A 57,671-nucleotide genomic window follows, 5' to 3' on the forward strand; every position below is an offset into this window, starting at 1 on the left:
CGGTACGGTAATAGTAACCGAGTCGCAGTTTAGTGGATTCGTGTTTTCGCAGATTTTATATTCTACTTTGTAATCTCCTTTTGGAGTATTTGGCGCAACAGTTATGGTGTAATCTGAATTCAGCGTCAATCCTGTTGGAAGCGTTCCGATAATTTCAAACTTAACTTCTCCTGCCGTTCCAACTGTGATTGGATTTCCGTTTAATTTATCGTTTGCAGTTAATGAAATCGTTTTTCCGCCGATATTTCCGTTTATCGAAGCGATCACGTCTTCAACTGCATCAATTACTGGCAATCCAACTGTTACCTTCACAGTATTTGAACTGCAGTTGTCCAGATTTAATTTCTCGCAGATTTCATACGTTAGCTCATAATCTCCTGCCGGAGGATTTGCGCCTAAAATAATTTTTCCGTCTGCATCTACAGTCAGATATCCTTTCGGATCTGCCGCTGTAGTTTTCAGCGTAACATCTGCTGGGTCTAATGGCTGTGCATTTTTAGTGTCATTGTCAAATACATTTTTCCCTAATGTCTGAGGAACATTCGATCCTAAAACTGACGGAATTTCATCTGCATTTGCCACAAGGTTTCCTGCTGTTACCGGTACGGTAATAGTTACCGAATCGCAGTTTGCAGGGACTGCACCTACTTCACATATTGTATATTCTACTTTATAATCTCCTTTTGGAGTTCCTGAAGCTACTGTAATAGTTCCATTTGTATTTAATGTCAATCCTGATGGTAAAGTGCCTACAATACTTATTGTAACTTCTCCTGAATTGATTCCAATTACTGCTTTTTCTCCATTTAGCGTATCGTTTCCTATTAGAGATACTGTTGTTCCGCCAATGTTTCCATTAATTGGAGTAATAATATCTAGTACTGCGTCAATTGTATTTTCAACTTTAACCTCTGCTGTAGCTGTCTTGCAGTTCGATGGATTAGCAGATTTCTCGCAGATTTCGTATGTAATGCTGTAGGTTCCGCTTGGCGTGTTGGCTGCCAGAGTAACGTCTCCGTTTGCATCAACGCTTAATGGTCCGTCGCTGTCAATTGTAACAACCGTGTTTGCAGACGTAACAGATGCTCCGTCTAAAGTGTCGTTTGATTTAACATTGCCAATAACTGCAGCTGTAGATCCAGAAGTTTTTGTTCCGAAATCATCTTTAACCGCAATTAAACCATTTTCAACTTTAACTTCTGCAATCGCTGTCTTGCAGTTTGAAGGATTCGCATCTTTCTCGCAGATTTCGTATGTAATGCTGTACGTTCCGCTTGGCGTGTTTGCTGCCAGAGTAACGTCTCCGTTTGCATCAACGCTTAATGGTCCGTCGCTGTCAATTGCAATAACCGTGTTTGCAGATGTAACAGACGCTCCGTCTAAAGTGTCATTTGATTTAACATTTCCGACAATTGCAGCTGTAGATCCAGAAGTTTTTGTTCCAAAATCATCTTTAACTGCAATTAAACCATTTTCAACTTTAACCTCTGCTGTAGCTGTCTTGCAGTTTGATGGATTCGCACCCTTCTCGCAGATTTCGTATGTAATGCTGTAGCTTCCGCTTGGCGTGTTTGCCGCAAGAGTAACATCTCCATTTGCATCAACGCTCAATGCTACGTTGCTGTCAATTGTAACAACAGTATTTACAGACGTAACAGATGCTCCGTCTAAAGTGTCGTTTGATTTAACATTTCCGACAATTGCAGCTGTTGATCCAGAAGTTTTTGTTCCGAAATCATCTTTAACCGCAATTAAGCCATTTTCAACTTTAACCTCTGCTGTAGCTGTCTTGCAGTTTGATGGATTCGCACCCTTCTCGCAGATTTCGTATGTAATGCTGTAGCTTCCGCTTGGCGTGTTTGCTGCTAGAGTAACATCTCCATTTGCATCAACGCTTAATGGTCCGTCGCTGTCAATTGTAACAACCGTGTTTGCAGACGTAACAGATGCCCCGTCTAAAGTGTCATTTGATTTAACATTGCCAATAACTGCAGCTGCTGATCCAGAAGTTTTTGTTCCGAAATCATCTTTAACTGCTACTAAATCATTTACAATTTCAACTTTAACTGTAGCTGTATTGCAATTTCCACTATTAGCAATTTCACAAATTGAATAATCAAAAGTATAAGTACCTGTTGGTGTATTCGGTTTTACTGAAAGAGCACCATTTGCAGTATTAAAAATTAACACTGAAGGTACAGTACCATTTACTGTAACATCAATATCTCCTCTATTTACTTTATTACAATTTAAAACATCGTTATCAAAAACATTAGTAATAACAACTACTCCAGCTACTCCATTTGATGAAGAAACACTATCATCATTTGCTGTAATTTCACCAATTACGTTAACGATTTGCGTGCAAGTCTCTGTATTTCCTCCTGCATCTGTTGCTGTCCATGTCACCGTTGTGTTTCCGATTGGAAAACTTGAAGGTGCATCATTTGTCACTGTTACAGTTCCAGAGCAATTATCCGATACTGTCGGAGCACCTAAAGCAACTCCAGTTGCAGTGCATGAATTCGCATCTGCTGAAACTGAAACTCCCAACGGACAAGTGATTGACGGCTTCTGGGTATCTTTAATAATAACTTTTTGAGTCGCAGTTTCTACGTTTCCATTTTCGTCGCTAAAACTCCAGTTAATGGTATAAGTTCCCTGAGCATTATAAGTCAGCGGATCTGTCGTTGTTCCAGTCACTGTTCCTGCACAGTTGTCTGTCGTTGTCGGAGCAGTTGCAGTTGCAGAACATTCTCCTGTAATATCAGCCAATGTTGGTTTTACAGGTTTCTGAGTGTCTTTAATGATTACTTTTTGAGTCGCCGTTTCTATGTTTCCATTTCCATCGCTAAAACTCCAGTTAATGGTATAAGTTCCCTGGACGTTATATGTCAATGGATCTGTCGTTGTTCCAGTCACTGTTCCTTTACAATTATCCGTCGTTGTCGGAGCAGTTGCTGTTGCAGAGCATTTTCCCGTAATGTCAGCCAATGTTGGTTTTACAGGTTTCTGAGTGTCTTTAATAATTACTTTTTGAGTCGCAGTTTCTACGTTTCCGTTTCCGTCGCTAAAACTCCAGTTAATCGTATAAGTTCCCTGAGCATTATAAGTCAGCGGATCTGTCGTTGTTCCAGTCACCGTTCCTTTACAATTATCCGTCGTTGTCGGAGCAGTTGCTGTTGCAGAACATTCGCCCGTAATATCTGCTAATGTTGGTTTTACAGGTTTCTGAGTGTCTTTAACAATTACTTTTTGAATCGCAGTTTCTACGTTTCCATTTCCATCGCTAAAACTCCAGTTAATGGTATAAGTTCCCTGAGCATTATATGTCAAAGGATCTGTTGTTGTTCCCGTAACTGTTCCTTTGCAATTATCAGTTGTTGTCGGAGCCGTTACTGTCACCGAACATTCTGCTGTAATATCTGCTAAAACAGGTTTTACAGGTTTCTGAGTGTCTTTAATAATTACTTTTTGAGTCGCAGTTTCTACGTTTCCGTTTCCATCGCTAAAACTCCAATTAATCGTATAAGTTCCCTGAGCATTATATGTCAATGGATCTGTTGTTGTTCCCGTAACTGTTCCTTTGCAATTATCAGTTGTTGTCGGAGCAGTTGCAGTTGCTGAACATTCTCCTGTAATATCCGCCAATGTTGGCTTTACAGGTTTCTGAGTGTCTTTAATGATTACTTTTTGAGTCGCCGTTTCTACGTTTCCGTTCCCGTCGCTAAAACTCCAGTTGATCGTATAAGTTCCCTGAGCATTATATGTCAATGGATCTGCTGTTGTTCCAGTCACTGTTCCTGCACAGTTGTCTGTGGTTGTCGGAACAGTTGCTGTTGCAGAACATTCTCCTGTAATATCTGCCAATGTTGGTTTTACAGGTTTTTCTGTATCACTAACTTTTACTGTAGAAGCAGCAGAAGTCTGTTCGCAACCTGTTACTGTATTTTTAACTTTCACTTTATAATCTCCATCTGAATTTACCACTAATGAAGATGATGTTTCATCAGAAATCACGACATTATTTTTATACCAAACATAATTAGGTGAACTCGCGTTTGTTGTTGTGGTCAAAGTAGTTGTTAAGCAAGCTGTTAACGTACCTCCAATTGAAATAGTTGGATTAGGATTAGTTGTTATGTTAACTACATTACTCTTTGAAGTACAGCTCGATGCATTGGTAGCAATCACATAATATCCATTTGCTGCAGACAGATTGGTCCATTCTAATGCAGACCCATTTCCAGCTTTTGCTGATTGAATCGCTGTATTACTAGAATCATATAATTGATAATTAACTCCGCTCACCGAAGTTGAGGAAGAAATTGTACCATTTCCTCCTGGCGAAACACAAATTGTACTTCCAGTTAACGATAAAGCAACTGGTAATGAATTTACCGTTACCGTTGTGCCTGCAGAAACTGCACTTGTGCAGTTTCCGTTATTGGTTGTAACTGTATATGAACCGCTCGCTGTTGCACTGTAGGTTTTACTCGTTGCACTTGGAATCACAACTCCATCTTTATACCACTGGTTTCCAGATCCTGCAGATGATGTTAGTACAACACTGCCTCCTGAACAGAATGTTGTCCCTGTTGCAGCAACAGAAATTGTTGGCGTCGCAGGCACAGAATTTACTGTTACTGTAGCACTAACTGTTAATGCTCGACTACAGGTTCCATTACTTACATTAGTTAAATTTAAGGTGCCATTTGAAGTTACATTTGATACTGTAACTGTAGCTTTTCCATCAGATCCTATTGTAGCCGTTCCAGAAGCCGCTCCTGTATAAGTAACAACATTTCCCGATGTTCCTGATATTGTAAAAACAGCATTTGATCCAGAGCAGACTGGACTATTTGTACCGAGGGTAGCTGCAACTGGTAAAGCATTTGGTGTTATTGAAGCTGTAGCAGTATTATTGCCCGTAGGATCATCCACATTAGATGATGTAATAGTCGCAGTATTAGAATAAGTTCCTGTATCTTTAACTGTAGCAGTTATTGTCAATACAGCACTTGCGCCACTATCTAAACTAGAAATCGTCCATATCCCAGTAGAGTTATCATAAGAAGTTCCTGTTGGGGCTGTAGAAGAAACATATGTATATCCTGAAGGCAATTTGTCTGTTACCGAAACACCTTCCGCATTGGAAGGTCCTAAATTTTTAGCAGTTAATGTGAAAACAACATTTGATCCTACACATTGACTAGAAACATTAACTGTATTTTCTACAGCAACATCACTACAAAGTGTAACCGCAATAGGAGTTGATTGTGAACTAACACCACAAGATAATGTTGATGTTACTGTGTATGAGCCTGTCTTGGTAACTGTTATAGTATTTGAAGCTTCTCCTGGAATAACTGTTCCATTATAACGCCATACATATGGTGCAAAGTTGGCATCTGTGGTTAATGTTGCTGATTGTTTTAAACAACTACTTCCGCCAATATAAGTTTCTTTAGGAGCTGATGGCTGTTGTGCAAAATTTGAAAAAAATGCAGCCATCGAATAACCGTTACCTTGTTGCGCTATAGAAACCGTAAGTTTTGAATCACTACTAAGAGAAATTGTATTAGGATTTCCTATTTTATCTCTATTAAAATCAATTATATACCAACCTGTAGTCCCTAATTGACGTCTACTAGTCTTCATAGTTTCTTCTAGATTCGCAAAATTTAGCATCACCAAATCTGTAGCACTTCTTAATAATACATAACCAAAATAATCTAATGATTCTCTATTATATCCTTTAAAAGTCGAAGTTTCAATAAAATTAGATCCCCCACAAGCCGAAACTGGTGCAATTGTCGAAATATCAACCTCGCAACCATCAGCTGTACCAGAATAAACCGCAACATTATTAGTTGCAGAAATTCTTGATGATGTAAGTGCCGTGCCCGAAACACCATTTTTAAAAGTGTAAAACTGTCCCGCATTTAATGGCGAAGTAACTACTGGTGAACCTACCACACTCCCATTAGTTCCATAAGTGGTTATTGTCAGTACTGTATTATCTTTCGTCACTACAACTGTAGTTTGCTCCGCAGTGTCATTGCCTTTCCCTCTTTCAAGGAAATATTCTGTACCTAAAACAGATATTGGAGGTAATTGATCAAAAGTTCCATCCCCGCATGCAACTGGAGTGTCTATTCGCACTCCTGTATTCATTACAACGCGCCCTGATGTTTCCACTAAAGAGCCAATTGCAGCATTAAATAAATAACTTTGCCCTGCTCCTAATGTTGTTACTACACTTCCATTTACTTTTACTTGTGTGTTATTATTAATTGCCATAACACTATAGAAAGGTCGATCTTTATCACTTGATCCAACATTACGATAATATCCAACTCTAAATTCCACACCAATACCAGCATCCCCAAAACTAGTTAATGAAGCATTTCCTTTTATATAGTTATCTCCACCATCTCCTATGGCATCAGACGCAATATTTCTTAAATTTACAGAAACAGCCCCCCCTGTACTGGTAACTATTATTCCTCTATCATTATAGACTGTACCTGCTACATTATAACCTAAAGCAGCACTATTTGGATTTCCCACAAATCTATAAACAGCAGGACTTCCCTTTACTGTCGTTAGAGTACCTGCAGCTGTACCATCAGGTTTTGTGAAAGCCACAGCACTGCCATCACTTTTTGTTATAGTAAAGGTTACAGGAGCAGCAGAATTAGTCGCAATTATAATTTCATTTGCATTACTAAAATACTGCCAAGGTGCTGGTGCTATGTAATGTTTAGTAAAAAACTGAGCAGAAGCATGATAACTTGTTAATAGAAAGAATAAAATCAAAAGAATTAGCCTGTAAAATCCAGACTTACAAAAAGTAGAGTTACGCATAGACAACTTGAGTTTGTGGAACAGAAATTTCGGATACTAAAAAACAGATGATTGTTTTTAGCATATTGATGAGATACGAGAAAAAATATAAAATGGATTTAAAAAAACTTAGAACAGCTTTTTCAAGATATACATATAAAAAAGACATTATGCAGACCATTGTCATATAGTAATTTAAGACTATAAAAGTCTCACTGGTTTTAAATTAAGTAGATTTGGAAAGTGCGAAAGTATATCGAGGAATGAAATCAATCAACATTATTCCGACAAAGTGCACATAAAGTCGTTAAACAACATTTTTTAACAATTGTTCATCTATTGAAAATCTAATTTCTGTAAATATTTGATAATAAAACAGCGGAATTTTCTTAAATAATTGAAGAGATATTCAATTCCTACAGAATTTATTGATAAATAGGCAAAAAAACGTAGGAAAAAAAATAGTACAAAGGAGAAAGAGCCTTTTAAAATAAAAAACTGATAATCAAAAAGATAAAATAACAATCCACATTTAGTTGTTACTGTAAAAATTTAATATTACGTTTTAAACCATCAAATTTGGTTCTTTTAATAGGAGAGTTTTTAAAAACTAGCTTAAAGGTTTCTTCTGTAATCTCTATCCAGTCTTTTTTAGCAAAGGAAAGCAACTCTGGATTAGGATTAAATAAAGGTTCTGAATGGGGTTTGGAAAATCGGTTCCATGGACAAACATCTTGACAGGTATCACAGCCAAACATCCATTCATCAAATTTCCCCTTCATTTCTTCAGGAAGATTTTCTTTCAATTCGATGGTGTAATAAGAAATACATTTGCTTCCATCAACAATATAAGGTGCTACAATTGCTTGTGTAGGACAAGCATCTATACAAGCCGTACAAGATCCACAGTGGTCTGTGACTGCATAATCATATTCTAATTCTAAATCAATAATAAGTTCAGCAATGAAGTAAAAAGAACCAACTTTTTGAGTAATCAGGTTACTGTTTTTTCCAATCCAACCCAAACCGCTCTTTGCCGCCCAAGCCTTATCTAAAACAGGTGCCGAATCGACAAAAGCACGTCCTGATACTTCTCCAATATTTTCTTGGATTGAATGCAAAAACTCCTTTAACTTATCCTTTATTACAAAATGATAATCTTGTCCGTAGGCATATTTAGAAATCTTAAAACTTTCATCGTTTTGCTTAGAATCTGGGTAATAATTAAGTAAAAGCGATACGACACTTTTACCATCATCAACCAACAAAGTTGGATCAAGACGCTTATCAAAATGGTTTTCCATATAAGCCATTTGACCATTGCGATTGTTCTTCAACCAATTTTCAAGTCGAGGGGCTTCCTGTTCTAAAAAACCAGCCTTAGAAATTCCACAAGAAATAAACCCAAGTCTTTTGGCTTCTTCTTTTATAAATTTTGAATATATTTCTTTAGAATTGATACTCATCGTTTAGAAAATGAAACTTCAACGTTAATAGGTTTTAAAGTAATTAATGGGTTAAACTGAACGGTATCATTATCAGCTTTAATAGTATACTTTTTAACAATCTGAGATATTGTTAAACACATTTCATAAATGGCAAATCCAGTTCCGATACACATTCTCGGACCAGCTCCAAAAGGATAAAAATATTGCATTGATTCCTTTTTTTGCTCTCCAAGAAATCGTTCTGGAATGAATTCATCAGGATTATTCCAATATTTTGGATTACGGTGCAATTCGTAAAAAGAAACTCCAATTAAAGTGTCTTTTTTAATTTTAAATTCAGCCAAAGCATCATCCTCAAGATTTTGTCTGTCAGTAATCCAAGCTGGCGGATATAAACGCATAGACTCGTTCAAAACGGCATTCGTATAGACCATTTTTTGAAGCTGTTCGATACTATTGCTCGTTTGCGATTCAATCTCAATGATTTCCTCAAAAACCTTTTGTTGAACTTCGGGATTTCTTGCTAAAAGATAAAGTGTAAAAGTTAATGCGTTTGCCGTAGTCTCATGTCCCGCAATAAAGAGAACTTTAATTTCATCAATCAATTGTTCAATAGACATGCTTTCGCCCGTATCTTCATATCTGGTTTCTAGAAGCATGTTCAGTAAATCATTAATTTCTTCATTCGAAGCTTTTCTTTCTTCGATGATTTCCTTAATAATAGCATTATTTTCCTCTGCTAACTTAAGATGTTTTTTTACCTGTCCGCTCAATGAAAACCACCAAGCTTTATGCGGAAGTCTAATTTCTTTAATCAAGAAGTTTTGCACTTCTTCTATTATAAATTTAATGCGATGAAATTTATCCTCAGCATTTGAAAGCTGAAATAAAGATTTTGCGACAACATTAAACGCAAGATTACTCATAACCGGAAAAAGATCTATTGGTCTTTCTTCAACTAAATTATTTACTTCTGAAGCAATAGTCCCATTCATATTATCAACCAGCTGATTCATTTTTTGTTTATGAAAAGCCGGCTGAATAAGTCGTCTCTGTTTTAACCAAAAATCACCATCACTAGTTAAAAGTCCCTTTCCTAAATATTTGGAAAGATAAACCGATTGAAATTTAGATTTATTATAATTCTTTTGATTCTTAACTAAAATATGCTGTGCAATTTCATTATCTCGCGACAAGATTATATACTTAGAAAAGCCAATTCGTATAGAAAAAGAATCTCCGAATTTCTCAAAATATCTTTTATGAAAGGGAATCGGATTTCTACGAACACCTTCAGCATCCTTGAAAAATCTAAGTAAAGATAGTTTCTGAGGATAATTATATTTAAACTTGTCGGACATACAATTAAAACAAACCTCCTTGTATATTTGTGTTTATTTTCCCAAGATGCTTATATGCTTTATCTGTAACTTCTCTGCCTCGAGGCGTTCGCATGATAAATCCTTCCTGAATTAAGAAAGGCTCGTAAACTTCTTCTATAGTTTCACTGCTTTCACTAACAGCTGTAGCCAAAGTTGAAAGCCCTACTGGACCACCTTTAAATTTATTGATAATAGTTAATAATATTTTATTGTCCATTTCATCTAGACCATGAGCATCTACATTTAAGGCTTTTAAAGCATATCTTGAAATTTCGATATCAATTCTACCATTTCCTTTAATTTGAGCAAAATCACGAACACGTCTTAATAATGCATTTGCAATACGAGGAGTTCCGCGGCTTCTTCCAGCAATTTCAATTGCTGCTTCCAAATCAATAGGCATTTTTAGAATAGAGGCACTTCTTTCAACAATTGTTGTCAAAAGTTCTGTAGTATAATATTGCAAACGCGAAGATATTCCAAAACGCGCACGCATTGGAGCCGTTAATAATCCAGATCTCGTTGTTGCTCCGATTAAAGTAAAGGGATTCAGATTGATTTGCACTGTTCTAGCATTTGGTCCCGATTCAATCATAATATCAATCTTGAAATCTTCCATTGCAGAATACAGGTATTCTTCAACAACTGGACTTAATCGATGAATTTCATCAATAAATAAAACATCTCTTTCGTCTAAATTCGTTAGCAAACCAGCCAAGTCTCCAGGTTTATCCAAAACTGGTCCTGAAGTAATTTTGATACCAACTTGCAGTTCGTTAGCCAATATATTTGCCAAAGTAGTTTTTCCTAAACCAGGAGGTCCATGAAAAAGCGCATGATCAAGCGCTTCACCACGCTGATTAGCAGCGGCAACAAAGACTTTCAAATTTTCCAAAACTTGATCTTGTCCGGCAAAATCATCAAATGACAGCGGACGCAATCTTTTTTCAAGATCTAACTCTTCTGAGTTATATCCTTTAGTAGTAGGATCTAGATTTTCATTCATCCCACAAAGATATACAAAGTAATCAGTTTGTAAAATAGCAATACTGAACGATTAAAACTTTAACTAAACAAAAAAGGCTGTCATTTCTGACAGCCTTTGATTATTTTTAGTGGTGTAAAACTTCTTCACCTTCTTTCATTGGTACATTTTGAGGAACAAAATCTACATCATGATTAGGGTTACTGTAGTCATACGGCCAACGATATACGTGAGGAATTTCTCCTGGCCAGTTTCCGTGGATATGTTCAACTGGAGTAGTCCACTCTAAAGTTGTAGATTTCCATGGGTTCTGAACTGCTTTCTTACCGTAGAAAATACTGCTAAAGAAGTTGTATAAGAATACTAACTGGAATGCACCTCCTACAAGAGCAAATGTTGTAATTAAAACATTCACATTTTGTAAATCATCAAATAATGGGAAGTTAGTATTTGTATAGTAACGTCTTGGTAAACCAGCTAATCCGATAAAGTGCATTGGGAAGAAAACTCCATAAGCACAAACCGCTGTAATCCAGAAGTGAATATAACCTAAGTTTTTGTTTAACATTCTTCCGTACATTTTAGGGAACCAGTGGTAAATACCAGCAAACATTCCGTAAAGTGCAGAGATACCCATTACTAAGTGAAAGTGAGCAATTACGAAGTAAGTATCGTGAACGTTAATATCTAAAGTACTATCTCCTAAAATGATTCCTGTTAAACCTCCTGTGATGAAAGTAGAAACCATTCCGATAGAGAATAACATTGCAGGGTTAAATTGTAAGTTACCTTTCCATAAAGTTGTAATCCAGTTAAATGCTTTTACAGCAGAAGGAATTGCAATCAATAAAGTTGTAAAGGTAAACACAGATCCTAAGAAAGGATTCATACCTGAAATAAACATGTGGTGACCCCAAACAATTGTAGATAAGAATGCAATTGCAAGAACTGACATAATCATCGCTCTGTATCCAAAAATTGGTTTACGAGAGTTCGTAGCCATAATTTCAGAAACAAGACCCATTGCTGGTAAGATTACGATGTAAACCTCAGGGTGACCTAAGAACCAGAATAAGTGCTCAAACAATACTGGAGAACCTCCTTGGTAATGTAAAACCTCTCCTGCAATATAGATATCAGACAAGAAGAATGAAGTACCAAAACTTCTATCAAAAATCAATAATAAAGCGGCAGACAATAATACTGGGAATGAAATAACACCAATAATAGCTGTTACGAAAAATGTCCAGATTGTAAGAGGAAGTCTAGTCATAGACATTCCTTTAGTTCTTAAGTTAAGTACAGTAACAATGTAGTTTAAAGATCCCATCAAAGAAGATGCGATGAAAATAGCCATAGATACTAACCATAATGTCATACCTGTTCCTGATCCTGGAATTGCTTGTGGCAATGCACTCAAAGGAGGATAAATTGTCCATCCTGCAGATGCTGGTCCAGCTTCAACAAATAAAGAACATAACATTACAACAGCTGATAAGAAAAACAACCAGTATGAAATCATATTCATAAATCCAGATGCCATATCTCTTGCTCCAATTTGAAGCGGAATAAGTAAATTACTAAAAGTTCCACTTAAACCTGCCGTCAGTACAAAGAATACCATGATGGTACCGTGAATTGTTACTAAAGCTAAATAAATATCATTTGCCATTACACCATCAGGTGCAAATTTATCTCCTAATAAAACATTAAATATCTTAAAAGACTCTTCTGGCCACGCCAATTGCATTCTAAAAAGCAAGGACATTGCAATACCAATGATTCCCATAATAATACCAGTAATCAAGTATTGTTTAGCAATCATTTTGTGATCAATACTAAAAATATATTTAGTAATGAACGTGTCTTTATGATGATGTTCGTGCTCGTGATCGTGTCCGTGATCGTGATCGTGCGCTTCTGCTGACATATATGTGTACTTTAAATTTTCTAAATAATATTATTTCAATGCAACTTTAGCTACAGCTGCTTTAACAGTATCGACAACAGCTTTAACAGTGTCAATTACTTTTGCAGTAGAATCTGCAGTTGGAGCAGTTCCTTCAGCTGGTTTTTCAGCTGCTTTAGCAGCAGCAATATCCTGAGCTAAAGTAGTTTTCTCACTTAACCATTTTTTATAGTCTTCTGGAGAATCTACAACAACTTTCATTTGCATATTATAGTGAGATGCTCCACAGATTTTATTACATAATAATAGGTAATCAAAAGTATAAGGATCTAAAGCTGTACCACCTTTTGCAACTAACTCAATGCTCTTTTCAGCTCTAAGTTTGTTAATGTTAGCAACTTTTTCAACCATAAATGGTAACTCTCTATATTCCGAAGTAGTATATGTTGGAACGAAAGCAAATTCAGTAACCATACCTGGAACACAGTTCATTTGTGCTCTAAAGTGAGGAAAGTAAGCAGAGTGCAATACATCCTGAGAACGCATTTTAAAGTGAACTTTTTTACCTTTAGGAATGTGCAATTCTGAAACTACGATATCATCTTGAGCATTTGGATCTGACATATCAACTCCTAATGTATTGATTCCTTCGATTAAACGTACGTTAGCTTTACCTAAAACGTTATCTTGTCCAGCGTATCTTGCAGTCCATTTAAATTGCTGAGCATATAATTCGATTTCAATTACATCTTCATCTTTATCAACGAACATAATATTATTCCAAGCGTACAATCCGTAAAGAATTAAACAAGCTAAAACTACAGATGGAATAATACTCCAGATTGCTTCTAATTTATTACTATCAGCAAAAAATAATGCTTTTTTATCTTTATGTCCTCTATTTTTAAAAGAAAACCAGTATAGTAAACCTTGTGTAATAAATTGAACTAAAAAAATTAAAACCCAAGTAATATTCATTAAATTATCCACTAAAAGTCCATGCTCTGAAGCAGGCGTGTGAAGTGCTAAACCTCCCCATTTTAGTAAACCGTAAATCGTAAATATGTATATGAATGCCAAGAAGCCAAACATAACATACCCTTGAATATTATTATCATTATCTGATGCAACTTGAGAATCGTCCGAAGAAGCTCCTACCTGAGTAAGATCAAATATCTTCGTCAATTGCCATAATGCAACTGCTAATAAAACTAAAACTATAATTACCAACAAACTTGTCATCTGTTTACTTCTTTAAATATTAATAATGAAAATGTTTACTTTCTTCGATGAAAGGATTTCTTTTTGCAAGCAAAGGAGATTTAGTTAATGCAGTAAATACAACAAATATAAATAAACCTAAGAAGAAAAGAATCGATGCAATTTCAGGAACTCCAATAAACCATTTGTCTCCTACTGTACCAGGCATGATCATATTAAAGAAATCAACATAATGACCTAATAATATCACAACACCAGCCATAACAATAACCCAGTTAAGACGTTTAAAGTCAGTATTGATTAATATTAATAATGGGAAAACAAAGTTCATAACAACCGCTCCAAAGAAAGGAAGGTTATATAACTGAATTCTTGTTACAAAATAAGTTACCTCTTCTGGAATGTTAGCGTACCAAATCAACATGAATTGAGAGAACCATAAATAAGTCCAGAATACACTAATACCAAACATGAACTTAGCTAAATCATGGATATGACTTGTATTTACATACTCCAAATATCCTTTAGATTTTAAATAGATAGTTACTAATGCAATAGCTGTAATACCACTTACAAAGAAAGAAGCAAATACATACCATCCAAATAAAGTACTAAACCAGTGTGGATCAAAAGACATAATCCAATCCCAAGACATAATAGACTCAGAAACTATAAAGAATACTAAGAATCCAGCAGACGCTTTGAAATTCTTTTTGTAGTAAAGATCATCATTTGCTTCATCTTGTGCCAAACAGTTTTTTCTAGAAATATGACGGTAGATATTCCATCCTAATAAAAAGATAAATGCTCTTGCAATCCAGAAAGGAAAGTTTAAATATCCTGATTTTCCAGCAATGATAGCATCGTAATTTGGGCTTTTAGGATCAGTTACTCCTTCTCCTAACCATACGAAGATATGATTAAAATGTAATCCACATAATACTAAAAGTATAAAGAAGATTATAGAACCAGCTGGCAAATAAGCTGTTATACCTTGCATAACTCTAAACAAAACTGGAGACCAACCTGCTTGAGCAACTTGTTGAATTGCATAGAAAGCTAAAACCCCCATTGAAAGAAGTAAAAAGAAAATACAAGCCACATATACAGCAGACCAAGGCTTATTTTGCAATTGGTGCAATACGTGCTCTAAATGTTTTTCGTGCTCATTTGCACCAGAAACTTCTGCATGCTCAGCTCCTTTGTGAGAGTCATGTGCAACTTCAGCAGCCTCATGATGACCTGCTTCTTTGTGAGATGCCTCCGCTTTTTCTTCATGCGCAGCGCCATGAGAACCATGTTCATCTGCAGCAAGTATTTTTTCAACTTCTTGAATATCTTTTGGTGCGCTTAAAAAACCATACCCAATTCCTAATAAACCAACGGCCATTAAGATGATAGAAAAAGTTTTTAATTTACTTGAAAATGTATACATATCTATTACGATCAGTTTGTTCAACAATTATAATTGGCTTCTTAGTTTCAGAACATAGTCAGCAACTAACCAACGTTCGTGAGCACTTAATTGATTTGCATGTGAACCCATTGCATTTAAACCATAAGTCTCAACATGAAAGATACTTCCTTCAGTGATCTCTCTGTCTTTATAGCTAGGTACTCCAAGAAATTTCTCTCTTTCAACCAATTTACCTTTACCGTTACCAGTTGCACCATGGCAGCTGATACAATAAATATCAAAAAGCTCTTTACCTTTTCCAGAGTTTTTCTCTTCTTCTGTCAAAGGTGATTTTAAATTAGCTTTTGCTAATTCATAACCAGCAGTTGAGTTTTCATATTCATAAGGTTCAAAACCTCTATTGATAGTTCCTGCAACAGGAAGCTGTCCTTCTTTTCCTCCCTTAAATATTTTTGCTTCTGAATATGGCTCGTAAGCAACAGATTCATACATATTAGGGAAATACTGATAGTTCGGTGCCGAATTATTGTGGCAAGATGAAACTAAAATAGTTATACCAACTAAAAGTGTTATTTTATATATCCTTTTCATAGCTACAATTAATTCTTTTCTATTACTTTAACTTCAACAGCTCCAGTTCCTTCGAAGAAAGAAACTAGTTCAGCTTCGTTATCATTTACAGCAACCTCCATTAAAAAGTGGTCATCAGTTGTTCTTACATCTGGGTTTTCAGCTTCTTTAAATGGCCATAATCTACTTCTCATGTAAAAAGTGATTACCATTAAGTGGGCTGCAAAAAACACAGTCATTTCAAACATAATTGGCACGAAAGAAGGCATGTTTTGGATGAAACTAAAACTTGGTTTACCTCCAATATCCTGTGGCCAGTCATGAATCATGATATAACTCATCATAGTTGTTGCAACAGAAATACCAACACAACCGTATAAAAAAGCACATATTGCTAATCTTGTTGGTGCTAAACCCATGGCCTTATCCAATCCGTGAACCGGGAATGGAGTAAAAACCTCTTCAATATGATGATGAGCAGCTCTAGTTTTCTTTACTGCATTCATCAAAACGTCATCGTCATTATAAATGGCGTATATAACTTTATTACTCATGATGTGAATCTTTACTGTTTGCTCTTTCTCTAATATAATTATCTCCTGTTCCTTTCAAAATTGTTTTAACCTCTGCCTGAGCAATTACAGGGAATGTTCTAGAGTATAATAAAAACAATACAAAGAAGAAACCAATTGTTCCAATGAAAATTCCAATATCAACAAATGTTGGTGAGAACATTGTCCAAGAAGATGGAAGGTAATCTCTATGTAAAGAAGTAACAATAATTACGAATCTTTCAAACCACATACCGATGTTTACTACAATCGAGATGATGAATGAGAACATGATACTTGTTCTTAATTTTTTGAACCACATAAACTGAGGAGAGAACACGTTACATGTCATCATCGACCAATATGCCCACCAGTAAGGTCCAGTAGCTCTGTTTAAAAATGCATATTGCTCATACTCTACACCTGAATACCAAGCTACGAATAACTCAGTGATGTAAGCAACACCTACGATAGATCCAGTAATCATGATAATGATGTTCATTAACTCGATATGTTGTAATGTGATGTATGCTTCCAGGTTAGATACTTTTCTCATAACGATCAACAATGTATTTACCATTGCAAATCCTGAGAAAACCGCTCCAGCAACGAAGTATGGAGGGAAAATTGTTGTATGCCATCCTGGAATTACAGAAGTAGCAAAGTCCATAGATACAATCGTGTGTACAGAAAGTACAAGTGGAGTAGCTAAACCAGCTAATACTAAAGATACTTCTTCAAAACGCTGCCAGTCTTTTGCTCTACCGCTCCAACCAAAACTTAAGATAGAATACACTCTCTTGTTAAATGGAGTAATAGCTCTATCACGAAGCATTGCAAAGTCAGGTAACAAACCAGTCCACCAGAAAACTAATGATACTGAAAGATACGTTGAAATCGCGAATACGTCCCAAAGTAAAGGTGAGTTAAAGTTTACCCATAAAGATCCAAATTGGTTTGGTATAGGTAATACCCAGTATGCTAACCATGGACGTCCCATGTGAATAATTGGAAATAAACCTGCTTGTACTACAGAGAAGATAGTCATAGCTTCAGCAGAACGGTTGATGGCCATTCTCCAACGTTGACGGAAAAGTAATAATACCGCAGAAATTAATGTTCCAGCGTGACCAATACCAACCCACCAAACGAAGTTAGTAATATCCCAAGCCCAGCCAACTGTTTTATTTAATCCCCATGTTCCGATACCGGTAGATACGGTGTAAATTATACAACCTAACCCCCAAAGGAAGGCTATTAATGCGATTGAAAATACAATCCACCATTGCTTGTTTGCAGGCCCCTCAACAGGTGCAGCTACATCTACAGTTACATCGTGATAAGATTTATCACCAATAACTAAAGGTTTTCTAATGGGTGCTTCGTAGTGAGACGACATAATCCTTTATATTGTTTCTTAATTAATAATTTTACTAAGTATTTCTAACTTTAACATGGTAAACCACATTAGGTTTTGTACCTACATGCTCTAATAAGTGGTATGATCTTTCGTCAGCAGCTAATTTAGCAACTTTACTTTCTTTATCATTTACATCACCAAATATCATCGCTCCTGAAGAACAAGCACTAGAACAAGCTGTTTGGAATTCACCATCTCTAACTGGACGGCCTTCGTTTTTAGCTTTTAATTTAGTAGCTTGTGTCATTTGGATACACATAGAACATTTCTCCATAACACCACGAGAACGTACGTTAACGTCAGGATTTAATACCATACGGCCTAAATCATCGTTCATATGATAATCGAACTCGCTGTTTTTGTTGTATAAGAACCAGTTAAAACGACGTACTTTATATGGACAGTTGTTAGCACAGTAACGAGTACCAACACATCTGTTGTAAGCCATATGGTTTTGACCCTCACGACCGTGAGAAGTTGCTGCAACTGGACAAACTGTTTCACAAGGTGCGTGGTTACAGTGTTGACACATTACAGGTTGGAATGCTACTTGAGGATTATCTCCTGCTTTTTCCATTTCATTAAATGTAGATAATGAACTAGATAAGCCAGCAATTCCTTCTTTTCTTTCGTTATCACCTTCAAAAGTGCTTTCAGAAGAATAATATCTATCGATACGTAACCAGTGCATATCACGGCTTCTTCTTACCTCTGCTTTACCAACAACTGGAACGTTGTTTTCTGCGTGACAAGCGATAACGCAAGCTCCACAACCAGTACAAGCATTTAAGTCAATTGAAAGGTTGAAGTGGTGCCCTGTTGTACGATCAAATGATTCCCAAAGATCTACAGTAGTAGCCTCAACTTCTTGGTGATCTAAAGATACCATTGGTTTTTCATTCCAATGTTCAGCATCTTTAGTATTGAATATTTCTAAAGTAGTTTCTTTAATAATATCTCCTCTACCCATTAAAGTTTTCTGACCTTGAACACAAGCAAACTCATGTACACCACCAGCTTTAGCAATAGATACTGATTGAACATTATTGAAACCTTTATATAAAGCGTAAGCATTTAAACCTACTTGCATTTCTTCTTTTAGAGCTGCTTTACGTCCGTATCCAAGAGCTAGACCTAAAGTACCAACTGCTTGACCTGGCTGAACGATAACTGGAACATTTTCCAATTTAACTCCATCAACCGTAATAGTAGCATAACTACCATTTAAACCTCCGTTTGCAACAATTTCGTTTGATAAACCAAGTTTCTTAGCATCAGCATTAGATACTGTAACATAGTTATCCCAAGAAACTCTTGTAATTGGATCTGGGAACTCTTGTAACCATGGGTTATTAGCGTGTTGCCCATCTCCTAATCCTGTTTTAGTATATAATACTAATTCAAAATCACCAGCAGATTTAGATCTTGCAACAGCATTTGCAGCAGTAGCAGCATCAATAGCACCTCCAGCCAAAGCTGAAGATCCAAGAACAGCTACACCATCATGTAATACTTTATTCCAAGAAGCTCCTGCAGTGTAAGCTCCAGAGTTTGTTTTTAAGTAGTCATAAAAAGTACCAGCTGTACCATTTACTGACAATAAAACATCTTGAAATTGTTTTGTATCAAAGATTGGACGAATTGTAGGCTGAGTTAAGCTATATGTTCCGCTTGTAAGCTCAAGATCTCCCCAAGATTCTAAGTAGTGAGGAGCTGGTGCAGCAATTGAAACAATTGATGCAGTTTCGTCTTCTTTTAATGAAAAAGCAACAGACGTTTTAACTTTTTTCAATCCAGATACAAAAGAAGCTGAATCAGCTAAAGTGTAAACAGGATTAACTCCACTCATAATTAAAGTATGAACACTTCCAGCATTCAAATCTTTAATCAACTGTGCAACTGCAACATTAGAACCTTTTCTAATTTGTCTCGCTCCAGCAGTACTAAAAGCTTCACTAGCCAATACTTGATTGATAGCTAAAACTAATAATTGAGCATTTTTATCTTCAATTCCAGATACTAAAACTCCTTTTGAACCAGCAGCTTTAAGCTGTTGTGCAGCTTTTACTACTTCAGTTTTAAAGTTTCCTTCTAAAGCCACAGGAATAGAAGCACCTACAACAATATTATAAATTTGAACTAAAGCTTGCTTTTGAGCAGCTACAGTCATTGGAACACGCTTATCAGCAGCAGCTCCAGATAATGTCATGTTTGATTCAAACTGAAAATGACGAGACATTTTTCCGTTTTGAGGAATACGTCCTTGTGCATATCCTGTATCATATCCTCCACCTTGCCAGTCTCCTAAGAAATCAGCACCAACAGAAACGATTAAAGAAGCTTTTGAAAAATCATAATCAACTAAAGCTCTTTGACCATAAGCAGATTCAAAAGCATCTAAAGCCTCAGATGAAGAAACTGCATCATACACAACGTGCTTAGCGTTTGGATTTTTTGCAATAAACTCAGCAATTAATTTTTCTGTAGATGGACTCGCTAAAGTGTTAGTTAATAATACTACTTGACCACCTTTAGCTTTTGCATCTGCCAAACTTGATTTAATTTTTAAATCAACAGCTGACCAAGAAGAATTTTTACCATCTACCTTTGGCTCTTTCAAACGAGTACTATCATAAAGCCCTAAGATAGATGCATGAACTCTAGCATTCGCAGAAAATTTAGCTCCTGCAATTGTATTGTTTTCAATTTTAATTGGACGACCCTCACGAGTTTTCACCAAAAGATTAGCAAAATCAAATCCGTCAAAAACCGTAGTTGCATAATAATCTGCAACACCAGGAATGATTTGTTCTGGTTGTAATACATAAGGGATAGACTTGTGAACAGGACCTTCGCAAGCAGCTAATGTTACAGCCGCTGTACTAAACCCTACGTACTTTAAAAAGTCACGACGTGAAGTCCCAGATGTAGATAAAGCCTCAGCGTTACCCAAAAACTCATCAGTAGGAATCTCTTCAACAAATTCGTTATTTCTAAGCGCCTCAACAATAGAGCTATTTTCTAGCTCTTCAACACTTTTCCAGTATTTTTTGTTTGATGACATTGTATATATATATTAAAATCTTAATAAATCGATTAATAGTGGCATTTACCACACTCTAAACCTCCCATTTGCGCTGCAGTTAATTTCTCTACACCGTATTTTTTAGAAAGTTCAGCATGAATTTTGTCATAGTAAGCGTTACCTTCCATCTTAACATCAGTTTTTCTATGGCAATCAACACACCATCCCATTGTTAATTTAGAGTACTGCTTCATGATTTCAAATTCTTGTACTGGACCGTGACAAGTTTGACATTCAATACCTGCAACAGAAACGTGTTGAGAGTGGTTGAAGTAAACAAAGTCAGGTAAGTTATGAATACGAACCCATTTTACAGGCTGTGTTTTTCCAGTATAAGCTTGTTTCGTCTTATCCCATCCAACAGCATCATATAATTTTTGAATTTGAGCATCGTAGAATGCTTTACTGTACTCAGGAGTCGCAGTTGTTTCAGCAACTTCAGAAATATTTTTATGACAGTTCATACAAACATTTAATGAAGGTATACCAGCTGTTTTACTTACACGAGCAGCAGAGTGGCAATATTTACAATTGATTTCGTTATCACCAGCGTGAATCTTGTGAGAGTAGTGAATTGGCTGAATTGGCTCATAATTCTGATCTACACCTACTTGCATTAAGTATCCGTAAACAAAATAACCACTAGCCAAAAGCAAGAAGATTGAAGTTACTAAAACCAAAAATTGGTTTTTAACGAAAGCTTTCCAAATTGGAAGTCTTGCTTCTTTTGGAGCAATTTCAATACCGTTTTTGTTTGCAACTTTAGTTAAAACCTTGTTTACCATAAACAACATCACAACTAAAATAGCCATTACAAGAGCAAGAGCTCCTAAAATAATGTTATTTGAAATAGCGCCATCCTGAACATTTGTTCCAGGAGGAGTCGCACCACCTCCCACAGCCGCAGCTGGTTCAGCTTTAGGCTGAGAAGTATAAGCTATAATATTATCAATATCACCTTCAGATAATTGAGGAAAAGAAGTCATTACCGCTTTATTATTTTCCTCAAAAAGTTTAACAGCAACAGGATCACCTGACTTAATCATGTCAGAACTGTTATGCACCCACTTATAAAGCCAAGCTTTATCATGTTTATCAGCAACTCCTCGTAAGGCCGGACCTGTTGATTTAGCATCTAATTTGTGACATGCAGCGCAATTTGCATTAAAAAGTTCTTTCCCTTTTGCTGGATCACCGCCTCCTGCAGCTGGAGCAGCCGCAGCAGCCTCAGGCGCCGCCGGAGCAGCAGCTTCTTGAGCAAATGAAGTTAGGGAGAAAATTAACGTTAGCGATAAGCCAAACAGCAATTTTCTTGAGATCGAATTATGGTTACCCACCTTTTTCATATAGTATAAATAATTGTCTACTAATTTTTGGTATGATTTTTTCTGTAGTAAATCCAGTAAAAACCTATACCCTCTTTTAAAACTTGCACAAAAATACGACTTATGAACTATTCTCAAAACCTTAAAATAGTCTTAATTATCAATTTATATCAATTCTAAATAATATTAAAATTTCACACTCAAACTTTAAATAGTATTTTTGCATAAAAACCATCACATTATGAGAATTTTAAGTCCTTCAAAAAACCTTTTCTTAACAATTACAACGATTGCTTTCGCACACAATATTAATGCTCAAGATCAAAATTTAATACTGAACCAAGACCCTAAATTTGAGCAGCTACTTAACGAAAAGCGCAAAATTAACACGTCAATAAATACAAACGATACTTACAGAATTCAAATCTTTAGCGGTAAAAGCGACGAGGCAAAAAAAACGTTATCGGATTTTAAAAGAGAAAATTCGAATATCGACGGAACCATTATTTTCAGCACTCCAAACTACAAAGTAATTGTTGGAAATTTTAAAACCAGAATAGAAGCAGAAAGAAACCTAGCAGAAATCAAAAAAAGATACAAAAGCGTTTTCTTACTTAAACCTGGAAAATAATCCATTAAAAAAACAAAAAAAGGCGAGATAAAAATCTCGCCTTTTTTTGATTCATTAACATATCTTAAACACTTATCCTCTAAAAAATAAAACCATTTCACTCATTAGAAACCGTCGCATTTTTAATTTTTAATTTACCACTTTTATTCCACTAGCCAAGAAACGAATTTCCTCTTTAGGCGCGTTAATAGCATCTATTTCTGCCTTTGTTTTTTTAGCATCTTTTGCATAATGCTTCAACTCCTCAACTGATGTTACTTTTCTCTCTACACTTCCTTCTAAAACAACATTCTTACCTTTTACTGCCGTAGGTACAAAAAAAGCATAATCTTTCATTTTAACGAAGAAAGATGCCCCGTCATCCGTTTTAACGCTTATCCAACAACCTCTTTTCGGACAAACATCTGTCACTTCTCCCCTAACCGCAACGCTTTCTATTTTATTTGTAGCTTTTAAATCTTTCTGCAATTCCCCTACAGAAATCGCTTTACTCATCAAAGCTTCTGAAACATTTTCACCATAATAATCTCCAACGAAAGCATTGCCTGCTGGCGGAGCTAGTTTTTCTACAGCTTCTTGAGCAAAAGACGAAGAAAAAAAACACATAAACAAAATCATCGAGTAAAATACTTTTTTCATATTTCATTATTTTTAATTCAATACATCAAACTTGAACAAACTAAAATACACATTTATCTCAAATTATTACAAATCAATTTTGGCTCAAAATTTCACAAATAAAAAAAGTCCCAATTCACATTGGGACTTTTTAATTATATAATTGAATATTATTTCAATTTCTTTTTGATTGCTACTTCATGGTAAGCCTCAATAACATCATTAATTTCGATATCATTAAATCCTTTTATCTGGATACCACAATCATAACCTTTACTTACTTCTTTCACGTCGTCTTTGAAACGTTTTAAAGCAACTAACTCACCTGTATGAACCACAACTCCATCTCTAATAACTCTAATTTTAGAGGTTCTTAAGATTTTACCATCTGTCACCATACATCCAGCAATCGAACCAACTTTAGAAATTTTGAAAATCTCACGAATTTCAGCATTTCCTAAAATTTCTTCTTTCATTTCTGGAGCAAGCATTCCTTCCATTGCATCTTTCAAGTCATCGATAGCAGCATAGATAATAGAATAGTAACGGATATCGATTTCTTCTTTATCTGCAAGCTGTCTTGCATTTCCTGCTGGACGAACGTTAAATCCGATGATGATTGCATCTGATGCAGAAGCCAAGTTAACATCAGTTTCTGTAATCGCACCAACTCCTTTATGAATAATATTGATCTGAACTTCTTCTGTAGAAAGCTTAGAGAACGAATCTGATAATGCCTCAACAGAACCATCCACGTCTCCTTTAAGAATCACGTTCAATTCCTTAAACTGACCAAGAGCGATACGACGTCCAATTTCATCAAGTGTAATATGTCTTTGTGTACGTACAGATTGTTCACGCATTAATTGAGAACGTTTAGATGCAATTTGTTTTGCTTCTTTTTCGTCTTCAAATACATTAAACTTATCACCCGCTGTTGGAGCTCCATCTAAACCTAAAACAGATACCGGAGTCGAAGGACCAGCACTTAAAATAGTATGCCCTCTTTCATCATGCATTGCTTTAACTTTACCGTGGTGTTTACCTGCCAACATATAATCTCCAATTTTCAAAGTACCTTGTTGCACTAAAATCGTAGACACATATCCTTTTCCTTTATCTAAGTAAGCCTCAACAACAGTTCCTTGAGCTCCTTTATTTGGATTTGCTTTTAGATCTAAAATCTCAGCTTCCAATAAAACTTTCTCTAATAATTCTTTAACACCTGTTCCAACTTTTGCAGAAATATCATGTGACTGAATTTTTCCACCCCAATCTTCAACAAGTAAATTCATACCAGCCAAACGCTCTTTAATTTTATCAACATTCGCGTTTGGTTTATCAATTTTATTGATTGCAAATATAATTGGCACTCCCGCAGCCTGTGCGTGAGAAATTGCTTCTTTAGTTTGTGGCATGATATCATCATCTGCCGCTACTACGATAATCGCAATATCTGTAACTTGAGCTCCACGTGCACGCATCGCGGTAAACGCCTCGTGACCCGGAGTATCTAAGAATGCTATTTTTTGTCCGTTATCTAAAGTAACCCCATATGCTCCAATGTGCTGAGTAATACCTCCTGACTCACCAGCAATTACATTTTCTTTACGAATATAATCCAGTAAAGATGTTTTACCGTGGTCAACGTGACCCATTACTGTCACAATTGGCGCTCGTGTTACTAAATCTTCTTCTCTATCTTCAACAACCTCGATTGCTTCTTCAATATCTACCGTAATGAATTCAACATCATAACCAAATTCATCTGCTACAATAGTTAATGTTTCAGCATCTAGACGCTGGTTCATGGTAACCATGATACCAAGAGACATACAAGTTCCAATTACTTTAGTAATCGGCACATCCATCATGATTGCAATTTCACCTACAGTAACGAACTCTGTAACTTTAATCGTTTTACTTCCTTCGTCAAGAGCTCTTTGCTCATCATCAGATTTCTGACGGTGCGTTTCTCTTTTATCTCTTCTATATTTTGCCGCTTTAGATTTCCCTCCTTTACCTTGAAGTTTTTCAAGAGTTTCTCTAATTTGGTTTTTTACTTCTTCTTCAGTAGGCTCAACTTTTGCTACAATTGCAGGACGGTTTCCTTTTACAAAACCTGGTCTCTGACTTCTGTTCGCATTAAATCCTCCTCCACTATTTTGAGCTGGTTTATTATTCGGATTTGGCGTTCCACCCGCATTACCTGTAGCAGGCTTTGGCGCACCAGGCGTACCCGGTTTTGGACCAATTCTTTTACGCTTATTTTTATTATTTGCGTTGTTGTTATTACCAACACCAGGAGCTCCAGGTTTATTCTGAGCCGCTTTAGGATCTTCTTTCTTCTTCTTAGGTTTATTAAATTGAGATAAATCAATTGTCTGACCTGTAAGAGTTGTTCCTGTAAGTTTTTGGTATTGAGTAGTAATAGTTTCCTCTGAAGTTGTTGGATCAGTAGACACGATTGGCTCCTGAGCAACTTTAGATTCTACTTTAACTTCTTTTTTCTCAGTAATAATAGGTTCTTCTTTTTTTGTTTCAGAAACAGGAGTTGAAACAACTGATTCAGATTTTACTGTTTCATTTTGAACAGGTTTTTCTGGTTGCACAGGTGCAACAACAGCTTTTGGCTCTTCAGCCTTAACCGTTTCCTCAGAAGGAGTAATCGCAGGTTTTTTTGGATTCAAGTCAATTTTACCCACTTGTACAGGTCCCGAAACAACCGCTCTCGCTTTAATTATTTCTTGCTGTTTTTGACGCTCTTCTTCTTGTCTGCGTTTGTCTTCAATTTCTTTCTCACGCTCTACACGTAATGCTTCTTTTTCCTTTCTTTTTTCTTCTCCAACCTCTTTAGAAGCCTCCTTGTTCCCCTTATCGCCCGCAAATTGGCTTTGAAGGATATTAAATTCGCTATCAGAAATTTTTGCATTTGGATTTGCATCAATAGCAATTCCTTTATCTTTTAGATAATCTACAGCTCTTTCTAACGAAATATTTAATTCCCTTAAAACCTTGTTTATTCTTATTACTCTCTCTTCAGACATATAACCTTTTTATTATTACCTTTTTCGTTGTGTTGTTAGAGCAGATCTAAGCCATTGCTTAATTATCAAACTCTTCTTTTAGTATCTTCATAACATCTAGAATCGTTTCCTCTTCTAAGTCTGTTCTTCTTACTAAATCTTCTACGTCGTGTTTCAAGATACTTTTTGCTGTATCCAAACCGATCTTTGCAAACTCTTCAATTACCCACTCTTCGATCTCATCTGAGAACTCTGTTAATTCAACATCGTCTTCATCTGCAACAGTACCGGCAACATCTCCTTCACGAATAACATCTAGCTCATAACCTGTCAATTGACCTGCTAATTTGATATTGTGACCACCTCTACCAATTGCTTTAGAAACCTCTTCTAATTTCAAGAACACTTCAGCTCTTTTGTTATCTTCATCAATTTTGATAGAAGAAACTTTAGCAGGACTTAAAGCTCTTGTTATAAATAATTGAATATTGTTTGTATAATTGATTACATCAATATTTTCATTTCCTAATTCGCGCACAATTCCGTGAATACGAGAACCTTTCATTCCCACACAAGCTCCAACTGGATCAATTCTATCATCATAAGAATCAACAGCTACTTTTGCTTTTTCACCAGGAATACGAACTACATTTTTAACCGTAATTAATCCGTCGAAAACTTCTGGAATTTCTTGTTCAAATAATTTTTCTAAAAACTTCTCTGAAGTTCTAGACATAATAATTTGAGGTTTATTTCCTTTTAATTCAACGCTTTCAATAATTCCACGCACATTATCTCCTTTACGGAAGAAATCTGACGGAATTTGTTTTTCTTTTGGAAGTACAATTTCATTTCCTTCGTCATCCACTAAGATTACTACTCTTGGACGTACGTGGTGTACTTCGGCTGTATAAATATCACCGATAATATCTTTAAATTGCTTGTAAAGATTTGTATTATCGTGTTCGTGAATTTTAGATATTAAATTTTGACGAAGCGCTAAGATAGCTCTTCTTCCCAAATCAATCAATTTTACTTCTTCAGAAACTTCTTCACCAATTTCAAAATCCGCTTCAATTTTTCTTGCTTCAGTCAATGTAATTTCCTCATTTTCAAAATCAAGATCCTCATCAGCAACAATTACTCTTCTTCTCCAGATTTCCATATCACCTTTATCAGGGTTTATAATGATATCGAAATTTTCATCTGAACCGTATTTTTTCTTTAATGCATTTCTAAATACGTCCTCTAAAATTGCCATAAGCGTTACACGATCAATAAGTTTATTATCTTTAAACTCTGAGAATGAATCGATTAATGCTAAATTTTCCATGCGAATTTTTTAATTAAAATTAAAATGTTACCGTAACAACTGCCTCTTTAATTTCTGTATAAGGTATTTGTTGCTCTTTTTGAACTGTTTCTTTTCCTTTTCCTACTTTTTTCGGTTCTCTTGCTTTCCAAGACAAAATTATAAAAACATCATTAGCTTCTACTAATTCTGCTTCTATTTTTTCCGTATTTGTGGTAACAATCAACGTTCTACCAACATTTTTCTTGTATTGTCTTACCATTTTCAATGGCGTTCCTACTCCAACCGATGCTACTTCAAGAGAAAAATCTTGTTCTTCACGATCCAGATTATTCTCGATTGCACGACTAATGTCGATACAGTCTTGCAACGCCACTCCATTATCACCGTCTAAACCAACACTAATTTTAAAAGAATCCGAAACTGCCAAATCAACCAAAAAGACTGATGGTTTTTCCAGAAGAGCTTCTGTAATTAATCCGTTTACTTTTTCTTTAAATGTCATAATTTTATAAAAAGAGGGGACACTTAGTCCCCTCATTATTTAGATTTTAATAAATAACAGTGCAAATATAGTGTTTTTTTTATAAATCAAATAAATTGATTGCTCTAAAATAATTCCGTATCTTTATAATAGCATCAAAACATGTAATTATTCATATTTTTAACCCTCAAAATCATGAAACGAATTTTAGTACCTACCGACTTCTCAGAACATGCAGAAGACGCTTTAAGAGTTGCCGCTCAAATCGCAAAAAAGAACAATTCTGAAATCATTCTTCTACACATGCTCGAATTACCGCAACAATCTAACGACGCTATAGTGGGCGGAACAAGCATCCCTGAAACTATGCTTTTTATGAAAAAAGCAAACGAAACACTAGATGAAGTTGCCTCAAAAGAATATTTAGAAGGAATACCGGTAACTGAAATTGTAAAAATGGACAAACCGATACACGGAATTACGCAAATAGGAAAAGATTATGATGTCGATTTAATAATAATGGGATCTCACGGCTCATCTGGCGTTGAAGAACTATTAATTGGCTCTAACACTGAGAAAGTAGTTAGAAATTCAGAAATCCCTGTTTTAGTCATCAAGAAAAACATCCCAAATTTTAACGCCTCAAACATTGTTTTTGCTTCTGATTTTTCTGAAGAAGCAAAAAAACCATTTGAAAAACTTTTAAGCTTTACGAAACTATTTGATTCAAAACTCCACCTGGTTACCATTTGCACACCTAATAGTTTTAAACCAACTCATGTTAGCGAAAAAGCAATGAACGATTTTGTGGCAGAATTCGACATTACCAATTATACAACCCAAATTTATAATGACACCAATATCGAAAAAGGAATTATCAATTTCTCCAACAGAATAGATGCTGATGTAATTGGAATGTGTACACACGGAAGAACTGGTTTTGCACACTTCTTTAACGGAAGCATAAGTGAAGGATTAGTAAACCATGCCGTTAAACCTGTAATTACATTTAAAATATAAATACAAAAAGCTTCTCAAATGAGAAGCTTTTTTTTACTAATTAAACATTATAGAATTGACAACATTCTTTTATTTGTTATCACAACCCAAGTAAATCTCGTACCTGCTGCACAGTCATACCAAGAAATGCGGCAGCAGCATCAATACCAATAGCATTAACAATTTTTTCGACCTCATCAACCCAGTTCCCTCCTTTTACTTGTTTCATCTCATAAGGAGTTAACTCCGTAAAATCTAAATTCTCCATAGCTTCAATTATTAAATTATTAATCAGTTAAAAACAAAGAAATAGTATGTAGTATTTCCACTACAACAAATACACACAAAACATTGACAATCAATATAATAAATAAAAAAAATATTTTAAAGAAAAACTCCAAGATAGATTTGACAACATTTTTAAATATTTATTTGCATAACAAAAACCAAACAATTAGCTTTTTTTCCTTCTAAAAAAAAAACTCCTCATTCATGAGCTTTTCAACAAAGTTTATTTGAGCCTTACAACAAAGTTACCAACAAGCTTTATGCGGAACTTTGTCAAATAAATCAAAAAGTACATATCATGAAAACAATAGACAAAATTTACATTAACGGAGAATTTGTTACTCCGCAAGGAACAGAATATTTTGACCTTGTTAGCCCAACAACAAATGAGAAACTAGGAAAAGTTCTTTTAGGAAATACCGAAGACACCAAAAAAGCAATCGAAGCTGCGAAAAATGCATTCAAAATTTTTTCAAAAACAACAATCTTAGAAAGAATTCAGTACCTCAAAAACATTAAATCTTCTATTGAAAAAAGAAAAGACGACTTTATCAATATAATGATAGAAGAATATGGCGGAACATTTCAATTTGCAAGCGTAAGTTACGATTACATGATAAAAGGTTTTGACTCCACAATCAATCTGCTTAACACCTACAACTTCACCAAAACAATGGGCGAATCTGAAGTTCAAATGGCACCAATTGGCGTTGTAGGAATTATTATCCCATGGAATTCAAGCAACGGCTTTATCAGCAGCAAATTATCTACCGCAATCGCAGCAGGATGCACAACCGTAATTAAACCAAGCGAAATGAGTGCTCAACAAACACAATTAATTACCGAATGTCTTCATGAAGCAAATCTCCCGAAAGGCGTATTTAATATTGTAAATGGTTTGGGAGAAATTGTTGGAGCAGAAATAAGCAGAAATCCAGATATTGCCAAAATATCTTTTACAGGATCAACCAACGTTGGAAAAATAATCGCAAAAGAGGCTGTTAATACGATGAAAAGAGTCACCCTCGAACTTGGCGGAAAATCTCCCAACATCATTCTAGACGATGCCGATTTCTCAAAAGCCATTCCGCTTGCACTTGGAGCAGCGTTTATGAATAGCGGACAAGCTTGTATTGCAGGTACTAGGTTACTGATTCCAGAACATAAACTAGAAGAAACAAAACTTCTCATTAAAGAAATAGCTTCAAACTTCATTGTCGGCGACCCAAAAAACCCAAATACAGCCGCAGGACCAATGGTTAGCAAAAAACAATACAATCGCGTTCAAGATTATATCCAAACCGGAATTAATGAAGGCGCAGAAATACTGATAGGAGGATTAGGAAAACCAGAAGGATTAGAAAACGGAAATTTTGTTAAACCTACAATCTTTACCAACGTAAACAATCAAATGCGTATTGCACGAGAAGAAATATTTGGACCTGTTCTATCTATTATTACTTATAAAACCGAAGAAGAAGCAATCGAAATTGCGAATGACACCACTTATGGATTACAGGCTTACGTGAGTTCATCAGATTCAAAAAGAGCCTATACCGTCGCATCACAAATTAATGCTGGCCGCGTACAAGTTAACGGAATCGGCCATGACCCGATGGCTCCTTTTGGAGGATTTAAACAATCAGGAATCGGACGCGAATTTGGAACACTTGGCCTAGAAGCATACTTAGAACCAAGAGCATTAATTCAGCCAAAATAATCCTCATTAATCTGGAAATCTTTCTGTTTAAAGATTTCCAGATCTTTTAGTATTTTTACAATATGAGCACAGAAACACATACAAAGCCAAAAATACTCTACTCTTGCTACTACTCACGAAGCCGAGAAGGAGAACATTTTATACCCGAACATGTTTTTAGCTATCAGATTTCTGGCGAAATGATCGTTACAGACAATCAAAATACTTTTCACTCAAAACCAGGAGACTTCCGTTTTAGCAGAAGAAATCATTTGGCCAAGTTTACGAAGATTCCGCCCGAAGGAGGAGAATTCAAAACCATTTCTCTTTTTCTCGATCAAGAAATCTTAAGGGAGATTAGCAAAGAGCACAACATAAAAGCAGATAAGAAAGCTGACACAGATGCTATGTTCTCATTAGCTCCCAACCCACTCTACAAATCTTTTATGGAATCACTGATATCCTATTTAGAAGTCGACGAAGAAAACAACGAAGCTTTATTCAATTTAAAAATCAAAGAAGCTATTCATCTTTTATTAAAAGTAAATCCTGAATTAAAAGACATTTTATTTGATTTTAATGAACCTGGAAAAATTGATCTAGAAGCTTTTATGAACAAAAACTTCCACTTTAATGTTCAAATGCATCGATTCGCCTATCTTACAGGGAGAAGTCTAGCAACATTTAAAAGAGATTTTCAGAAAGTATTTGAACAAACGCCCGGAAAATGGCTTTTAAACAAAAGACTTCAGGAAGCTTATTATTTAATCAGCCAAGGAAATCCGCCATCAGAAGTATATATTGGTGTTGGTTTTGAGGATCTTTCACATTTTTCATTTTCATTTAAAAAGAAATTCGGAATCGTTCCCTCTTCTTTAAATCACAAATAAAAAGACCAAGGCGATTCAAAATCAACACTTAAAAAGAACAACCACTCATTTTAAATTTACGGCATAAAAAAAGCCTCTCATTTCTGAGAGGCTTTTCTGTTGGTCTACTAGGACTCGAACCTAGAAAGACGGCACCAAAAACCGTAGTGTTACCATTACACCATAGACCAGCAGTGCGGTTAAGCGGGTGCAAAATTAAAACTTTATTTAATTTATGCAAATTTTAAGCAAAACTTTTTTAAATAAAAAAAAGTCTCTCATTTCTGAGAGACTTTTCTGTTGGTCTACTAGGACTCGAACCTAGAAAGACGGCACCAAAAACCGTAGTGTTACCATTACACCATAGACCAGCAGTGCTATTAGCGAGTGCAAATTTAAGTCTTTATTTAGTTTGTGCAAACTTTTTGGCCAAAAAAAATCATTTTTTTTAATTTTTCTCCGTTTGAAATCCCCAACAACAATAGAAGTTCCTCATAAACAACATATTGCTCTTTCCCGATAGTTTTATAGAATTTTTTGTTAATGCTCGTTTCTTTACATAAAAAAACATTTTCTTTGTAGGATAGAAAAACACTCAAATTTTTAACACCTAAATATGGCACAATTCAATTTCAATAAATGGAATACAATTATTGGTTGGTTTGCATTTGCAATCGCTTTAATAACTTATACATTAACAGTAGAACCTACAATGAGCTTTTGGGATTGCGGAGAATATATTGCTACCGCAGCTAAACTTGAAGTAGGTCACCCACCGGGAGCTCCACTTTTCCAGATGATGGGTGCATTTTTTGCAATGTTTGCAATAGATGCTCAACATGTGGCTCTAATGGTTAACATGATGTCTGTTTTCTCTAGCGCATTTACCATATTATTTATGTTCTGGTCTTCTTCTATGATCTTAAAAAAGATTGTGGCTCGTTTTGCAGAAATTGACCAAAACAATTCGATTGTTATTTTAGGAAGCTCTTTTGTTGGGGCTTTGGCTTATACGTTTTCTGATAGTTTTTGGTTTAACGCAGTAGAAGCCGAAGTTTATGCAATGGCATCTTTATTAATCGCATTGCTTTTCTGGCTTGGTTTACGTTGGGAGCAAGACATGGACAAACCAAAAGGAAACAAATGGCTTTTAATTATTTCTTTGGTTATCGGTCTTTCGTTTGGAGTTCACTTCATGGCTCTTTTGACTATTCCTTCTATTGGATTCTTGTATTATTTCAAACATTACGAAAAGGTTACCATAAAAAACTTCCTTATTGCCAATGTAGTTGTTATCGGAATCTTGTTATTTATTTTTAAATTACTTCTTCCATTGACTATGGCATTTTTCGGAAAAACCGAAATCTTCATGGTGAATAGCATGGGACTTCCATTCAATTCAGGGACTATCTTTGTTGCATTAGTATTTATTGCGTTTTTCTATTTTGGATTAAAATACACGAGACAAAAAGGTTTAATATTCTACAACACTATTATATTATGTGTTTTATTTATCCTGATTGGTTTCTCAACTTGGTTAATGCTTCCTGTTCGTGCAAATGCGAATACCGTTATTAACGAAAACAAACCATCAGATGCTACTGAGGTTTTAGCTTATTACAATCGTGAGCAATATGGTGTAAATCCTTTGTTTTACGGACCTCAATACACGGAACTTTTTGCTGGTCTTGATGCTAAAACACCTTATTTAGACAAAAAACCAAACTACGAAAGAGATTATAAAACAGGTAAATATATTATTACCAATAATTATAAGAATGCAGAACAAAATTCTGACGATAACCAGAAAGCAATTCTGCCAAGAATGTGGAGTACAGAAACGGGTCACATTCAAAACTACATCAACTTTACAAATCCTCCGAAGTTCCGAATCAATCCTAATTACAATTATGATGAAGATTTGGCAAAATACGGAATCGATGCTAGCCAATTAAGCGAAGATGAATACAATAAAGCTACGGCTCAATTGCGTAATGAGGTTGAAAAAACAGTTTCTGAATTCAGAAAAGCTTACGCTCAAAAACAAATTGACAACGAAGGTTACGTAAAATTCTTAAGAAGCTACGGCGAGTATTTACTTATCGAAAAACCTTCTACAGCAGACAACTTCAGTTTTATGTTTGAATACCAATTTGGATATATGTACTGGAGATATTTAATGTGGAATTTTGTTGGACGCCAAAACGATGTTCAAGGTAAATACGATAATCTTGACGGAAACTGGATTAGCGGGATCAAAGCTTTAGATTCTGTTCATTTAGGTTCTCAAGACAATTTACCTTCTGATGTATTAAATAACAAAGGGCGTAATGTTTATTATTTCCTTCCGTTTATTTTAGGATTAATTGGTATTATGTACCATGCCAATAAAGATTTGAAGAGTTTCTATGTTCTTCTGGCTTTGTTTTTATTTACAGGAATTGCACTAAAAATATATTTAAATGAAAGACCTTTTGAACCTCGTGAAAGAGATTATGCTCTGGTAGGTTCCTTCTATGTCTTTGCCATCTGGATCGGATTTGGTGTTTATTCGCTTTATGAAAGTCTGCAGAAATACTTGGCTCCAAAAATTGCTGGACCAGTAATTATTGCTGGAAGTTTATTGGCAGCTCCTGTTTTAATGGCTTCTCAAAACTGGGATGATCACGATAGATCTGGAAGATATACAGCAGTTGCTATGGCAAAAGCTTATTTAAGTTCTTGCGATAAAGATGCTATTTTATTTACCATTGGAGACAACGACACCTTCCCTCTTTGGTACGCGCAGGAAATTGAGCATTTTAGAACCGATGTGAAGATTGTAAATACAAGTTTATTTATGACAGATTGGTATATTGATCAAATGAAAGCGAAGTCTTACGAATCAAATCCGTTGCCTATTTCTTTTGTACACAGCCAATATGTAGGAGATAACTTGGATTACACAGCTTACATTCAGAAAATTGATACACGCTGGAATATTAAAGATTTTATCGATTTCATCAAAAACCCTAAATCGACTGTTGGTTTACAAAACGGACAAACGATCCATTTCTACCCAACAAACAAGATTAGAGTGAATGTTGACAAAAACACTATTATTCAAAATAAAGTAGTTAATCCTAAATATTATGATTCTATTGTTCCTTATTTAGACATTGATATCAAAGGAAGCGCATTATACAAAAACCGTTTAATGATGCTTGATATCTTAGCAAATAACAACTGGAAAAGACCAATCTATTTTAGTGGTGGTGCTTTTGATGATGAAGATTATTTATGGCTAAAAGATTATCTGCAATTGGACGGAATGGTTTACAAATTGGTTCCAGTAAAAAACACTCCTTCTAAAGATGGAGGACCATTAGATATGGGACAAATCGATGCAGATAAAATGTATGATATTGTAATGAAATGGGATTGGGGCAATAGCGAAAGTGAAAAAATCTATCACGATCCTGAAACTAGAAGAAACAGTATTACATACCGTACGAATCTTTCGAGATTAATGAACGAGCTTATTGCTGAAGGCAAAATTGATAAAGCCAAAAACATAATCAATTTAGCAATGACCAAAATGCCTTTAGACAAATATGGTTATTATTCATTAGTTGAAGCTTTTGGAGATGGTTATTATAAAGTTGGTGAAAAAGCTAAGGCGCAAGACCTTTTAAATAAATTAGTTCAGAAATATAAAGAGAATCTAAACTATTACAGCACATTGCCTCCTTCTGACCAAACTTCTTTAGCAGTAGACATTATTACTGATATTGAACGTTACAGAAGCTTGCTACACGTAATGGACGACAATAAAGACAATGCTTTTTACAACCAGCACAAAACTACGTTTAACACTTATGTAAATGTTTTCGAGCGTTTTGGACGTGAAAAAGAGTAATTAATATACGTAAATCTTACTTATTAAAAAAATGCAGCGCTGTTTGATAAATAGCGCTGCATTTTTTAATTTTATACTATTGTAATTTTAATTCAAAATGAGCTTCTATTGGGTAAAAACTAACGCATTTATCAAAAAGGTATTTTCTAAATATTGCTGGGATATTCCTAACAACGAAAAGAAAATATACCTCACTTTTGATGATGGCCCTACTCCAGAAATTACAGACTGGGTTTTATCTGAATTAAAAAAATTTGATGCTAAAGCCACTTTCTTCTGTATCGGAAAAAACATTAAAGCCAATCTGGCTTTGTTTGACAAGTTAATCACCGACGGACATTCAATTGGAAACCATACCATGAATCATGTTAATGGATGGAAAAGCCACACGAATGAATATATTGAGAATGTACAAAACTGCGCCGCTATTTTAGACGAGCAAGAGAAAACCCCTCACCGTTTATTATTTCGTCCTCCTTATGGAAAAATTAAAAAAGCACAGTCTAAAATTCTTAGAAGCTTAGGCTATAAGATTGTAATGTGGGATGTTTTAAGTGCTGATTTTGATCAAAGTATTACGCCAGAAAAATGTCTTGAAAACGTAACGAAAAATGTAAAATCAGGTAGCGTAATTGTTTTTCATGACAGTATTAAGGCTTCTCCAAATTTAAGATTTGCCCTGCCTAGAACACTGCATTTTTTAAAAGAAAACGGATATAAGTTTGATATTATTCACTAAATAACATCAATTAAAAGAAGTTATTTAGACATTAAATTGTTCCTGAACAATTCCGATAATAGTATTAGCATCAAGCTCTCCAGATTGTCTCCAGATCATTTGTCCTTCTTTGTAAATCATTAAAGTGGGAAGTCCTTTAATACGAAGTGCTTCTGCGAGTTCCTGATTTTTATCTACATCAATTTTGATTACTTTGGCTTTATCGCCAAGTGCAGCCGCTACGTCCTTAATAACAGGATGCATAGAAACCGAAGATTCATTCCAATCTGTGTAAAAATCAATTAACACTGGAACTTGGGCATTTATTAGTTCTCCAAATTTTGACATAAAACCAAAAATTTAAGTTTTTTAAATCTCTTAAAAGAAATAAATATTATACAAATGTAGCATTTTTAACGAATTAAGCGACATTACGGCCTTTTTTTAGTTCAATTACTGTTATTTCAGGCATAATTCCAACTCGTCCTGGATAAGCGTGAAAACCAAATCCGCGGTTAACATAAACGTATTTTCCGACGTTTTCGTACAAACCTGCCCACTGTTTATAAATGTATTGTGCCAAACTCCATTTAAAATAACCTGGAATTTCAATTCCAAACTGCATACCGTGAGTATGGCCAGCAAAAGTCAGATGAAAATTCTTTGGATGGTCTTTAATTTCAGCATCCCAATGGCTCGGATCATGGCTCATTAAAACTTTAAAATCGTCTTGATGCACATTTTCTGAAGCTTTGTTTAAATCGCCTGCTTTTTTAAAATTCACTCCCCAATTCTCTACTCCAATCAAAGCGATTTTATCGTCACCTTTTTGAATATAAGTATGCTCATTCAACATTAATTTAAAACCAATCTGACCATAAAGGTCTTTAATCGCCTTGAAATTTTCGTCTTTTTCTTTCTCAGATGGCCATGTTACATATTCGCCATAATCATGATTTCCTAAAACAGCAAACTTCCCGTATTTATAATCTTTAATACGCTTAAAAGTTTCCAGCCAAGGATGCATTTCTTTGGCATGTGTATTTACAATATCTCCTGTAAACAAAATCAAATCTGATTCTTGTGCATTGATCAAATCAATAGCATAATTAATTTTTTCTGGATTATCAAAACTTCCGCTGTGAACATCAGAAATCTGCGTGATTTTAAAACCGTCAAAAGCATCTGGAAGATCTGGAAAAAATATGGTTTGTTTGATTACTTTGAAATTATATTTCCCTTCAAAAATTCCGTAAATAATAGAAAGAAACGGAATTGCCGCCAAACCTAAAGCAATCTGGCTTACAAATTTTCTTCTGTCGGGCATCATCTCCTTTCGAGGAGTATTGTAAACAAAATAATTCAGTATACTGGCCCCTACTCTAATAATATCCTCGCCAAACATTATTAATGTAAGTACAATTTTTGGCACATATACGACAAGCATCAAACCTGTAGTAAACATAAATTGCCTAGTCTGACCAACTGATCGGTCTACCTGCGAAAAAGAATAGATAATAAAAATTAAAACCAGCAAGCTTATAACTTGATAGCCAATCAAAACCCAACGTGCTTTGATTAAAGTTCGAAAAGCCTGATAAGAATAGAACTCAATAAATAATAAAAGAGCGCATAGAATTATAAAACGAAAGATCATTTAATTTATAGTTTTAAACAAAGTAACAAAGAATGAAAATTCTATTTCTTTTTATTATAAAAAATTTAACGCTGTTAAAATAAAAAAGCTGAAAGATGGCTCTTTCAGCTTTAACCTACCAACCTTTAAAACTATTTACTCTAAGACCTAAAGTCTCGTTTTATTTTGCTTTTGGAGCTTCTGTTTTTGCAGCTTCTGCTTTTTTCTCACCTTTAGCTTTTTTGTCTGCTTTCTTTTCTGCTTTTTTATCGTGTTTAGCGGCTTTCACTTCTTTCGTTTGCGCTGGCGCTGGAGTTGTTTGTGCGTTTACCATTGAGAATGTTCCTAAAACTGCTACTGCTAAAATTGCTAATTTTTTCATGACTTTAAATTTTTTATGATTGTTTATTTTCATTTTTACAAGTCAAAGATATAATCGCAAAATGAAGACAAAATGAAGAAAAAGTCTTACAGAAAATTTTAACTTTTAATTGGCTTTTTCAAATAACAACGTAAAAATTGTACCTTGATTTAAAGCCGATTTAACTTTGATTTGAATATGATGAAAAGAAGCAATACTTTGTGCAATTGCAAGGCCTAGCCCCTGCCCTTCTTGATCTGAATTAATTCTCGCAAAACGGCTAAATATTTTCTCAAGTTGCGATTCGTCCATTCCTATTCCTGAATCTTTTACCGAAATAAAATAATGTTCCTCTACAAAACCGTCTTCTATAATTATTTTTCCTTTGGGCTTATTGTATTTTATAGCATTGGTTACGAGATTATAAATAAGAATATGAACTAGGGTTTTATTTCCTATAAAAACAAAATCATTTTCCATTTCGTTCATAAACTGAATATCTTTATCCTCAATTCGATCCTGAAGATCTTCCTGCAAATCAATAACAATTTCTCTAAGATTGATTTCTTCATTTGCTTCATATTGATTATTATCTATTCTAGAAATCAACAGTAAATTATTAATGATTTTTTTCAGCATATCTAATGTCTTCAAAGAACCTGCAATCTTATCAATCGCATGATCATCCAAAGATTCATTCTGCAACAAGTTTTCAAGTTTGTTTTTAAGAAGTGCAATTGGAGTAAGAAGTTCGTGCGAAACATTCGAAATAAACTGTTTTTCCTTTTTAAAAACTTCAGTAATTCTATCCATCATTTGATTTAAAACAAAATCCAATTCTCTAAAATCTCTTGAAGTTGCTTTTATTGGAGTATGATCAAATGTTTCTGGCTCGTTTACACGCCTGATTTTGGTATCGATAATTTTGTAAAATGGTTTTAAAAGATATTCGATATAAAAAGTATCGGCCAAAAAAGTAATCAGAAGAATTACCACAAAAACAATGATAATGAAAAGTTTAATCGCAAAAGTCAGATCATTAACCTCGCTCAAACTACTTCCTATTTCAAGCTGATAATCTTCGCCTTCATACGTAAAATGATGCTGCAGGATTCGATACTCGCTTTCTTCCCCTTCTATTTTTCGATATTCGTTACTAAAAGTTGTTTTTTTCTGATGTGGTTTTATGGAAACTCTGGATAAAACCAAAAATTCGCTGTGAAGTGTCGAAAACTCAGAAAAAGCATCGGTTGAATCGTCTGGATTTTCTATAAAATCATTTATTTCTTCCTTATTCAGATGTTCAATAAATTTTTTCTTTTTCTCTAGCAGTGTATTATTAATGTGATGATACACCACATTTTCTACCAAAATTGGAAGCATTAGCCATAAAACCAAAATGACCAGCAGTCTGGTCAAGGCGTTAAAAATAGCTAATTGATGTTTTATTTTCACAAGAATCGATTTATTCGTTTATACGATAACCAACATTTCGGACCGTTTCAAACCAATCTATAGCAGTATGCTTATCCAGTTTTTTTCTAAGATTTCGAACATGCACATCTATAAAATTAGAATCAGAATTAACTTCTAGAATATCGCCCCAAATATGCTCTGTTAATTGCAATCTTGTAATAACACGGTTTTTATTGAGAACCAAATACTGAAAAATATCAAATTCTTTTTTGGTAAGACTGATTGGCTGATCGCTAAAGCTCACCTTATAATCCTGAAGTTGCAATAGAAAACCATGAATGCTTAAATTGTTTAAAGTAAAACCATGAATTCTGCGAACTACAGCAAACATTCTTGCGGCCAATTCTGTCAAAGCAAAAGGTTTGGTTAAATAATCATCGGCCCCCAAATGCAATCCATTTATTCTATCATCCAATTCTCCGCGCGCAGTAAGAACAATTACCGCAATTTTCGATTTTGTTTTTCTAATTGCCTGCAAAACCTCAAAACCATCACCATCGGGTAACCCAAGATCTAAAAGCATAATATCGTAATCATTGCTTCCAAATTCTTCAAGAGCTTCGGCACAATTATTTGCAATTTTACAAATATATCCTGCGTTGCATAAAAAATCGTAGACCTCTACGGCAAGTTCCTTATTATCTTCAACAATTAAAACATTCATAAGCACAACATTTAAGCGCAATTAAAATTAATCAATTATAAAAAATTGAGTAGCGTATTATTAAAAAATTAACGAATGAAAAAAGCTGATAAATTTCTTCATCAGCTTCTTCAATCGCATTCTCATAATCATTATTCCTGTTTTGCCTTCGTTACAAAGCTTCGAAAACAAAACGAGAGCAATTTTTATTTTTTAGCCTTTGCTGTTTCTGGTTTTACAGCTTCTGGTTTCGCAGTTTCTGTTTTTGTTGCTTCAGTTTTTGCTGATTTTGCTTTTTTATCAGATTTGTGTTTAGGATGTTTGGTTGCTTTTACTTCTTTAGCTGGAGCTTCTTTTCCATCTTTTGCAGGAAATGCGTGAACCATTGCACTTGTTCCTAAAACTGCTACTAGTAACATTAATAAATTTCTCATGATTTCTAAGATTTAAGAATTAATAACCTTTTATTTTATACCTCAAAATTACCTTCGCAACATGAAGAGAAAATGAAGAAATCCCTGAATAAAAAATTTTAACTTGATATTAACGCTTTGCGTTTTTTTTACCATGTAAGTTATATAAGTTCATTTTAAACATTCACTACAATAACATTAACGATAAAATAGGAGACGCACTGCGGTGCGTCTCTACAGACTCATCTCAGCTAAAATGAACTTATATAACTTATATGGTAAAAATTTTCTTTTTTGATTAATTTTTGCAATCTCAATTGTTTATTTTTACAGACTAATATTTTTAATATGTCAACTCAAAAACGCCTTTTTCTTCTAGATGCTTATGCACTAATTTTTCGTGGTTATTATGCTTTTATAAAAAACCCGAGAATCAACTCAAAAGGAATGGATACATCTGCAATTATGGGTTTTATGAACTCACTTTTGGATGTTATTAAAAGAGAAAAACCAGATCATTTAGCCGTTGCTTTTGATAAAGGCGGTAGCCACGTAAGAAGTGAAATGTTTGTAGAATATAAAGCCAATCGTGATGCAACGCCAGAAGCTATTAAAATTGCCATTCCATATATTCAGGAATTATTGCGAGCAATGCATATTCCTATTATTGAAATCGAGGGCTGTGAGGCCGATGACTTAATTGGAACAATCGCTAAACAAGCAGAAAAACAAAACTACAAAGTCTACATGGTAACTCCAGACAAGGATTTTGCCCAACTAGTTTCTGAAAACATTTTTATGTATAAACCTGCCCGAATGGGTAACGGAATCGAAATCTGGGGCGTTCCTGAGGTTTTGGCAAAATTTGAAATCGAAAGACCTGAACAAGTAATTGATTTTCTTGGAATGATGGGTGACGCCGTGGATAATATTCCTGGATTGCCTGGAGTTGGTGAAGTTACAGCCAAAAAATTCTTGAAAGAATTTGGAACCATGGAAAACCTTTTGGAAAATACACATTTACTAAAAGGCAAAATGAAAGAGAACATCGAAGCGAACAAAGAAAAAGGGATTCTTTCTAAAAAATTAGCCGCAATTATTACCGATTGTGATGTTACTTTTAATGAAGAAGATTACGAACTTTCTCGTCCTGATATCGAAAAAACAGATGCTATTTTTCAAGAATTAGAATTTAGAAGAATGGCAGAACAGTTTGACAATTTATTTAAAACTGATGGCACTCAAAGTGCTGCTCCAGCTCCTGATGCCAAATTATACAAAAAAGCACAGCCTAAAAACGAAGACCAATTTGATCTTTTTGGAGGCGGAAATACGAATGGAGAAAACGCTGAAATCGAAAGAACTTCGTTTTATAATACTTTAGAAAACACAGAACATTTTTACCAAACCATTCAAGGTGATTTAGGTATTAAAATGCTTTTACAAAATTTACAAAAACAGACTTCAGTTTGTTTTGATACTGAAACTACAGGAATCGATGCTTTGCACGCAGAACTTGTGGGAATGTCTTTCTCTTACGAAAAAGGAAAAGCATTTTATGTTCCGTTTCCAGAAAATCAGGAAGAAGCAAAAACTTTAGTAGATAAATTTGTTCCGTTTTTTGAAAATGAAAATATTGAGAAAATCGGACAGAATTTAAAATACGATCTAAAAATCCTTTCTAATTATGGTGTAACCGTAAAAGGAAAACTTTTTGATACGATGATTGCGCATTATCTGATTAATCCGGATATGCGTCATAATATGGATATTTTGGCAGAAACATACTTGAAATATTCACCAAAATCTATTGAAACTTTAATTGGCAAAAAAGGAAAAAACCAGCTTAATATGCGCGATGTTCCTTTAGAAGATATTAAAGAATATGCAGCTGAAGATGCCGATGTTACTTTACAATTAAAAGAAATCTTCACAACCGAATTAGACAAAACCGAAACTAAAAAGTTATTTGACGAAATCGAAATTCCATTAGTAAGCGTATTGGCCGACATGGAAACGGAAGGAATTCGTTTGGATGTAGATTTCTTAAAAGCAATGTCTTCTGAAATGGAAGTCGAAATAAAATCGTTAGAAGAAAAAATATATGAAACTGCTGGCGAGAAATTCAACTTGGCTTCTCCGAAACAATTAGGAGATATTTTATTTGACAAACTAAAAATTGGTGGCGCAAAGCAAAAGAAAACCAAAACGGGTCAGTACGCAACTGGCGAAGAAGTTTTGACTTATTTGGCCAATGATAACCCAATTGTAAAACAGATTTTAGATTGGCGTCAGATGGTAAAACTGCAAAGCACTTACATATTGGCCTTACCAGAACAAGTTGACAAAAAAACGTTACGCGTTCATACCGATTATATGCAAACTGTTGCCGCAACGGGACGTTTGAGCTCTAATAATCCCAACTTGCAAAATATTCCGATTCGTACTGAAAGAGGCCGTCAGATTCGTAAAGCTTTCGTGGCACGCGACGAAAATTATACTTTAATCTCTGCCGATTACTCGCAAATCGAATTAAGGATTATTGCTGCTTTGAGTGGTGAAGAAAATATGATTGCAGCTTTCCAAAACGGAGAAGACATTCACAGAGCAACTGCAGCAAAAGTTTTTGACGTTGCTTTAGAAGAAGTTTCCCGTGAACAAAGAAGCAATGCAAAAACAGTAAACTTTGGAATCATATACGGTGTTTCTGCTTTTGGATTGAGTAATCAGACTTCGTTATCAAGAAGCGAAAGCGCTGCCTTGATTGACGCTTATTATAAAACATATCCTCGTCTTAAATCTTATATTTCAGAACAAATTGAATTTGCACGAGAAAAAGGTTACGTACAAACCATTTTAGGCCGTCGCAGATATTTAAAAGATATCAATTCTGCCAATGCCGTTGTGAGAAGTGCCGCTGAACGAAATGCTGTAAATGCCCCAATTCAAGGAAGCGCTGCTGATGTGATTAAAATTGCAATGATCAACATTCATAAAAAACTTCGTGACGAAAACTGGAAATCTAAAATGTTGCTTCAGGTACATGATGAGCTTGTGTTCGATGTTCATAACGATGAACTCGAAAAAATCCAGCCAATGATTAAACATGAAATGGAAAATGCATTTAAAATGTCGGTTCCATTGGAAGTTGAATTAGGAATGGGTAAAGATTGGTTAGAAGCGCATTAATTTTATTTTAGATTTCAGATTGTTGATTTTAGATTTTTGATAACTTTAAAACAATTTGATTTTACAATTCAAAAAAAACCATCAGCTGAAACTGATGTTTTTTTTTTATTTTTTTCGAGTGGATTCTCTTTCTTTCAATTTTGTTTTAATGACGATTGTTTCGTATTCAGAAATTGTTCCTTCTGGCTCTTCCAATCTTTCGATTAATCTTTTTGCAGCAACTTCTCCAATTTCAACTCCATGCTGACTTACAGTAGTCAGACTTGGTGACAAACGTCTTGAAGCCAAAATTCCGTCAGCAAAACCAATGATTGAAATATCTTCGGGAACTCTATACCCTTTTTTCAAACTTACTCTTAAAGCCGCAACAGAATCATTTTCGTCTAAGGCAAAAATTCCGTCAATTTTATGATCAAAAATCGAATCAATTTTTGCTTTCATATCATCTTCAGAATCGGTACGAAGAATAATTTTTTCGTTAACCGGAATATTATTATCTGCCAAAGCTTTCAAATATCCATCTGCTCTCAATTTTCCAACACTTAAATTATCTACAGAAGAAATTAGAGCAATATTTTTGCATCCTAAATTAATTAAATGCTGTGTTGAGTTTAATGCAGAATCAAAATCATCTACCACAACTTTATCGCAATCTACTTCATCGGCAATACGGTCAAACATCACGATTGGTGTTCCATCATTAATTATTTCCGAAAAATGATTGTAATCTTGAAGTTTTTGAGCTTCTTCAGAAACCGAAAGAATAAATCCATCAATTGTTCCGTTGCTCAACATTTCAAGCGTATGAATTTCTTTCTCCAAAGATTCGTTCGAGATACAGGTAATTACATTATATCCTTTTTTATCGGCAACTTTCTCAATACCGCTAAAAACTTTCGCAAAGAAAGAATTTAAAATATTAGGAATAATCACGCCAATCGTTTTTGTCTTACGATTCTTAAGATTCAAACCAATAACATTCGGCTTATAATTTTTGAGTTTGGCATACTCTTTAATCTTCACCTTGGTTTGTTCACTAATTTCTGGACTGTCATTCAATGCTTTAGACACAGTCGAAACCGAAACTCCCAGTTCCTTCGCAATTTGTTTTAGAGTTGCTTTAGCTTTCATCCAATTGAATTTTATGTAATTAATACAAATATAGTAGAATTACCTAAAATAAAACAAAAACAAGCCATTAGTATTTAAAAATATAAGTCATTTCGAAATAATAATTAATTAAACCGAGATTTTAAAACCGCTCTTACTAAAATTTCGTTAATAACTAAATACCCGTTAACTAAAAACCAATGTTGTTAACCTAATAAAAAACTTGATTATGAAAAACGAAGTTAAAATTCATGAAGTTGACCCTTCACTGAATAGCAGAAGGAGCTTTCTTAAGCTCAGCGGATTAACATTAGTCACCACAGGTTTGGTTCTAGCTGGCTGCAGCGACAATGACAATGATAATGATATGCCAGACACCTCACTGCCTGGAATAAGAAATGGTGTTTTTGATTTAGGCTCTGGAGATTTTGGAGTTTTGACTTATGCATACGCTCTCGAACAACTAGAAGCCGACTTTTATACTAAAGTTGTTAATGCAAGTAGTTTTAATACTGTATTTAGCAGTCTTGAACGTGAAGTTCTAACCGATTTATACCACCATGAAGTGGTTCACAGAGATTTCTTCAAAGCCGCTTTGAATGGAGCGCTTCCCGATCCAAGTTCGCAATTACTACCTTCTTTAGCCTTTAATTATGGTTCATTAAATTTCAATAGCCGCACCGAAGTTCTCGCAACTGCAAAAGCATTAGAAGATACTGGCGTTGCTGCTTATAACGGAGCAGGGAAATTAATTAAAACAGCAGACTACTTATTATTGGCAGGAAAAATTGTTTCTGTTGAAGCCAGACATGCTGCAGCAATAAGAAGTTTAATTAATCCGAATTCGAAAGATTTTGCCGGAGATGATATTGTAAATATGTCAACAGGATTAGATGATGCAAAAGATCCATCTAAAATACTGCCAATTGCTGCTGGTTTTATTACCACAAAATTCACAGCTAAATACCTACCTTAATCTTAAACGTCAAAAACTTAGAAATTATGAACATTTTAAAATTTATAGAATCCTTTACTGACGATAATTTGATGAACAGTACTGGTTCTCGAAGAGACAGTTTTACACAGTTTGGAAATATCGGAAAAAATTTAGCTTTAGCATCAATTCCATTCGGATTGTCGGCTCTTACCAATAAGGCTTTCGCAAAAGACATTACAGCAACTCCGGCAACACCTATTGGAGCTCTGCAATTCGCGCTAACGTTAGAATATCTTGAAAACGAATTTTATGCAATGGCTTTAGATTCTGGAGTAATTCCAGCTTCAGAAAACGCAGGAAGAGACTTAAAAGTATTCCAACAAATTGCTGCACACGAATCTGATCATGTTAAATTTTTAATTGCAGGCTTAGGCGGCACCGCAAGTGCCAACTTCGTTCCTAAACCTACTTTTGACTTTACAGTTGGAGGAGCATTTAATCCGTTTGGAGATTACCCAACCTTTTTAGCTTTGGCACAAGCATTTGAAGATACAGGTGTTAGAGCCTATAAAGGACAAGCTGCAAACTTGATAACCACACCCGATTTATTGACCGCCGCATTGCAGATACATTCTGTTGAAGCGCGCCATGCATCTGAAGTGAGAAGATTAAGAGGTTTAAAAGGATGGATCTCTAATGCCGAAAGAGGCGCTGGCATGCCGGCAGCAACTCAAGCCGTTTACGATGGCGAAGGCGTAACCGTTCAAGCAGGATTTAATACCGCAGCCGCTTTTGGTGCCGCAGCGGGCTCAGAAGCTTACGATGAGCCACTTACGACACAGCAAGTTGTTGATATTGCCAATATATTTATTGTATAATCACTTTTTTTCATAAATATTTAACCGTCTTTACTTTATTGTAGAGACGGTTTTTTTATTCGCAAATTATTTAAAAAACTGAAGCCCTGATTTTCAGCAGATAAAATATTCTTTCAGGTATTTGGTTTTAAAATAATTAATTGTACTTTTGCATCCCCTTTATTGGGGATGGAATGTTTAATTAAAATAATATTATGGACGCATTAAGCTACAAAACAGTTTCAGCAAGCAAAGCCACTGTAACTAAAGAGTGGATTGTTGTTGACGCTGAAGGTCATAACTTAGGACGTCTTGCTTCTAAAGTTGCAATGATTTTAAGAGGTAAGTACAAGCCAAGTTACACACCGCACGTTGACTGTGGAGATAACGTAATTGTTATCAACTCAGAAAAAATTAACCTTACAGGTACAAAATTGAATGACAAAATTTACATGCGTCATACAGGTTACCCAGGAGGACAAAGAACTTTAACTGCTAAAGTATTGCAAGCTAAAAACCCTGCATTATTAGTAGAAAAAGCTGTAAAAGGTATGTTACCTAAAAACAAATTAGGAGCTGAACTTTTTAGAAATCTAAATGTTGTTGTAGGATCTGAGCACACTCACGGAGCTCAAAAACCTAGAACTGTTAACCTAAATGATCTTAAGTAATGGGAGTTATTCACAAAATCGGTAGAAGAAAAACCGCTGTTGCACGTGTATACGTTTCTGAAGGAACTGGAAACATCACTGTAAACAAAAAAGAATTCGCAACTTACTTTCCAACTGCAACTTTACAATACAAAGTTTTACAACCGCTTTCTATGACAGAAAACGCTGGTAACTTTGATGTAAAAGTAAACGTTTACGGAGGTGGTACAACTGGTCAGGCAGAAGCTGTAAGAATGGCATTAGCACGCGTAATGTGTGAAGTTAACGCTGAAAACAGAGGAATCCTTAAACCAGAAGGTTTATTAACAAGAGACCCAAGAATGGTTGAACGTAAGAAATTCGGTCAGAAGAAAGCTCGTAAGAGATTCCAGTTCTCTAAACGTTAATATTACCTGTCTTGTTCAAATGGGACAAGACATTATCAATTATTTATTGAAATTAAAAAACACAGTTATTGTTGCTCTCCTACCGAGGTAGGATATAGTTTAGCATCTAAATGTATAAAGCCAGAGAAATCGCCATTTATACATTGCTAATCAACAGAACGTAAACTAGTACAAAAATGGCAAACAAAATAGAAGTAAAAGAATTACTAGAAGCAGGTGTTCACTTCGGACACATGACTAGAAAATGGGATCCAAACATGGCTCCTTACATTTATATGGAGCGTAATGGTATTCACATTATCAATCTATATAAAACTGCAGCTAAAATTGAAGAGGCTAACGAAGCTTTGAAAAAAATCGCTGCATCAGGTAGAAAAATCTTATTCGTAGCTACCAAAAAACAAGCAAAAGACATCGTTGCTGATAAAGCAAAAGCTGCAAATATGCCTTACATCACTGAAAGATGGCCAGGTGGTATGTTGACTAACTTTGTAACTATCAGAAAGGCAGTTAAAAAAATGTCTTCTATCGATAAAATGAAGAAAGATGGCACTTTCAACACTTTATCTAAAAAAGAGCGTTTACAAGTTGATCGTCTACGTGCTAAATTAGAGAAAAACTTAGGTTCAATTGCTGATATGTCTAGATTACCTGCAGCATTGTTCGTAGTAGATATCAAAGCTGAACACATCGCAATAAAAGAAGCTCAAAAATTAAACATTCCAGTTTTCGCAATGGTTGATACGAATTCTGACCCAAGAGAGGTTGATTACGTGATTCCTGCAAATGATGACGCTTCTAAATCAATTGACAAAATTTTATCTTTAGTAACTACTGCAGTAATCGAAGGTCTTTCTGACAGAGGTGCTGAAAAAGAAGTTGAAGCTGCTGAAGAAGCTCCTGCTGTTGAGGCTGAAGCTGCTCCTGCAACTGAAGAATAAATCAAAATTTAAATTCCAAATTTTAAATTCCAAAATCCAAATACAAAATTAAAAACGTTATGTTGATAATTTATTAAAATTGGAGTTTGGGATTTAAAAGCTGGAATTTTTTACTTTTAACATTAAAAATTCAAAATATTATGTCAACAATTACTGCTGCAGACGTAAATAAATTAAGACAATCTACAGGTGCCGGAATGATGGACTGTAAAAAAGCTTTAGTTGAAGCTGAAGGAGATTTCGATAAAGCGATCCAAATCCTTAGAGAAAAAGGACAAAAAGTTGCTGCTAACCGTTCTGACCGTGATTCTTCTGAAGGAGCTGCTGTTTCTTTTATCAATGCAGACAACACTAAAGGAGCTATCATTACTTTAAACTGTGAAACTGACTTCGTAGGTAAAAATGAAGCTTTCGTAACTTTAGCTAAAGATTTAGTTGAAAAAGCGATCAACTTCTCTTCTAAAGAAGAATTTTTAGCTTCAGATTTCAACGGAATCACTGTTGCTGAGAAATTAATCGAGCAAACTGGTGTTATTGGTGAGAAAATCGAAATCGGTGGTTTCGAAATTTTAGAAGGTGCTTTCGTTGGATCTTATGTTCACGTAAACAAAATTGCTGCTTTAACAGCTATTTCTGCTCCAATCGCTAATGCTGAGGCTTTAACAAAAGACGTATCTATGCAAGTTGCTTCTATGGGAGCTGATACATTATCTTACAAAGATTTTGATCCTGCTTTCGTTGCTTCTGAACTTGCTGCTCGTATTGCTGTAATCGAAAAAGAAAATGAAGAAGCTGCACGTTTAGGAAAAACTTTAAAAAATGTTCCTAAATACATCTCTTTCTCTCAATTAACTCCTGAAGTTATCAAACAAGCAGAAGAAGATGCTAAAGCTGAATTAAAAGCTGAAGGAAAACCAGAGCAAATCTGGGATAAAATTCTTCCAGGAAAAGTACAACGTTTTATCTCTGACAACACTACTTTAGATCAAGAAAAAGCTTTATTAGATCAAAACTTCATCAAAGATGATAGTAAAAAAGTTGGTGATTACGTAAAAGGATTCAATGTTGAAATTACAGGTTTCAAAAGAGTTTCTTTAGGTTAATATATTATTTTTTCAATATTAAAAAGCCCGAATATTTAGTTATTCGGGCTTTTTTTTATTTTTAGCTTTCAATTGGAAAATTTCTCGCTCGCATCAATGCATCAGATTGCGGCGCATGCCCTCTAAAATTTTCATACATCTCTTCATTATCAATCATATTTCCAACGCTTAAAACTGTCTTATAAAGACGTTCAGAAACATTCTTATCAAATGGTCCGTTTCCTTCTAAAAAAGCTTCGTACGCATCTGCATTAATTACATCTGCCCATAAATAACTGTAATAACCTGCCGCATATCCATCGCTTGAAAAAATATGAGCAAATTGAGGAATTCTATGTCGCATCACGATTTCTGAAGGCATATTAATTTCACTTAAAACTTTCTTCTCAAATGCATGCGGATCGACTGTTTCAGTTGTTAAATGCAATTTCATATCAACAAAAGAACTTGAAATCGTTTCGACAGTTGCAAAACCTTCATTAAAATTAGCCGCTTTTCCTATTCTTTCTACCAATGATTGCGATAAAGGTTCGTTCGTTTTATAATGAAGCGCAAATTTATTCAACACTTCTGGAGTCGCTAACCAATGCTCTAGCAATTGCGAAGGAAACTCTACATAATCTCTGGCAACTGAAGTCCCAGAAAGACTTGGATAAGTAACATTGGAACATAATCCGTGAAGCGCGTGACCAAATTCATGAAACAAAGTTGTGGCATCATCCCACGAAATCAAAACAGCTTCATCGCTATTTCCTTTAATAAAATTGCAATTATTTGAAACAATTGGAAGTACATTTCCTTTTATCTTCTGCTGATCTCTATGCGAATTCATCCACGCGCCTGAACGTTTACCAACACGTGCGTAGGGATCAAAATACCACAACCCAATTGGTTCTCCTGTTTTTTTATTATTCACCTCCCAAACACGAACATCGGCATGATAAACGGGAACATCAAATAATTGTTTAAATCCTAAATCAAACAATTCACCGGCCGTCCAGAACATTCCTTCTCGCAAATTCTCTAACTGCAGATATTTTTTTATTTCATTTTGATCCAAATCATATTGTGCTTTTCTGACTTTTTCCGCATAAAAACGGTAATCCCAAGGCTGTATTTTAAAATCTCCACCCTCATTATTTACCATTTCCTGCATAGCAGAAACATCGTTTTTTACCTTTTCTACGGCAGGTTTCCATACAGAATTCATTAAATCGAGCGTTTTCTGCGGGTCTTTGGCCATTTTATTAGACAAGCTCCATTCAGCAAAGTTTTTAAAACCTAAAATCTTCGCCTTTTCAGCCCTTAATCTTAAAATAAATACCAATATTTCATTTGTATCATTTTCATTCTTATTATCACCTCTTTTTACGAAAATATCAAAAGCTTTTTCTCTTAAATTTCTTCTGTTTGAGAAAGTAAGAAAAGGCTCAATCGAAGATCTCGTGTTTCCAATACACCCTAAAACATTTAGATTTCTTTCTTTCGCTTCGGCAATTGCTGCATTCTTAAATTCTTCAGGCAAACCGTCAAAATCAGCTTCTGTATTTAGCTCTATATATTGATTGTTTTCTTCTGCTAACAACTTTTGACTAAAAGCGGTAAAAAGTCCTGCTAATTCCTGATTGATCTTAGCCACTTTATCTTTATCCGCTTCATTTAGCTCTGCTCCTTTCCTAACAAAATCGGTATAATAAAGCCAAAGCAAACGTTCCTGTTCTTTAGTCAAATTCTCCTTTCCATCTGATTTGTATAAGGTTTCAATTCTAGCAAACAGTTTATCATTTTGATACAGTTTATCATTAATCTCTGCCAATTTTGGAGACATTTCGGTATCAACTACATTAAATTCTGGAGTACTCAAATTGGATCTGTAAATACCGTAAACCGCATGAATTCGATCTAATTTTTCGCCAGAAAGTTCTAAAGCTTCGATTGTATTTTCAAATGTCGGCTTTTCTGGATTATTGGCGATTGCCTCAATTTCTTCTAATTTTTCCTTGATAGAAAATTCTATTGCGGGCTGAAAATCTGGAACTTTATAAGCTGTAAAATCTGGAACTCCTCCATATGGACCGGACCAACTTTTTAATAATGAATTATCTAATTCTATTGGTGTTTTCATAACAAATACATTAATTAAGTCTGTGCAAAATTTCAATTTAAAAAAGCAACAGAATCTCAAAAATAACCAATCAAAAGCAAACTTCATATCGAAACGGATTATAAAAATTAATCCGTTTCAAAGATTTAAAAGAAATAGTTTATTTTTGAAATATCAATTTAAAAATGACATGTTTAAAACCAGAAAAGAAATTGTTTTTGTAATTTTAGCAGGAATATTTATAACCAACGCCGTTGTGGCTGAGTTAATTGGGGGAAAGCTAATTCAAATTGGTCCTTTTGTGATGAGTATAGGAATTTTGCCTTGGCCAATTGTATTTCTTACAACCGATTTGATTAATGAATATTTTGGCGAAAAAGGAGTAAAAAAGCTTTCTTTCATTACAGCATGTCTGATTGCTTATGCTTTTCTGATACTTTTTATGGCAATTGTTATTCCCGCCGCAAAAGGAATCAGCCCTGTTAACGATCAGCAGTTTGAAGCTGTTTTTGGGCAAAGTATGTGGATTATCGGCGGAAGTTTAATTGCCTTTATGGCCTCTCAGCTGATTGACGTCTGGATATTTTGGTTTTTCAAAAACAGAACTGGCGAAAAGAAAATATGGCTAAGAGCGACTGGCTCTACTGTTATTTCACAATTGTTTGATTCGTTTATTGTTCTAGGAATTGCTTTTTGGCTTCCAGGAAAAATTGATTTTGACACTTTTATATCTTCAGGGTTAATAGGATATACTTTTAAATTAGCAATTGCTATTTTATTAACTCCAGCAATTTATTTAGGACATCATCTAATTAAAAAATATTTGGATGAAGATCCTGCACATAAAGGATAAAAAAACATATTTAGGTCATGAAAAAAAATTATTTACTTATTTTATTCTCTGTTACCTATTTCTTTTTCAGCTGTGGCAATGACGAAAAAAAACAGCCTAAAAAAGTCATTCAGTCTGTCAATAAGTTGACACCAGCAACTATGAAGATACCTCGTAAAGTTTCTTCAAAAAATATTACCGCTCCAAAAGAGTTTGAATCAAAGAAAACTACTGCTCAAAAAAATCCTTTTTCACTTAAAAATCCGATAGAAGTAAACACATTAAGCTCTCCAGCAGAAAATACTGTTGCAGGTCCCCCAATCTCTGTAAAAAAAGAAATCAACGAAGAATTATTGAATTTTGTTAATGTTCGAAAAATATTAGCGAAATGCAAAATGGGTCAGACAATGACTCAAAAGCAATTAACAGAACACTTTGAAATTCCCGAAGAAGCTGTCAAACTAGTAAAAAGCGTAACCAAAACGGCAGAAAATGAATTGGCCGTAAAATGGCAATCTACTTGGCTTGTAGAAAGAGTATCTGACGCAGAACTTGAAGACGGGAAAATGAAAGTAGTCTTTAAAGCCAATAAAATGTACACTTCTGGAAATGCAATTGGCATTAAATACAATCGAAAAATCTATACTAATTTAGTCATTGTAGGACGTTCTGCTTATATCCCGAGTGTAAAAGGATATAGTTGGCAAATAGGAAGATAGAAAAGAAAAGAATCTTTAAAAGCTAAAACTCGTCAGATTTATCTGAAAATCAGTAAATTATAAAAAAATGTTAAATAAATACGAAAAAACTGATTTTAAAAGCTAGTTTTTCTTAAAAAAGATTTTACTTTTGTTAAAAAATTTAACAAACAAATCTACCAAAATGAAAAAACTAAGTATTTTTTTTGTGTCTGTATTGGCACTAGGATTATCAGTATCTTGCAGCAGTAATGACAGTGATAACGCGTCTCTTGAAGGGAAATGGGAAGTATACCAAGACGGAACTATTGTTGACGGAAAAGAAAAATTAACTCCAGTAGTTTACGAAGGAGGTTGCAATAAAGATGTTTTTGAAATTCAAGCAGGAGGAAAATTCATCGATCATTATTCTGAATACAGCAATTCAAAATGTAATGATTATTCTGAAAATGGAACTTGGACTAGAAAAGACAATACAATAACTGTTAAATATGACGGTGATACTTCTGTTGATAATGGAGAAATCTTAGTATTAAATAAAACAACTTTAAAAATTAAATATACATACAGTGTATCTGAAACATATGTAGTTGAGTTCAAACGCATATAATTTTTTTGAAACTTTTTTTAAACCTCAAGCCTTCAAGTTTGAGGTTTTTTTTTACATTTAAAATAAAAAGATGGAACCAATAAGATGCAGCTGGTGTTCTGCCAGCGATTTATATAAAAAATATCATGATGAAGAATGGGGCGTTCCTGTTTATGATGATCCTACTTTATTTGAATTTTTAATTTTAGAAACTTTTCAGGCTGGTTTAAGTTGGATTACAATTTTAAACAAAAGAGAAAACTTCAGAGCTGCTTTTGATTATTTCGATTATAAAAAAATAGCTCTTTACTCTGAAGATAAAATTGAAGAGCTAATGCAGAATACAGGAATTATTAGAAACAAACTAAAAATTAAGGCAGCGGTTTCTAATGCTCTCGCTTTTATGAAAGTCCAAGAGGAATTTGGTTCTTTCTCCGATTATATTTGGAAATATACTGATGGAAAACCGATTGTAAACCATCTAAAAAATTCAAAAGATGCCCCAGCTACTACTCCTCTTTCAGATGAAATCAGCAAAGATTTAAAAAAACGCGGATTTAAATTTGTTGGCTCGACAGTTATTTATGCACACATGCAGGCAACTGGAATGGTCAATGATCATGTGGAAGATTGCTTTACCCGAAAAAGAAAATAGTCTCTGTTTTCAGTCACAGTTTTCAGTTTTTTTGAACCTGAAACTTGAAACCTGAAACTTTTAAACAAAAATTACATATATTTGCTTCACACTTTAGGGGTGTCTACAAACTTGTAGGCTGAGATTTTACCCTCTGAACCTGATCTAGTTCATACTAGCGTAGGGAAAAGTAAGATGACTTCTGCACGCATTTCTATGCGTTCTTGTAGCCATTCCTAAGGTGTATCTATACACTAAACTCAAATAAGGAATGGAACTAAAAATCAATCAACAAACTAAAAAATTCAATGCTGAATCGCTAAGCGTTCAATCATTGCTCGATCTCGAAATTCCGCACAAACAAAACGGAATCGCTATTGCCGTCAACAATACTGTTGTTCCAAAAAACAAATGGAGCGAATTCTTCGTACAAGAAACTGACGAAATTTTAATTATTTCTGCAACGCAGGGAGGATGACATAAATTCCAATCTAAAAATTCCAAATTCCAATTATATACTGGATGCAGACGCACTGCGGTGCGTCTCTACAATTCACATTTTACATCTAACTTTTTACAATATACAAGATTATGACAACAGAAGAACAAATATCCAGAACCCCGTTTCCGAATTCTAAGAAAGTATATATCGATGGAGAAATTCATCCCATAAAAGTAGCAATGCGCGAAATTGGTTTAAGCGATACTAAACTTTCAAATGGCGGAATTGAGAAAAATCCACCCGTAACCGTTTATGACACTTCGGGCGCTTACACAGATCCAAATATTGAAATTGATATTAGAAAAGGATTGCCGAGATTAAGAGAACAATGGATTTTAGATCGAAATGATGTTGAAATCCTAAACGAAATCACCTCAGATTATGGCTTAAGCCGATTAAAAGATGAAAGTCTAAATCATCTTCGTTTTGAATATTTACATCAGCCAAAACGTGCTAAGAAAGGCGCGAATGTAACACAATTGTATTACGCCAAACAAGGCATTATTACTCCAGAAATGGAATATATTGCGATTCGTGAAAACCAGCGTATTGAACTTTTAAATGAGCAAACCAAAGCCATGCAATGCCAGCACGGTGGGAATAGTTTTGGTGCAAATACCCCAAAAAACAAAATCACTCCAGAATTTGTACGCTCTGAAGTTGCCTGCGGAAGGGCGATTATTCCAAACAACATCAACCATCCAGAAAGCGAACCAATGATTGTGGGACGTAATTTTTTGGTGAAAATAAATGCCAATATCGGAAATAGCGCCGTGACTTCAAGCATTGAAGAAGAGGTTGAAAAAGCCGTTTGGGCTTGCCGTTGGGGAGCTGACACTATAATGGATTTATCCACAGGAAAAAACATTCACGAAACCAGAGAATGGATTATTCGTAATTCTCCTGTACCAATTGGAACCGTTCCAATTTATCAGGCATTAGAAAAAGTAAAAGGAATTGCCGAAGATTTAACTTGGGAAATTTTCCGTGATACACTGATTGAACAAGCAGAACAAGGCGTTTCGTATTTTACTATTCACGCTGGGGTTTTACTTCGTTATATTCATTTAACTGCCAATCGTGTTACCGGAATCGTTTCACGAGGCGGATCTATCATGGCAAAGTGGTGTTTGTTTCATCATAAAGAAAACTTCCTTTACACGCATTTTGAAGAAATCTGCGAAATCATGAAACAATATGACGTTGCCTTTTCTTTGGGAGATGGTTTACGTCCAGGTTCGATTGCGGATGCGAATGACGCTGCACAATTTGCCGAATTAGAAACTTTGGGTGAATTGACAAAAATTGCTTGGAAACATGATGTTCAGGTTTTTATTGAAGGTCCAGGGCACGTACCAATGCACATGATTAAAGAAAACATGGACAAACAGCTGGAACATTGTCATGAAGCTCCATTTTATACTTTAGGCCCTTTAACTACGGATATTGCGCCAGGTTACGACCATATCACTTCGGCAATTGGGGCCGCTATGATTGGCTGGTACGGGTGTGCAATGTTGTGCTATGTTACACCGAAAGAACATTTAGGTCTACCGAATAAAAAAGATGTTAAAGATGGGGTAATCACTTATAAAATTTCTGCTCATGCTGCCGACTTAGCGAAAGGCCATCCGGGTGCGCAGTATCGCGATAACGCGTTGAGCAAAGCAAGATTTGAATTCCGTTGGGAAGATCAGTTTAATTTGGCCTTAGATCCAGATACAGCAAGAGAATTCCACGATGAAACACTTCCTGCTGATGGCGCAAAAGTAGCACACTTTTGCTCGATGTGCGGTCCTAAATTCTGTTCTATGAAAATATCTCAGGAAATTAGGGATGTTGCTGCAGCTGAAAAAGGAATGCAGGAGAAATCAGAAGAATTTAT

44 protein-coding genes, 2 tRNA genes and 1 riboswitch (1 of these 47 running past the window's edge) are annotated in these 57,671 nt (G+C 34.9%); of the genes, 19 read left to right on the top strand and 27 right to left on the bottom strand.

Translation table 11 applies throughout. The features are described from left to right. The 12 genes from SOM12_RS09780 to SOM12_RS09835 all read right to left on the bottom strand — a co-directional run. Positions 1-6,870 (bottom strand): HYR domain-containing protein (locus SOM12_RS09780; protein WP_320493316.1); only part of this gene is annotated, 6,870 nt, incomplete at its 3' end. A gap of 518 nt (positions 6,871-7,388) precedes the next feature. After that, a complete protein-coding gene (queG, locus tag SOM12_RS09785) occupies positions 7,389-8,315 on the bottom strand; it encodes a tRNA epoxyqueuosine(34) reductase QueG (protein ID WP_320493317.1) in 927 nt (308 codons plus the stop codon). Then, on the bottom strand, positions 8,312-9,658 hold the full coding sequence (locus SOM12_RS09790) for a cytochrome P450 (protein ID WP_320493318.1): 1,347 nt from the start codon (positions 9,656-9,658) through the stop codon (positions 8,312-8,314). Before SOM12_RS09790 ends, queG begins: the two co-directional genes overlap by 4 nt. Before the next feature lie 4 nt (positions 9,659-9,662). Beyond that, a complete protein-coding gene (gene ruvB, locus SOM12_RS09795; protein ID WP_095927926.1) occupies positions 9,663-10,685 on the bottom strand; it encodes a Holliday junction branch migration DNA helicase RuvB in 1,023 nt (340 codons plus the stop codon). A 106-nt stretch (positions 10,686-10,791) separates the two neighbouring features. After that, on the bottom strand, positions 10,792-12,594 hold the full coding sequence (locus SOM12_RS09800; RefSeq protein ID WP_095927927.1) for a cytochrome c oxidase subunit I: 1,803 nt from the start codon (positions 12,592-12,594) through the stop codon (positions 10,792-10,794). 30 nt (positions 12,595-12,624) lie between these two features. Further along, the gene (locus tag SOM12_RS09805; protein ID WP_095927928.1) at positions 12,625-13,815 is read right to left on the bottom strand and encodes a cytochrome c oxidase subunit II; all 1,191 of its coding nucleotides are present in this window, start codon (positions 13,813-13,815) and stop codon (positions 12,625-12,627) included. A 19-nt stretch (positions 13,816-13,834) separates the two neighbouring features. Then, positions 13,835-15,229 (bottom strand): quinol:cytochrome C oxidoreductase, encoded by a 1,395-nt coding sequence (locus SOM12_RS09810; protein ID WP_095928198.1) that lies wholly within the window; start codon positions 15,227-15,229, stop codon positions 13,835-13,837. A 27-nt stretch (positions 15,230-15,256) separates the two neighbouring features. Further along, positions 15,257-15,802 carry a cytochrome c gene (locus SOM12_RS09815; protein ID WP_320493319.1) on the bottom strand — a complete coding sequence of 182 codons (546 nt, stop codon included), beginning with the start codon at positions 15,800-15,802 and terminating at the stop codon, positions 15,257-15,259. An 8-nt stretch (positions 15,803-15,810) separates the two neighbouring features. Further along, a complete protein-coding gene (locus tag SOM12_RS09820; protein ID WP_095927930.1) occupies positions 15,811-16,335 on the bottom strand; it encodes a DUF3341 domain-containing protein in 525 nt (174 codons plus the stop codon). Continuing rightward, a complete protein-coding gene (gene nrfD, locus SOM12_RS09825; RefSeq protein WP_008466839.1) occupies positions 16,328-17,731 on the bottom strand; it encodes an NrfD/PsrC family molybdoenzyme membrane anchor subunit in 1,404 nt (467 codons plus the stop codon). Before nrfD ends, SOM12_RS09820 begins: the two co-directional genes overlap by 8 nt. A 34-nt stretch (positions 17,732-17,765) precedes the next feature. Continuing rightward, a complete protein-coding gene (locus tag SOM12_RS09830; protein WP_320493320.1) occupies positions 17,766-20,816 on the bottom strand; it encodes a TAT-variant-translocated molybdopterin oxidoreductase in 3,051 nt (1,016 codons plus the stop codon). A 32-nt stretch (positions 20,817-20,848) separates the two neighbouring features. Then, positions 20,849-22,183: a c-type cytochrome gene (locus SOM12_RS09835; RefSeq protein WP_320493321.1), complete on the bottom strand. Its 1,335-nt coding sequence runs from the start codon at positions 22,181-22,183 to the stop codon at positions 20,849-20,851. Positions 22,184-22,403: 220 nt separating this feature from the next. On the opposite strand from SOM12_RS09835, the gene SOM12_RS09840 reads away from it, so the two are divergent. Further along, positions 22,404-22,793, top strand: a complete 390-nt coding sequence (locus tag SOM12_RS09840) for an SPOR domain-containing protein (RefSeq protein WP_320493322.1) — start codon at positions 22,404-22,406, stop codon at positions 22,791-22,793. Positions 22,794-22,922: 129 nt separating this feature from the next. Here SOM12_RS09840 and SOM12_RS09845 read toward each other — a convergent pair whose 3' ends face one another. The 4 genes from SOM12_RS09845 to rimP all read right to left on the bottom strand — a co-directional run bounded on the left by SOM12_RS09845 (position 22,923) and on the right by rimP (position 28,254). Continuing rightward, positions 22,923-23,432, bottom strand: a complete 510-nt coding sequence (locus tag SOM12_RS09845) for a DUF4920 domain-containing protein (RefSeq protein WP_320493323.1) — start codon at positions 23,430-23,432, stop codon at positions 22,923-22,925. Between the two features lie 149 nt (positions 23,433-23,581). Next, positions 23,582-26,458: a translation initiation factor IF-2 gene (gene infB / locus SOM12_RS09850; protein WP_095927935.1), complete on the bottom strand. Its 2,877-nt coding sequence runs from the start codon at positions 26,456-26,458 to the stop codon at positions 23,582-23,584. Between the two features lie 58 nt (positions 26,459-26,516). Further along, entirely contained in the window at positions 26,517-27,770 is a 1,254-nt protein-coding gene (gene nusA / locus SOM12_RS09855) for a transcription termination factor NusA (protein WP_095927936.1), read from the bottom strand. A gap of 19 nt (positions 27,771-27,789) precedes the next feature. Beyond that, positions 27,790-28,254, bottom strand: coding sequence for a ribosome assembly cofactor RimP (gene rimP / locus SOM12_RS09860; protein ID WP_172426838.1), 465 nt, complete (start codon positions 28,252-28,254; stop codon positions 27,790-27,792). Between the two features lie 174 nt (positions 28,255-28,428). Between rimP and SOM12_RS09865 the strand changes: the two genes are divergently transcribed. Continuing rightward, positions 28,429-29,253, top strand: coding sequence for a universal stress protein (locus tag SOM12_RS09865; RefSeq protein WP_095927938.1), 825 nt, complete (start codon positions 28,429-28,431; stop codon positions 29,251-29,253). 79 nt (positions 29,254-29,332) lie between these two features. Here the strand turns inward: SOM12_RS09865 and SOM12_RS09870 are convergent, their stop codons facing one another. Next, entirely contained in the window at positions 29,333-29,500 is a 168-nt protein-coding gene (locus tag SOM12_RS09870; protein WP_172426839.1) for a hypothetical protein, read from the bottom strand. Positions 29,501-29,818: 318 nt separating this feature from the next. On the opposite strand from SOM12_RS09870, the gene SOM12_RS09875 reads away from it, so the two are divergent. Together SOM12_RS09875 and SOM12_RS09880 are read left to right on the top strand one after the other, a co-directional pair. Beyond that, positions 29,819-31,240 (top strand): aldehyde dehydrogenase family protein, encoded by a 1,422-nt coding sequence (locus SOM12_RS09875; RefSeq protein ID WP_320493324.1) that lies wholly within the window; start codon positions 29,819-29,821, stop codon positions 31,238-31,240. Positions 31,241-31,302: 62 nt separating this feature from the next. Then, positions 31,303-32,109: an AraC family transcriptional regulator gene (locus tag SOM12_RS09880; protein WP_095927940.1), complete on the top strand. Its 807-nt coding sequence runs from the start codon at positions 31,303-31,305 to the stop codon at positions 32,107-32,109. A 99-nt stretch (positions 32,110-32,208) separates the two neighbouring features. Here SOM12_RS09880 and SOM12_RS09885 read toward each other — a convergent pair. Together SOM12_RS09885 and SOM12_RS09890 are read right to left on the bottom strand one after the other, a co-directional pair. Continuing rightward, positions 32,209-32,279 (bottom strand) — tRNA-Gln (locus SOM12_RS09885). Between the two features lie 109 nt (positions 32,280-32,388). Next, positions 32,389-32,459, bottom strand: a tRNA-Gln gene (locus SOM12_RS09890). 245 nt (positions 32,460-32,704) lie between these two features. Here SOM12_RS09890 and SOM12_RS09895 point away from each other — a divergent pair. Both SOM12_RS09895 and SOM12_RS09900 read left to right on the top strand, forming a co-directional pair. Then, the gene (locus tag SOM12_RS09895) at positions 32,705-35,986 is read left to right on the top strand and encodes a DUF2723 domain-containing protein (RefSeq protein WP_320493325.1); all 3,282 of its coding nucleotides are present in this window, start codon (positions 32,705-32,707) and stop codon (positions 35,984-35,986) included. 97 nt (positions 35,987-36,083) lie between these two features. Next, on the top strand, positions 36,084-36,725 hold the full coding sequence (locus tag SOM12_RS09900; protein ID WP_320493326.1) for a polysaccharide deacetylase family protein: 642 nt from the start codon (positions 36,084-36,086) through the stop codon (positions 36,723-36,725). Between the two features lie 24 nt (positions 36,726-36,749). Here SOM12_RS09900 and SOM12_RS09905 read toward each other — a convergent pair whose 3' ends face one another. The 6 genes from SOM12_RS09905 to SOM12_RS09930 all read right to left on the bottom strand — a co-directional run bounded on the left by SOM12_RS09905 (position 36,750) and on the right by SOM12_RS09930 (position 41,254). Beyond that, positions 36,750-37,052, bottom strand: a complete 303-nt coding sequence (locus SOM12_RS09905; RefSeq protein WP_008466807.1) for a thioredoxin family protein — start codon at positions 37,050-37,052, stop codon at positions 36,750-36,752. 73 nt (positions 37,053-37,125) lie between these two features. Beyond that, positions 37,126-38,361 carry a metallophosphoesterase gene (locus SOM12_RS09910; RefSeq protein ID WP_320493327.1) on the bottom strand — a complete coding sequence of 412 codons (1,236 nt, stop codon included), beginning with the start codon at positions 38,359-38,361 and terminating at the stop codon, positions 37,126-37,128. A 160-nt stretch (positions 38,362-38,521) separates the two neighbouring features. Beyond that, positions 38,522-38,722: a hypothetical protein gene (locus SOM12_RS09915; protein ID WP_248729350.1), complete on the bottom strand. Its 201-nt coding sequence runs from the start codon at positions 38,720-38,722 to the stop codon at positions 38,522-38,524. A gap of 105 nt (positions 38,723-38,827) precedes the next feature. Then, positions 38,828-40,156, bottom strand: coding sequence for a HAMP domain-containing sensor histidine kinase (locus tag SOM12_RS09920; RefSeq protein ID WP_320493328.1), 1,329 nt, complete (start codon positions 40,154-40,156; stop codon positions 38,828-38,830). A gap of 10 nt (positions 40,157-40,166) precedes the next feature. After that, positions 40,167-40,841 (bottom strand): response regulator transcription factor, encoded by a 675-nt coding sequence (locus tag SOM12_RS09925; RefSeq protein WP_320493329.1) that lies wholly within the window; start codon positions 40,839-40,841, stop codon positions 40,167-40,169. Between the two features lie 185 nt (positions 40,842-41,026). Continuing rightward, positions 41,027-41,254, bottom strand: a complete 228-nt coding sequence (locus SOM12_RS09930; RefSeq protein ID WP_248729347.1) for a hypothetical protein — start codon at positions 41,252-41,254, stop codon at positions 41,027-41,029. A gap of 327 nt (positions 41,255-41,581) precedes the next feature. Here SOM12_RS09930 and polA point away from each other — a divergent pair, with 327 nt between their 5' ends. After that, positions 41,582-44,422: a DNA polymerase I gene (polA, locus tag SOM12_RS09935; protein WP_320493330.1), complete on the top strand. Its 2,841-nt coding sequence runs from the start codon at positions 41,582-41,584 to the stop codon at positions 44,420-44,422. Positions 44,423-44,527: 105 nt separating this feature from the next. Here the strand turns inward: polA and SOM12_RS09940 are convergent, their stop codons facing one another. Further along, positions 44,528-45,553 carry a LacI family DNA-binding transcriptional regulator gene (locus tag SOM12_RS09940; RefSeq protein WP_095927950.1) on the bottom strand — a complete coding sequence of 342 codons (1,026 nt, stop codon included), beginning with the start codon at positions 45,551-45,553 and terminating at the stop codon, positions 44,528-44,530. Positions 45,554-45,761: 208 nt separating this feature from the next. On the opposite strand from SOM12_RS09940, the gene SOM12_RS09945 reads away from it, so the two are divergent. From SOM12_RS09945 to tsf, 6 genes are all read left to right on the top strand, one after another. Beyond that, positions 45,762-46,508 (top strand): ferritin-like domain-containing protein, encoded by a 747-nt coding sequence (locus tag SOM12_RS09945; RefSeq protein WP_095927951.1) that lies wholly within the window; start codon positions 45,762-45,764, stop codon positions 46,506-46,508. A gap of 26 nt (positions 46,509-46,534) precedes the next feature. Further along, positions 46,535-47,347 carry a ferritin-like domain-containing protein gene (locus tag SOM12_RS09950; protein WP_320493331.1) on the top strand — a complete coding sequence of 271 codons (813 nt, stop codon included), beginning with the start codon at positions 46,535-46,537 and terminating at the stop codon, positions 47,345-47,347. A gap of 194 nt (positions 47,348-47,541) precedes the next feature. Further along, positions 47,542-47,997 (top strand): 50S ribosomal protein L13, encoded by a 456-nt coding sequence (gene rplM / locus SOM12_RS09955; RefSeq protein WP_095927953.1) that lies wholly within the window; start codon positions 47,542-47,544, stop codon positions 47,995-47,997. Further along, positions 47,997-48,383, top strand: a complete 387-nt coding sequence (gene rpsI / locus SOM12_RS09960) for a 30S ribosomal protein S9 (RefSeq protein WP_035645327.1) — start codon at positions 47,997-47,999, stop codon at positions 48,381-48,383. Before rplM ends, rpsI begins: the two co-directional genes overlap by 1 nt. Positions 48,384-48,559: 176 nt before the next feature. Then, a complete protein-coding gene (gene rpsB, locus SOM12_RS09965; protein WP_095927954.1) occupies positions 48,560-49,324 on the top strand; it encodes a 30S ribosomal protein S2 in 765 nt (254 codons plus the stop codon). A gap of 140 nt (positions 49,325-49,464) precedes the next feature. Next, complete coding sequence (tsf, locus tag SOM12_RS09970) at positions 49,465-50,427, top strand: translation elongation factor Ts (protein WP_095927955.1); 963 nt, start codon at positions 49,465-49,467, stop codon at positions 50,425-50,427. 61 nt (positions 50,428-50,488) lie between these two features. Here tsf and SOM12_RS09975 read toward each other — a convergent pair whose 3' ends face one another. Continuing rightward, complete coding sequence (locus SOM12_RS09975; protein ID WP_320493332.1) at positions 50,489-52,552, bottom strand: M3 family metallopeptidase; 2,064 nt, start codon at positions 52,550-52,552, stop codon at positions 50,489-50,491. A 169-nt stretch (positions 52,553-52,721) separates the two neighbouring features. Between SOM12_RS09975 and SOM12_RS09980 the strand changes: the two genes are divergently transcribed. The 6 genes from SOM12_RS09980 to thiC form a co-directional block, all read left to right on the top strand. Then, a complete protein-coding gene (locus SOM12_RS09980) occupies positions 52,722-53,384 on the top strand; it encodes a queuosine precursor transporter (protein WP_320493333.1) in 663 nt (220 codons plus the stop codon). 17 nt (positions 53,385-53,401) lie between these two features. Then, positions 53,402-54,082, top strand: coding sequence for a hypothetical protein (locus SOM12_RS09985; RefSeq protein WP_320493334.1), 681 nt, complete (start codon positions 53,402-53,404; stop codon positions 54,080-54,082). Positions 54,083-54,245: 163 nt separating this feature from the next. Continuing rightward, complete coding sequence (locus SOM12_RS09990) at positions 54,246-54,671, top strand: lipocalin family protein (protein ID WP_141248110.1); 426 nt, start codon at positions 54,246-54,248, stop codon at positions 54,669-54,671. A 70-nt stretch (positions 54,672-54,741) separates the two neighbouring features. Continuing rightward, on the top strand, positions 54,742-55,305 hold the full coding sequence (locus tag SOM12_RS09995; RefSeq protein ID WP_095927960.1) for a DNA-3-methyladenine glycosylase I: 564 nt from the start codon (positions 54,742-54,744) through the stop codon (positions 55,303-55,305). Positions 55,306-55,390: 85 nt separating this feature from the next. Continuing rightward, a riboswitch (TPP riboswitch) is annotated at positions 55,391-55,488 on the top strand. A gap of 67 nt (positions 55,489-55,555) precedes the next feature. Beyond that, complete coding sequence (gene thiS / locus SOM12_RS10000; RefSeq protein WP_095927961.1) at positions 55,556-55,762, top strand: sulfur carrier protein ThiS; 207 nt, start codon at positions 55,556-55,558, stop codon at positions 55,760-55,762. Positions 55,763-55,875: 113 nt separating this feature from the next. Further along, on the top strand, positions 55,876-57,671 hold the 5' portion of the coding sequence (gene thiC, locus SOM12_RS10005) for a phosphomethylpyrimidine synthase ThiC (RefSeq protein WP_320493335.1). 28 nt of this gene lie beyond the right edge of the window; the window shows 1,796 of its 1,824 coding nt (coding positions 1-1,796); it begins with the start codon at positions 55,876-55,878; the stop codon falls past the right edge of the window.

This window comes from Flavobacterium sp. CFBP9031 (genome assembly GCF_034044945.1).
Taxonomy (GTDB): domain Bacteria; phylum Bacteroidota; class Bacteroidia; order Flavobacteriales; family Flavobacteriaceae; genus Flavobacterium.

Coding starts and splice junctions, on each gene's coding strand:
- queG (WP_320493317.1), bottom strand. CDS start 8,315: ATGAGTATCAATTCTAAAGAAATATATTCAAAATTTATAAAAGAAGAA.
- SOM12_RS09790 (WP_320493318.1), bottom strand. CDS start 9,658: ATGTCCGACAAGTTTAAATATAATTATCCTCAGAAACTATCTTTACTT.
- ruvB (WP_095927926.1), bottom strand. CDS start 10,685: ATGAATGAAAATCTAGATCCTACTACTAAAGGATATAACTCAGAAGAG.
- SOM12_RS09800 (WP_095927927.1), bottom strand. CDS start 12,594: ATGTCAGCAGAAGCGCACGATCACGATCACGGACACGATCACGAGCAC.
- SOM12_RS09805 (WP_095927928.1), bottom strand. CDS start 13,815: ATGACAAGTTTGTTGGTAATTATAGTTTTAGTTTTATTAGCAGTTGCA.
- SOM12_RS09810 (WP_095928198.1), bottom strand. CDS start 15,229: ATGTATACATTTTCAAGTAAATTAAAAACTTTTTCTATCATCTTAATG.
- SOM12_RS09815 (WP_320493319.1), bottom strand. CDS start 15,802: ATGAAAAGGATATATAAAATAACACTTTTAGTTGGTATAACTATTTTA.
- SOM12_RS09820 (WP_095927930.1), bottom strand. CDS start 16,335: ATGAGTAATAAAGTTATATACGCCATTTATAATGACGATGACGTTTTG.
- nrfD (WP_008466839.1), bottom strand. CDS start 17,731: ATGTCGTCTCACTACGAAGCACCCATTAGAAAACCTTTAGTTATTGGT.
- SOM12_RS09830 (WP_320493320.1), bottom strand. CDS start 20,816: ATGTCATCAAACAAAAAATACTGGAAAAGTGTTGAAGAGCTAGAAAAT.
- SOM12_RS09835 (WP_320493321.1), bottom strand. CDS start 22,183: ATGAAAAAGGTGGGTAACCATAATTCGATCTCAAGAAAATTGCTGTTT.
- SOM12_RS09840 (WP_320493322.1), top strand. CDS start 22,404: ATGAGAATTTTAAGTCCTTCAAAAAACCTTTTCTTAACAATTACAACG.
- SOM12_RS09845 (WP_320493323.1), bottom strand. CDS start 23,432: ATGAAAAAAGTATTTTACTCGATGATTTTGTTTATGTGTTTTTTTTCT.
- infB (WP_095927935.1), bottom strand. CDS start 26,458: ATGTCTGAAGAGAGAGTAATAAGAATAAACAAGGTTTTAAGGGAATTA.
- nusA (WP_095927936.1), bottom strand. CDS start 27,770: ATGGAAAATTTAGCATTAATCGATTCATTCTCAGAGTTTAAAGATAAT.
- rimP (WP_172426838.1), bottom strand. CDS start 28,254: ATGACATTTAAAGAAAAAGTAAACGGATTAATTACAGAAGCTCTTCTG.
- SOM12_RS09865 (WP_095927938.1), top strand. CDS start 28,429: ATGAAACGAATTTTAGTACCTACCGACTTCTCAGAACATGCAGAAGAC.
- SOM12_RS09870 (WP_172426839.1), bottom strand. CDS start 29,500: ATGGAGAATTTAGATTTTACGGAGTTAACTCCTTATGAGATGAAACAA.
- SOM12_RS09875 (WP_320493324.1), top strand. CDS start 29,819: ATGAAAACAATAGACAAAATTTACATTAACGGAGAATTTGTTACTCCG.
- SOM12_RS09880 (WP_095927940.1), top strand. CDS start 31,303: ATGAGCACAGAAACACATACAAAGCCAAAAATACTCTACTCTTGCTAC.
- SOM12_RS09895 (WP_320493325.1), top strand. CDS start 32,705: ATGGCACAATTCAATTTCAATAAATGGAATACAATTATTGGTTGGTTT.
- SOM12_RS09900 (WP_320493326.1), top strand. CDS start 36,084: ATGAGCTTCTATTGGGTAAAAACTAACGCATTTATCAAAAAGGTATTT.
- SOM12_RS09905 (WP_008466807.1), bottom strand. CDS start 37,052: ATGTCAAAATTTGGAGAACTAATAAATGCCCAAGTTCCAGTGTTAATT.
- SOM12_RS09910 (WP_320493327.1), bottom strand. CDS start 38,361: ATGATCTTTCGTTTTATAATTCTATGCGCTCTTTTATTATTTATTGAG.
- SOM12_RS09915 (WP_248729350.1), bottom strand. CDS start 38,722: ATGAAAAAATTAGCAATTTTAGCAGTAGCAGTTTTAGGAACATTCTCA.
- SOM12_RS09925 (WP_320493329.1), bottom strand. CDS start 40,841: ATGAATGTTTTAATTGTTGAAGATAATAAGGAACTTGCCGTAGAGGTC.
- SOM12_RS09930 (WP_248729347.1), bottom strand. CDS start 41,254: ATGAGAAATTTATTAATGTTACTAGTAGCAGTTTTAGGAACAAGTGCA.
- polA (WP_320493330.1), top strand. CDS start 41,582: ATGTCAACTCAAAAACGCCTTTTTCTTCTAGATGCTTATGCACTAATT.
- SOM12_RS09940 (WP_095927950.1), bottom strand. CDS start 45,553: ATGAAAGCTAAAGCAACTCTAAAACAAATTGCGAAGGAACTGGGAGTT.
- SOM12_RS09945 (WP_095927951.1), top strand. CDS start 45,762: ATGAAAAACGAAGTTAAAATTCATGAAGTTGACCCTTCACTGAATAGC.
- SOM12_RS09950 (WP_320493331.1), top strand. CDS start 46,535: ATGAACATTTTAAAATTTATAGAATCCTTTACTGACGATAATTTGATG.
- rplM (WP_095927953.1), top strand. CDS start 47,542: ATGGACGCATTAAGCTACAAAACAGTTTCAGCAAGCAAAGCCACTGTA.
- rpsI (WP_035645327.1), top strand. CDS start 47,997: ATGGGAGTTATTCACAAAATCGGTAGAAGAAAAACCGCTGTTGCACGT.
- rpsB (WP_095927954.1), top strand. CDS start 48,560: ATGGCAAACAAAATAGAAGTAAAAGAATTACTAGAAGCAGGTGTTCAC.
- tsf (WP_095927955.1), top strand. CDS start 49,465: ATGTCAACAATTACTGCTGCAGACGTAAATAAATTAAGACAATCTACA.
- SOM12_RS09975 (WP_320493332.1), bottom strand. CDS start 52,552: ATGAAAACACCAATAGAATTAGATAATTCATTATTAAAAAGTTGGTCC.
- SOM12_RS09980 (WP_320493333.1), top strand. CDS start 52,722: ATGTTTAAAACCAGAAAAGAAATTGTTTTTGTAATTTTAGCAGGAATA.
- SOM12_RS09985 (WP_320493334.1), top strand. CDS start 53,402: ATGAAAAAAAATTATTTACTTATTTTATTCTCTGTTACCTATTTCTTT.
- SOM12_RS09990 (WP_141248110.1), top strand. CDS start 54,246: ATGAAAAAACTAAGTATTTTTTTTGTGTCTGTATTGGCACTAGGATTA.
- SOM12_RS09995 (WP_095927960.1), top strand. CDS start 54,742: ATGGAACCAATAAGATGCAGCTGGTGTTCTGCCAGCGATTTATATAAA.
- thiS (WP_095927961.1), top strand. CDS start 55,556: ATGGAACTAAAAATCAATCAACAAACTAAAAAATTCAATGCTGAATCG.